Annotated in this window: 59 protein-coding genes, 1 pseudogene and 2 riboswitches (1 of these 62 running past the window's edge); of the genes and pseudogenes, 12 read left to right on the forward strand and 48 right to left on the reverse strand. The window is 52.1% G+C overall.

The genetic code is table 11. The annotated features are described in order from the left end of the window. The 4 genes from M891_RS0111325 to M891_RS25565 form a co-directional block, all read right to left on the reverse strand. A partial coding sequence (locus tag M891_RS0111325; RefSeq protein WP_028538915.1) for a transposase occupies positions 1–169 on the reverse strand: 169 nt, incomplete at its 3' end. Between the two features lie 196 nt (positions 170–365). Further along, positions 366–1,250, reverse strand: coding sequence for a radical SAM/SPASM domain-containing protein (locus tag M891_RS0111330; protein ID WP_028538916.1), 885 nt, complete (start codon positions 1,248–1,250; stop codon positions 366–368). 56 nt (positions 1,251–1,306) lie between these two features. Beyond that, positions 1,307–1,723, reverse strand: a complete 417-nt coding sequence (gene fosB, locus M891_RS0111335; RefSeq protein ID WP_028538917.1) for a metallothiol transferase FosB — start codon at positions 1,721–1,723, stop codon at positions 1,307–1,309. Positions 1,724–1,813: 90 nt separating this feature from the next. Further along, a complete protein-coding gene (locus M891_RS25565) occupies positions 1,814–2,494 on the reverse strand; it encodes a DUF4183 domain-containing protein (protein WP_176222394.1) in 681 nt (226 codons plus the stop codon). Between the two features lie 211 nt (positions 2,495–2,705). On the opposite strand from M891_RS25565, the gene M891_RS0111345 reads away from it, so the two are divergent. From M891_RS0111345 to M891_RS0111360, 4 genes are all read left to right on the forward strand, one after another. Continuing rightward, on the forward strand, positions 2,706–3,119 hold the full coding sequence (locus M891_RS0111345) for a DUF4183 domain-containing protein (protein WP_016312278.1): 414 nt from the start codon (positions 2,706–2,708) through the stop codon (positions 3,117–3,119). Positions 3,120–3,168: 49 nt separating this feature from the next. Beyond that, positions 3,169–3,231: riboswitch (Fluoride riboswitch) on the forward strand. Positions 3,232–3,272: 41 nt separating this feature from the next. Beyond that, a complete protein-coding gene (gene crcB / locus M891_RS0111350; protein WP_374700812.1) occupies positions 3,273–3,662 on the forward strand; it encodes a fluoride efflux transporter CrcB in 390 nt (129 codons plus the stop codon). Then, positions 3,659–4,030 carry a fluoride efflux transporter CrcB gene (gene crcB, locus M891_RS0111355; RefSeq protein WP_028538920.1) on the forward strand — a complete coding sequence of 124 codons (372 nt, stop codon included), beginning with the start codon at positions 3,659–3,661 and terminating at the stop codon, positions 4,028–4,030. The genes crcB (M891_RS0111350) and crcB (M891_RS0111355) overlap by 4 nt, the downstream gene beginning before the upstream one ends. A gap of 105 nt (positions 4,031–4,135) precedes the next feature. Then, a complete protein-coding gene (locus M891_RS0111360) occupies positions 4,136–5,251 on the forward strand; it encodes a hypothetical protein (RefSeq protein ID WP_028538921.1) in 1,116 nt (371 codons plus the stop codon). 25 nt (positions 5,252–5,276) lie between these two features. Here the strand turns inward: M891_RS0111360 and rpoD are convergent. Both rpoD and M891_RS0111370 read right to left on the reverse strand, forming a co-directional pair. Then, a pseudogene (gene rpoD / locus M891_RS0111365) lies at positions 5,277–6,164 on the reverse strand (RNA polymerase sigma factor RpoD); the annotation flags it as partial. Positions 6,165–6,431: 267 nt separating this feature from the next. Further along, positions 6,432–7,070: a DsbA family oxidoreductase gene (locus tag M891_RS0111370; RefSeq protein ID WP_028538922.1), complete on the reverse strand. Its 639-nt coding sequence runs from the start codon at positions 7,068–7,070 to the stop codon at positions 6,432–6,434. Positions 7,071–7,273: 203 nt separating this feature from the next. Between M891_RS0111370 and M891_RS0111375 the strand changes: the two genes are divergently transcribed. Next, positions 7,274–7,960: a metal-dependent hydrolase gene (locus M891_RS0111375; RefSeq protein WP_028538923.1), complete on the forward strand. Its 687-nt coding sequence runs from the start codon at positions 7,274–7,276 to the stop codon at positions 7,958–7,960. A gap of 54 nt (positions 7,961–8,014) precedes the next feature. On the opposite strand, the gene M891_RS0111380 is transcribed toward M891_RS0111375, so the two are convergent. The 5 genes from M891_RS0111380 to M891_RS0111405 form a co-directional block, all read right to left on the reverse strand. After that, the gene (locus M891_RS0111380) at positions 8,015–9,253 is read right to left on the reverse strand and encodes an MFS transporter (RefSeq protein WP_028538924.1); all 1,239 of its coding nucleotides are present in this window, start codon (positions 9,251–9,253) and stop codon (positions 8,015–8,017) included. 64 nt (positions 9,254–9,317) lie between these two features. Next, the gene (locus tag M891_RS0111385; RefSeq protein ID WP_028538925.1) at positions 9,318–9,926 is read right to left on the reverse strand and encodes a TVP38/TMEM64 family protein; all 609 of its coding nucleotides are present in this window, start codon (positions 9,924–9,926) and stop codon (positions 9,318–9,320) included. A 29-nt stretch (positions 9,927–9,955) separates the two neighbouring features. Further along, positions 9,956–10,471 carry a GNAT family N-acetyltransferase gene (locus tag M891_RS0111390; protein WP_016312287.1) on the reverse strand — a complete coding sequence of 172 codons (516 nt, stop codon included), beginning with the start codon at positions 10,469–10,471 and terminating at the stop codon, positions 9,956–9,958. 201 nt (positions 10,472–10,672) lie between these two features. After that, positions 10,673–10,975 (reverse strand): antibiotic biosynthesis monooxygenase family protein, encoded by a 303-nt coding sequence (locus M891_RS0111400; RefSeq protein ID WP_028538926.1) that lies wholly within the window; start codon positions 10,973–10,975, stop codon positions 10,673–10,675. Further along, positions 10,965–11,915 (reverse strand): NAD(P)/FAD-dependent oxidoreductase, encoded by a 951-nt coding sequence (locus tag M891_RS0111405; RefSeq protein WP_028538927.1) that lies wholly within the window; start codon positions 11,913–11,915, stop codon positions 10,965–10,967. The genes M891_RS0111400 and M891_RS0111405 overlap by 11 nt, the downstream gene beginning before the upstream one ends. Positions 11,916–12,007: 92 nt before the next feature. Between M891_RS0111405 and M891_RS0111410 the strand changes: the two genes are divergently transcribed. Beyond that, the gene (locus M891_RS0111410) at positions 12,008–12,376 is read left to right on the forward strand and encodes a DUF2512 family protein (protein ID WP_036700178.1); all 369 of its coding nucleotides are present in this window, start codon (positions 12,008–12,010) and stop codon (positions 12,374–12,376) included. A 74-nt stretch (positions 12,377–12,450) separates the two neighbouring features. Here M891_RS0111410 and M891_RS0111415 read toward each other — a convergent pair whose 3' ends face one another. The 28 genes from M891_RS0111415 to metE form a co-directional block, all read right to left on the reverse strand. Further along, on the reverse strand, positions 12,451–13,248 hold the full coding sequence (locus M891_RS0111415; protein ID WP_016312292.1) for an ABC transporter ATP-binding protein: 798 nt from the start codon (positions 13,246–13,248) through the stop codon (positions 12,451–12,453). After that, positions 13,248–14,162: an ABC transporter permease gene (locus M891_RS0111420; RefSeq protein WP_028538929.1), complete on the reverse strand. Its 915-nt coding sequence runs from the start codon at positions 14,160–14,162 to the stop codon at positions 13,248–13,250. Before M891_RS0111420 ends, M891_RS0111415 begins: the two co-directional genes overlap by 1 nt. A 38-nt stretch (positions 14,163–14,200) precedes the next feature. After that, entirely contained in the window at positions 14,201–15,280 is a 1,080-nt protein-coding gene (locus M891_RS0111425; protein WP_016312294.1) for an ABC transporter substrate-binding protein, read from the reverse strand. Positions 15,281–15,559: 279 nt separating this feature from the next. Further along, positions 15,560–16,066, reverse strand: coding sequence for a metallophosphoesterase family protein (locus M891_RS0111430; RefSeq protein ID WP_028538930.1), 507 nt, complete (start codon positions 16,064–16,066; stop codon positions 15,560–15,562). Positions 16,067–16,071: 5 nt separating this feature from the next. Continuing rightward, the gene (locus M891_RS0111435) at positions 16,072–17,013 is read right to left on the reverse strand and encodes a DUF7916 family protein (protein ID WP_028538931.1); all 942 of its coding nucleotides are present in this window, start codon (positions 17,011–17,013) and stop codon (positions 16,072–16,074) included. A gap of 94 nt (positions 17,014–17,107) precedes the next feature. After that, a complete protein-coding gene (locus tag M891_RS0111440; protein WP_028538932.1) occupies positions 17,108–18,805 on the reverse strand; it encodes a glycoside hydrolase family 13 protein in 1,698 nt (565 codons plus the stop codon). Between the two features lie 102 nt (positions 18,806–18,907). Further along, the gene (locus M891_RS0111445; protein WP_028538933.1) at positions 18,908–19,837 is read right to left on the reverse strand and encodes a hypothetical protein; all 930 of its coding nucleotides are present in this window, start codon (positions 19,835–19,837) and stop codon (positions 18,908–18,910) included. Between the two features lie 91 nt (positions 19,838–19,928). Continuing rightward, positions 19,929–20,861, reverse strand: coding sequence for a Gfo/Idh/MocA family protein (locus tag M891_RS0111450; RefSeq protein WP_028538934.1), 933 nt, complete (start codon positions 20,859–20,861; stop codon positions 19,929–19,931). Positions 20,862–21,014: 153 nt separating this feature from the next. Then, entirely contained in the window at positions 21,015–21,245 is a 231-nt protein-coding gene (locus M891_RS0111455; RefSeq protein ID WP_028538935.1) for a hypothetical protein, read from the reverse strand. Further along, entirely contained in the window at positions 21,242–22,270 is a 1,029-nt protein-coding gene (locus M891_RS0111460) for a TIR domain-containing protein (RefSeq protein ID WP_016312301.1), read from the reverse strand. Before M891_RS0111460 ends, M891_RS0111455 begins: the two co-directional genes overlap by 4 nt. 36 nt (positions 22,271–22,306) lie before the next feature. After that, entirely contained in the window at positions 22,307–23,572 is a 1,266-nt protein-coding gene (locus M891_RS23775) for an MFS transporter (protein ID WP_051416944.1), read from the reverse strand. A 141-nt stretch (positions 23,573–23,713) separates the two neighbouring features. Next, positions 23,714–24,463 (reverse strand): SDR family NAD(P)-dependent oxidoreductase, encoded by a 750-nt coding sequence (locus M891_RS0111470; protein ID WP_028538937.1) that lies wholly within the window; start codon positions 24,461–24,463, stop codon positions 23,714–23,716. Between the two features lie 9 nt (positions 24,464–24,472). Beyond that, positions 24,473–25,363: an NAD-dependent epimerase/dehydratase family protein gene (locus M891_RS0111475; RefSeq protein ID WP_028538938.1), complete on the reverse strand. Its 891-nt coding sequence runs from the start codon at positions 25,361–25,363 to the stop codon at positions 24,473–24,475. A 41-nt stretch (positions 25,364–25,404) separates the two neighbouring features. Then, entirely contained in the window at positions 25,405–25,803 is a 399-nt protein-coding gene (locus M891_RS0111480) for a hypothetical protein (protein ID WP_016312305.1), read from the reverse strand. A gap of 301 nt (positions 25,804–26,104) precedes the next feature. Then, positions 26,105–26,707, reverse strand: coding sequence for a nucleotidyltransferase family protein (locus tag M891_RS23780; protein WP_051416946.1), 603 nt, complete (start codon positions 26,705–26,707; stop codon positions 26,105–26,107). Beyond that, positions 26,707–27,954 carry an MFS transporter gene (locus M891_RS0111490; protein ID WP_371859497.1) on the reverse strand — a complete coding sequence of 416 codons (1,248 nt, stop codon included), beginning with the start codon at positions 27,952–27,954 and terminating at the stop codon, positions 26,707–26,709. Before M891_RS0111490 ends, M891_RS23780 begins: the two co-directional genes overlap by 1 nt. Positions 27,955–27,990: 36 nt before the next feature. Beyond that, positions 27,991–28,836 carry an aldo/keto reductase gene (locus M891_RS0111495; RefSeq protein ID WP_028538940.1) on the reverse strand — a complete coding sequence of 282 codons (846 nt, stop codon included), beginning with the start codon at positions 28,834–28,836 and terminating at the stop codon, positions 27,991–27,993. 170 nt (positions 28,837–29,006) lie between these two features. Continuing rightward, positions 29,007–29,498, reverse strand: a complete 492-nt coding sequence (locus M891_RS0111500; RefSeq protein ID WP_016312309.1) for a sigma-70 family RNA polymerase sigma factor — start codon at positions 29,496–29,498, stop codon at positions 29,007–29,009. A gap of 193 nt (positions 29,499–29,691) precedes the next feature. Next, positions 29,692–30,783, reverse strand: coding sequence for a sensor histidine kinase (locus M891_RS0111505; protein WP_028538941.1), 1,092 nt, complete (start codon positions 30,781–30,783; stop codon positions 29,692–29,694). Then, a complete protein-coding gene (locus M891_RS0111510; RefSeq protein WP_028538942.1) occupies positions 30,773–31,477 on the reverse strand; it encodes a response regulator transcription factor in 705 nt (234 codons plus the stop codon). Before M891_RS0111510 ends, M891_RS0111505 begins: the two co-directional genes overlap by 11 nt. 105 nt (positions 31,478–31,582) lie before the next feature. Further along, entirely contained in the window at positions 31,583–32,647 is a 1,065-nt protein-coding gene (locus M891_RS0111515) for a sensor histidine kinase (protein ID WP_051416948.1), read from the reverse strand. Further along, positions 32,644–33,324: a response regulator transcription factor gene (locus tag M891_RS0111520; RefSeq protein WP_028538944.1), complete on the reverse strand. Its 681-nt coding sequence runs from the start codon at positions 33,322–33,324 to the stop codon at positions 32,644–32,646. Before M891_RS0111520 ends, M891_RS0111515 begins: the two co-directional genes overlap by 4 nt. Before the next feature lies 1 nt (position 33,325). After that, positions 33,326–35,149 (reverse strand): ABC transporter ATP-binding protein, encoded by a 1,824-nt coding sequence (locus M891_RS0111525; protein ID WP_028538945.1) that lies wholly within the window; start codon positions 35,147–35,149, stop codon positions 33,326–33,328. Between the two features lie 114 nt (positions 35,150–35,263). After that, positions 35,264–35,977 (reverse strand): MgtC/SapB family protein, encoded by a 714-nt coding sequence (locus tag M891_RS0111530; protein WP_016312315.1) that lies wholly within the window; start codon positions 35,975–35,977, stop codon positions 35,264–35,266. Positions 35,978–36,217: 240 nt separating this feature from the next. Next, positions 36,218–36,421, reverse strand: a complete 204-nt coding sequence (locus tag M891_RS0111535; protein WP_028538946.1) for an ATP-binding cassette domain-containing protein — start codon at positions 36,419–36,421, stop codon at positions 36,218–36,220. Positions 36,422–36,436: 15 nt separating this feature from the next. Further along, complete coding sequence (locus M891_RS0111540) at positions 36,437–37,198, reverse strand: hypothetical protein (protein WP_028538947.1); 762 nt, start codon at positions 37,196–37,198, stop codon at positions 36,437–36,439. 160 nt (positions 37,199–37,358) lie between these two features. After that, positions 37,359–37,985 (reverse strand): FMN-dependent NADH-azoreductase, encoded by a 627-nt coding sequence (locus M891_RS0111545; protein WP_016312318.1) that lies wholly within the window; start codon positions 37,983–37,985, stop codon positions 37,359–37,361. A 128-nt stretch (positions 37,986–38,113) separates the two neighbouring features. Further along, positions 38,114–40,432 carry a 5-methyltetrahydropteroyltriglutamate--homocysteine S-methyltransferase gene (gene metE, locus M891_RS0111550; protein WP_028538948.1) on the reverse strand — a complete coding sequence of 773 codons (2,319 nt, stop codon included), beginning with the start codon at positions 40,430–40,432 and terminating at the stop codon, positions 38,114–38,116. Positions 40,433–40,577: 145 nt separating this feature from the next. Further along, positions 40,578–40,773, reverse strand: a riboswitch (cobalamin riboswitch). 219 nt (positions 40,774–40,992) lie between these two features. Between metE and M891_RS0111560 the strand changes: the two genes are divergently transcribed. The 4 genes from M891_RS0111560 to M891_RS0111575 are packed head-to-tail and all read left to right on the forward strand — an operon-like array spanning position 40,993 to position 44,170. Beyond that, on the forward strand, positions 40,993–41,991 hold the full coding sequence (locus M891_RS0111560) for a multicopper oxidase domain-containing protein (RefSeq protein ID WP_028538949.1): 999 nt from the start codon (positions 40,993–40,995) through the stop codon (positions 41,989–41,991). A gap of 43 nt (positions 41,992–42,034) precedes the next feature. Further along, positions 42,035–42,589: a DUF2249 domain-containing protein gene (locus M891_RS0111565; protein ID WP_028538950.1), complete on the forward strand. Its 555-nt coding sequence runs from the start codon at positions 42,035–42,037 to the stop codon at positions 42,587–42,589. Positions 42,590–42,602: 13 nt separating this feature from the next. Next, complete coding sequence (locus M891_RS0111570; RefSeq protein WP_051416951.1) at positions 42,603–43,844, forward strand: hypothetical protein; 1,242 nt, start codon at positions 42,603–42,605, stop codon at positions 43,842–43,844. Positions 43,845–43,870: 26 nt separating this feature from the next. Next, positions 43,871–44,170 carry a metal-sulfur cluster assembly factor gene (locus M891_RS0111575; protein WP_016312323.1) on the forward strand — a complete coding sequence of 100 codons (300 nt, stop codon included), beginning with the start codon at positions 43,871–43,873 and terminating at the stop codon, positions 44,168–44,170. A 56-nt stretch (positions 44,171–44,226) separates the two neighbouring features. Here M891_RS0111575 and M891_RS0111580 read toward each other — a convergent pair whose 3' ends face one another. From M891_RS0111580 to hrpB, 7 genes are all read right to left on the reverse strand, one after another. Continuing rightward, positions 44,227–44,613 carry a cupredoxin domain-containing protein gene (locus M891_RS0111580; protein ID WP_028538952.1) on the reverse strand — a complete coding sequence of 129 codons (387 nt, stop codon included), beginning with the start codon at positions 44,611–44,613 and terminating at the stop codon, positions 44,227–44,229. A 109-nt stretch (positions 44,614–44,722) separates the two neighbouring features. Then, entirely contained in the window at positions 44,723–45,370 is a 648-nt protein-coding gene (locus M891_RS0111585; RefSeq protein ID WP_016312325.1) for a response regulator, read from the reverse strand. Next, positions 45,342–46,205, reverse strand: coding sequence for a sensor histidine kinase (locus tag M891_RS0111590; protein ID WP_016312326.1), 864 nt, complete (start codon positions 46,203–46,205; stop codon positions 45,342–45,344). The genes M891_RS0111585 and M891_RS0111590 overlap by 29 nt, the downstream gene beginning before the upstream one ends. Before the next feature lie 166 nt (positions 46,206–46,371). Beyond that, positions 46,372–47,838 carry an N-acetylglucosamine-specific PTS transporter subunit IIBC gene (gene nagE, locus M891_RS0111595; protein ID WP_028538953.1) on the reverse strand — a complete coding sequence of 489 codons (1,467 nt, stop codon included), beginning with the start codon at positions 47,836–47,838 and terminating at the stop codon, positions 46,372–46,374. A 32-nt stretch (positions 47,839–47,870) separates the two neighbouring features. Continuing rightward, complete coding sequence (locus tag M891_RS0111600; protein ID WP_016312328.1) at positions 47,871–48,368, reverse strand: PTS sugar transporter subunit IIA; 498 nt, start codon at positions 48,366–48,368, stop codon at positions 47,871–47,873. Positions 48,369–48,656: 288 nt separating this feature from the next. Next, positions 48,657–50,747: a glycosyl hydrolase family 18 protein gene (locus M891_RS0111605; protein WP_028538954.1), complete on the reverse strand. Its 2,091-nt coding sequence runs from the start codon at positions 50,745–50,747 to the stop codon at positions 48,657–48,659. Between the two features lie 630 nt (positions 50,748–51,377). Next, positions 51,378–54,113: an ATP-dependent helicase HrpB gene (hrpB, locus tag M891_RS0111610; RefSeq protein WP_028538955.1), complete on the reverse strand. Its 2,736-nt coding sequence runs from the start codon at positions 54,111–54,113 to the stop codon at positions 51,378–51,380. A gap of 79 nt (positions 54,114–54,192) precedes the next feature. Between hrpB and M891_RS23785 the strand changes: the two genes are divergently transcribed. Both M891_RS23785 and gluQRS read left to right on the forward strand, forming a co-directional pair. Continuing rightward, positions 54,193–55,551 (forward strand): hemolysin family protein, encoded by a 1,359-nt coding sequence (locus tag M891_RS23785; RefSeq protein ID WP_036700194.1) that lies wholly within the window; start codon positions 54,193–54,195, stop codon positions 55,549–55,551. Positions 55,552–55,586: 35 nt separating this feature from the next. Next, the gene (gluQRS, locus tag M891_RS0111620; RefSeq protein WP_028538956.1) at positions 55,587–56,561 is read left to right on the forward strand and encodes a tRNA glutamyl-Q(34) synthetase GluQRS; all 975 of its coding nucleotides are present in this window, start codon (positions 55,587–55,589) and stop codon (positions 56,559–56,561) included. Positions 56,562–56,652: 91 nt separating this feature from the next. Here gluQRS and M891_RS0111625 read toward each other — a convergent pair whose 3' ends face one another. Continuing rightward, positions 56,653–57,024, reverse strand: a complete 372-nt coding sequence (locus M891_RS0111625) for a DnaJ family domain-containing protein (RefSeq protein ID WP_028538957.1) — start codon at positions 57,022–57,024, stop codon at positions 56,653–56,655. A 145-nt stretch (positions 57,025–57,169) separates the two neighbouring features. Continuing rightward, positions 57,170–57,671, reverse strand: partial view of an SDR family oxidoreductase gene (locus M891_RS0111630; protein WP_028538958.1) — the 3' portion only. The gene runs 308 nt beyond the window's last position; 502 of the gene's 810 nt are visible here — the last part of the coding sequence; the start codon falls outside the window, past its right edge; its stop codon occupies positions 57,170–57,172.

The following is a 57,671-nucleotide window of genomic DNA, read 5'->3' on the forward strand; positions in this document are numbered from 1 at the left end:
GGCCTTCTATGATCTCCACTCCCTTGTATTTGCACAGACGCTTAAATATTTCGATCAAATCTCTCCTCACTTGATTATAGATCTCTTTCCGTCTATACTTCGGGGTGAACACGATATGGTATTTGCACATCCACTTCGTGTGAGCTAAACTATAGCTCTTGTTTGCCATCTAAGACCATTCCTTTCTTTTATTGAGCCTGAACATCTCAATTTTATGGGAATGGTCTAGTTGGTCAAACCTTCGTTCCTCCACCCGCATAGCGGGTGGTTTTTTGTTTCGCACGCTTCGCGAGCTCAACTGGCTAAAGCCATAACAAAGAAAAAAGGAGCCGAATCTCGGCCCCTTCTTTCTTTGGATAAGGGACTTACGCCCCTCCGCCGAACCGCTTGCGATACCCGCATTTCCGGCATAGCTCCTCTACGGCCTCGCGCCGAGAGAAGCCTTCGTATAGACGGTTCGCCCGTTCTCCTTCCACTATCTCTGAAAACGGCGTCTTGTACACATTCCCAAGATTAATGATCCCTTCCCCATCCAGACAGCAAGGAATGACCGTGCCGTCCACGAGAATTCCGGCTTGGTTGCGCAGCGCATGGCAGAAGCCTTTGCCATCGTCCTCCGGAGCGCGCAAGTCCGGCCAATCAAATTCGTAATCTTGGTTCAAGTAGATCCGCTCGGCTAATTTAACCCCGCTTCCCGGTGTGACCTTCTCCTCAATCCGGTAATCTAGGTTGAATTCCTCCTCAATGATGGCGAGCGTCTCCCGGTTACGCATCCGTTGCAGGTTCGTCTCATTATCCTGCGTCAAATTCCACAGCCGGAACGAAACGATCAAATCGGACGCAGCTACCGCCTCTCGCACGAAGGACAAAACGTTTTGCAAATACCCCTCCCGGTCAGTTGAACCTTCATGTCCATCAAAGCTGTGCAGCGAAAAATTCATCTGCCGCAGCGCCGGCTTGCCAAGCAGCTTATGCCGCACTTTGGGGAGCAGCGTGCCGTTCGTGGTGATGTTGACCTTAAACCCTTTTTCGTGACTGATGTCGAGCAACTGATCGATCTTGGGGTGCAGCAGCGGCTCGCCTTTGACATGGAAATAAATATAGTCCGTATGCGGCTTGATGTCGTCCAGAATTTTGCGAAAATCCTCCACCTTGATAAACTGCGCCTGGCGATGGGTAGGCGGACAGAAGCTGCAAGCCAAATTGCAGATGCTGGTCGTTTCGATATAGAACTTTTTAAATTTTTTCATGGTGACCTACTTCGTTTAAATTTTAGTTACTGTCTTATTCTATCAATGAATGGCGGTTAGTAAAAGATCATATGATCTTTGTCCGCTTTATAGTAATCCAGTCGGTCTTGCAAAGTCCCAGTGTGGAATTCGAACATATGGCCGTCCGGGTCCAGAAAATAAATTGACTTTTGGTCGCGCGCATCTCTTTCACGCCCCGGCAATACTTCGACGTTGAATTCCCGAAGACGATTTTGATAAGCCTCGAAATCCCCCTCGTCGATCGAAAAAGCGATATGCGTATATGTACGGTGCTGCTTGTCCCTCGGAAGGTCTTCCTGATTTAAGGCAATCCACAGCCCGTTCAAATCGAAGTAGGCAAGTTTGCGCCCTTTCACCAGGGGACTCGCGCCAAAGACCTGCTCATAAAACGCCATGGATCGATCCAAATCAGATACGGAGAAACAGAAATGATTAATGCCGTTAATCTTCATACAAATCCTCCTAATTCTCTCAAACAGAACGTGACAAGGCCTGGTGCCCTGCCACGACGATCAATCTTCATCTTGCTTCGTTTTCCTAGTTTAGGATGTAGCTTTGGCGGTGATTCGCACGTTTTCCACAATAATCGGCGTACCTGCCCCTATCATATCCTGCCCCAGCACCAACGTCAAAGACTCCGGCTTCAGTACAAACAGACGTCCTTCCTGCGGCATGCCATTGATAAATAAATTGGTGTAGGCCCCGTCACCAATCCCGGCAAAAACCACAGGCGTATTCCCTGCGTCGTCCGTAAATTGATTGGCAGGGATGTGAACGGTCCCGGTCATATCAGCAGGGGCCGCATAAAAGTAACGGAATACGGCTGGGGTTACGAGAATTTCGACTGCAGGCGGTCCCGGCGGTCCTGGCGGTCCTGGCGGTCCCATTGGCCCGACTGCTCCTGACTCACCTTGGGGTCCCGGCGGTCCCATCGGCCCTCCGCTCCCTGGCATGCCCTGCGGCCCCGCCGGCCCGGGAACTCCCCTTATATCGGCCGGGTCTCCCGCTTCTCTCTCACGTATCCACCGCTCATACTGCCACAGTGCACGACGGTAGTCCCGCATCAGACTCACTGCTTGCTGATAACGATTCCGCAGCGAAGACACGGTCCGCTTCCGGCGTCGACGACGCGAGCTTGCCGGGCAGTGCTTCACCTTATGGGCTTGTTGTCGCCGTTTGTTTATGCGCATTGCCTTTTTACGCTCAGCTCTTACCGCTCCCATGCACCGCTTCCCCCTGGCCAGATGGTTCTTCAAGCCTTACTTTCCTATCCTATGAATAACCCGCCTTGGATGCTTGGGCAAATGGCTTCACGTCGTTCCAAAAATCCATATTCAACGGAGGCTGTCTGCCCTATCACTTAACGAAGTTGCATCATTATATATGATATATCGGACACCTTCGATACCATCAAAGATGAGGAGGTAATGTTAGATGCCTGTAATAAAACCCGTATTTACGGCAGTAGCATCCGCTCCAGTCGCCTCTGGGGGTGAAGTTACTACTGTAATTACACCAACGGTCTCCCGTTACTTCGCCACGTTAACAGCCGACATGATCGGTGCTACTGAAACGACCATTCCTGCCGACAGCTTCGTTGACGATGCCGACGCACCGATTACGGATCTGCCTGAGCTCACCACCACTGATTATCTCAACGTTTACATTAACGGCGTACTTCAACAAGCTTCGTTATCCACGCTGACCACGGCCAGCCTCGTGCTCGACACCGTGGACTTGACCCCGGGGATTCCCGTTATGATTGAAGTGGGCAGCTTCAGCAACGTCGTTTCCACGATCACGACCCCGCCAACGATATCGGCGCCTACGATTACGATTATCACGTAATCCATATTGACGAGCTGTCGCCTCATGGCATAAAATATTGCCAATGATAACGCAATAAGGCGATGGAGTTCGCCTGAACCGCTCATTTGGAGCTGATGACTCCTACCAGATTCTCTGGTAGGAGTCTGTCTATTTTTCAGGAGGTCGAGCATATTGAATATCCTTGCATTGATTGTTGGGGGCTTCCTCGGTACCCTGCTCCGCTACGGTCTGTCCCTCTGGATTCCAAACATCGGAGCTTTCCCCCTATCGATCCTGCTCATCAACTGGGCCGGTTGCCTATTTCTCGGGTGGTTGTTTACCGTCGCAGCTTTGCGAAAAACCCATCCCAGTCTACGCATCGGGGCTGGCACAGGATTTGCCGGTGCATTTACGACGTTCTCTACCTTCACGGTCCAGACCGTTGATGCGGTACATACCGGACAACTGGTTGCAGCACTAGCCTATCTGTTCATCAGCTTACTCGGCGGTCTTCTCATGGCTTGGATTGGAGTCCGCTTAGGTCAAAAACAACAAGCTCCTAAGGAAGGTGATCCCGCATGATCGGTATCGTAGGACTTGGCGGCATTCTCGGCACGTTGCTTCGTTATTACTTAGGCCAATGGATCTCTACCCAAACCGCCTCTCGCGGTTCGCAATTCCCTTGGGGAACTTGGGTGATCAATCTCAGCGGCAGCCTCCTGCTTGGCATCCTAGCCGGACTCCACACACGGCAGGCCATCTCTGACTGGAGTTGGTTGATGATAGGCACGGGATTTTGTGGGGCCTACACAACATTCTCCACTTTTGGATATGAAACAATCACCCTAATCAACAAAGGGCAAAAACAAAAGGCTATCGTGTATGTGCTCACCTCGGCTTTACTCGGCGTGACTTTCGCATGGTTCGGCAGCTGGCTTGCCTCATACTAGCGATACCGCTCATTCCAAAGGCATCCGCCCGTATAACGATCAAGCGTCTCGGCTCCAGCATATAATGCAGCAAATCCGCAAACATGCGAGAAAAGGTGATTCCAATTGGCCAGTTTTCGTAGAGCTTATTTGCTGAAACAACGCATTGCCGGGAAGATGCTCAGGTTGAACGGAGTTCATGGTGTAGGTGTCGGTTTGCGGGACCCCAAACACCCAAAACGAGGCGCAGCCATTATTGTTTATGCCGATACTCTGTCCAAAGCCGCTGCTGCCAAAAAAAACAAGTCACCCCGCACCACAGCATTACCTCGTTATCTCAAACCTCGGGCTGGCGTGCCGTTTCGAATCGTTCGTTCCCCCAGGTTCTGTAAAGGTTCCGGTAACGGTCCGAGCACCAGGTTCACTCGCCGAATTCGCCCGGTCGTGGCCGGCTACAGCGTGGGCACTTCGGACTCCTCCGGCACAGCTGGTTTGATCGTCAGCGATGCTTCCGGATGTGAACGTCTGATCCTTAGTAACAACCACGTTCTCGTTAATAATAATACCCGGCGTTTCTCTGCCACGGTGCAGCCGGGAGGCGCCGATGGAGGTACCGTTCCCAAGGACCGCATCGGTCAGCTGGACCGTTTCGTTAAGCTGAGCCGCAAACGGGCGAATTATTTGGACGCGGCCACCGCCAAACCTTTGCGACGCTCTTTGCTGAGACCAGCCTATGCCGTCTTTGGCATCGTCCCCGGGCATGTACGATCCTATAAAGTTGGCGATCGTCTCAAGAAGGTAGGACGGACGACCGGTGTGGTGACCGGTACGGTGGAATCGATCCATACCGATGTTCAGGTCGACTACGGGGATTACGGCAATTTGGGGACGATTACCTTCAAGAACCAAAGCGTGATCCGCGGCAAGCGCCCCGTCTCCCTGGAAGGCGATTCCGGCTCCGTGTGGCTGACGAGCAAAGGCAATCTTGCCGCTGCAGTTAACTTTGCGGGATCGGAAAACGGAATGTTGTCTATCTCCTATCCCATTGAATGGTTTATGCAGGTGTTTGGCACGAGGGCAGCGAAGCCTGCGTCGGGGCGACTGCTGCGAGCCCAACGGGGGAAGAGCAATAGGTTTATATGCATTCGGCCATTACCGGTGAAACTGGTCAAATCCCTTCGACCGATTACGGCATCTCCTCGACCACTCCGTCGGCATGCTACAGCAAAAAAAGCTCCCTAAGGGTATCCTTGGGGAGCTTACGATGTTATTCCATAAAATCTTTCAGCCGCTTGCTGCGGCTTGGATGCCGGAGTTTGCGCAGCGCTTTGGCTTCAATCTGACGAATCCGTTCGCGCGTTACCCCAAACTCCTTGCCAACCTCTTCCAACGTCCGCGTCCGGCCGTCATCCATCCCGAAACGCAGGCGAAGGACATTTTCCTCACGCTCTGTCAGTGTATCCAATACTTCTTCCAACTGCTCCTTTAACAACTCATAAGCTGCAGCTTCTGCCGGAGCCGGAGCATCGTGATCTTCGATGAAGTCGCCGAGATTCGAATCGTTCTCTTCACCAATTGGCGTTTCCAACGAGACCGGCTCCTGAGCAATCTTCATGATCTCCCGCACCTTATCCGGCGTTAGATCCATCTCCTTCGCGATCTCCTCCGGAGTCGGCTCGCGTCCGATCTCCTGGAGCAACTGCCGGGAGACACGGATCAATTTATTAATGGTTTCCACCATATGAACCGGAATTCGGATCGTCCGGGCTTGGTCTGCAATCGCACGGGTAATCGCTTGACGAATCCACCAGGTGGCGTAAGTACTGAACTTGAATCCTTTCGAATAATCGAACTTCTCCACCGCTTTGATCAAGCCCATGTTGCCCTCTTGAATCAGGTCCAGGAATACCATCCCGCGCCCAACATAACGACGGGCAATGCTGACCACCAATCTGAGATTCGCTTCAGCCAATCTGCGCTTCGCTTCCTCATCCCCGTTCTCGATGCGCTGCGCAAGCTCAATTTCCTCCTCTGCGGACAACAGAGGCACGCGCCCGATTTCCTTCAGATACATTCTGACCGGGTCATCGATTTTAATTCCTGGCGGTAACGTCAGATCGTCGGTGTAATCCAATTCATTATTCTTCAAGTCCTCTGTCATCTTCCAGACCCCCACCCTAAAAATTAAATGCGAAAACCACTTCTATATCTCTAAAGCCACAAATCCATTTGACAAATGATTGATTTTATGCTATTATTGAGAAGATTATTGCGTGAGTGTTTTGTGATTGGCTATCCGTCATTTTACCACAGTTCATTATTTTATACAACATTTATTTATTTTTAATTTTGTTCGCAGAGTGAGACGCTGATCCTTCCGGATCAGCGTTTTTTGGTTTGCCTATGACTCTAAATCGATCAATCAAGACAGATCTTCCCAAGCCCGTAACAATGCCCCTTGGAAAATTTCCAACGGTTGTGCCCCTGAGACTGCATACTTCCCGCGCAGCACAAAGAACGGTACGCCGCGAATCCCAAGTCTTCTTGCTTCATTCTCATCCTCGCGAACAGCATCGGCATACGTATTTTGCTCCAACACTTCCCTAACGGCGGCACCATCCAAGCCCACCTCTTCCGCCAAACGAACCAATGTGTCCCGGTCCCCGATATGCAGCGAATCCGTAAAATAAGCCCGGAACAACCGCTCCGTCATCTCCTTCGCCTTGCCCTGTTCCCCAGCATAATGCGCTAAGCGATGAGCATCAAACGTATTCGTAGGAATGATCGTATCAAAGTTATACGTCAAGCCTTCCGTTTGAGCCTGCTGTGCAACATTGCGGTTAGATTCCTTCGCCTGCTCCAGGCTGAGGCCGTACTTGACCGCTAACAGTTCATGAATGCTCGACTCTGTATCCTTAGGTGCCCCTGGATCCAGTTCAAAGCTGCGGTATACGAGTTCGATCTCATCTCGATGACTAAAAGATTCTAATGCCCTTTCGAGGCGACGCTTGCCAATATAACAAAACGGACAGCCAAAGTCCGACCACACTTCAATTTTCACATCAATCTCCTCCTTTTTTAGCGCAAGCTCCTTGCCGGATTAGCCCTCATTCGCTGCCAGCTCTCCGACAAGGATGAATTGTTCAATCACCATCATATGGGATTTCCTTGCGTTTATGCTGCACCTTCCCGCAAGATGTGACTTGCTTGTCTAAGGCAGCTATAATAAACAAGTAAGGATATTTTTCCATAAGAGGTGATTCTATGAAAGTGACTTATTTGGGACATTCCTGCATCCTGGTAGACACAGGAAAGCATCAGTTGATCATTGATCCATTCCTCACCGGAAATCCTTCGGCAGCTGTCGCAGCCGATGACATTCAAGTCGATTATGTGCTTCTGACTCATGGTCATTCCGATCATATCGCAGATGCGGAAAGCATCGCCCGGCGAAACAATGCGCCGATTCTCGCCATTGTCGAGCTGGCAGATTATTTTGCTGGCACTGGACTGCAAACGGTTGGCATGAACCTTGGCGGCTCCCGTACGTTCCCGTTTGGTAAATTAAAATGGGTGCCTGCGCTGCACAGCTCGTCCGTTAATCATAACGGCGTAAATGTATATCTTGGCGTGGCCGCTGGAATCCTGCTCGATCTTGACGGAACAATCCTTTATCATGCCGGAGATACCGCCTTATTCAGCGATATGAAATTGGTTAGCTCTCGCGGCCCGGTCGATCTCGCATTCCTGCCGATTGGCGATCATTTTACTATGGGACCGGAGGATGCTCTAACCGCAGCTGAATGGATTGGCGCCAAGCACGTTGTCCCTGTGCACTACAATACGTTTGATGCCATTGCCCAGGACGGGGAACAATTTGTCGCAGATCTCGCACGGATCGGCATTACAGGTCATGCCTTGAAGCCGGGCGATTCTTTGGACAACTTCTAAATTTAAACGGATGAACAGCAAAATGGTTGCACTTTGCAGCAATTTTGCTGTTTTTTAATCCGCCAACTCCTTCCCCCGCGTCTCGGTCCCCAACCAAAACACGGCCAGTGCCCCAATTAGAATCGTCACGAAGAACATCCAGAAGATTCCTCCGATGGCGACGTGCCGGGCAACCAGCATGCCAACCAAATACGGAGCGATGACCCCGCCGACCCGTCCAAAGGAAGCGGCCAAGCCAACTCCGGTAGAACGCACCCGCGTCGGGTATAGTTCCGGGGTATACGCATACATGCCGCCCCATGCCCCCAGATTAAAGAAGGACAAGCAGATCCCGGCAGCAATCAGCATACCTTCGCTGGATGCAATGCCAAACCAGGCGGCGCTGGCTGCAGTGAGCAGCAAATACAACACCAGCACAAACTTACGCCCAAACTTCTCGATGAAATAGGCGGCCGTAAAATAGCCTGGTAATTGCGCCAACGTCATGATCAGCACGTATTCAAAGCTTTTGACCAAGCTGAAGCCTTTCAGGACCATCACCGAAGGCAGCCACAGAAACATGCCATAATACGAAAAGACAACGGTAAACCACAAAATCCATAGCATCACCGTCGAACGGCGGTGCGGAGAAGCCCAAACGGACTTAAACCGCTCCCCGAAAGAAAGACCCCGCTCTTGTAGATGACCCGTCTGCTGTTTAAATAGGGCCGGCTCCTGGATGGATTGGCGCAAGTACAGCGCGTATAACGCAGGGATCGCACCGATGAGAAAAGCGGCCTGCCATCCATAATCCGGTATGATGAAATACGAGATCAACGCCGAAGCAATCCAACCGGCAGCCCAGAAGCTCTCCAGCAGCACGACAGATTTTCCACGTTCCTGAACCGACACCGATTCAGATACCAATGTGGAAGCGACCGGAAGCTCACCGCCAAGCCCAAAGCCGGCAATAAAGCGAAGCAAGCAAAGGATCGCAAAACTTGTAGCGGCAGCCGACAAACCGCTGGCGATCGAGAAAATCAACAGTGTCCATAGAAGTACGGATTTGCGGCCAAACTTGTCCGCCATATAACCGGCAATCGCTGCGCCAAACGCCATCCCTACGGAGTTGATCGCGGTAAAGAAGCCGGTCTGCTGCGGCGTTAAGCTCCATTCTACCGCAAGTGCCGCAGCGATAAACGAAATCATCCCGACGTCCATCGCATCAAACATCCAGCTGAGCCCGGCGCTGAATAGCAGCTTCCGCCGTGCTGACGCGGGTCTTCCTTGGAAAGCCTGTTCCTGAGCATTCAAACGACTCGCCCCCTAACCAATCTTGTTCTAACTGTAGCTTATCCCGGAAAGCGGTCGATCCATGCTAAGATCTCATGCCTTCTTTCTTCTTGGACAGGATCCGGTTGCGAATCACGAATATGACGCCCAGCACAAGCAAGAATAAGACGTAGGAGAAGATCAAGTCCTGAAGATTTACCCCCGGAAACACGATCGATGCGCTTAAGATCCCAAACAGCCAGATACTTGACAGGTTCCCAACCAGGTTAGACCAGACATAAGAATGGAGCTTTAGATTCGAAATCGCCGACATAAACGAAATGAGATTGTTGGGCATAATCGGAATGGTGCGGAGAAAGATTACTGCCCATACCCCATAGCGGTCTAACCCTTTTTGCCATTTTTCGTATTTTTGCAGCTTAACTAACCACCGACGGTGAAACCAATCCGCAAAAAAGTATCTGCACATCAGATAAACGACCATCCCCGCCGCCGTACCAGCAATCCAGCTGGCGAATAAACCGTTCGTGATCCCCAGCAGGGAGAGATGCAGCATCACGATCGTGGCAAATGGAAAAAATCCAAAAAGCCCCTGTACAACTGCGAGCGGGATCGTTAGAAGCAGGATCGAGTATCCGCCCAACTGCGTCGTCTCCAAGAACCAGTCCGTGATTTCTTTAACCCATTCGTTCAAATGATTTGATCCCCATTCCCCAAAGCATTTTAAGCCTCAACAACCCGTTTTCCCAAAATAACGAGATCCCGTTCTACGCCATCCAAATTGGCTACCCGGGGCAAATGCGCCCAACGTTCGAAGCCGAACTTACTAAGCAGCTTTAGGCTCGGCTCGTTATGACCAAACACGAATCCAAGCAGCGTATGTACCCCAATCTCAGGACAAACCGCAAAAGCTCGGTTTAACAAGATTCCTCCGATTCCGCGAGAACGGTAGGCTTCTGTAATATAAATACTGATTTCGGCTGTTCCGTTATAGGCCGGTCGCCCGTAAAAGGACTGAAAGCTGAGCCAGGCGATGACTTTTCCCTCGGATTTCATGACCAATAGCGGCCGGAAATCAGGCGAATGCTCATCAAACCATTTCCGTCTGGCTTCAACGGTCACCGGCTCCAAATCGGCGGTAACCATGCGTCCAGCGATCGTCTCATTGTAAATCGCCACGATCGCCGGCAAGTCCTCCGGCGTGGCGTCTTCAATTGTATATTCGAAATGTTCCGTCATATGTACATGCTCACAGTCCTTACACAATTTTGTTGTACAGCTTAAGCACACTAAAATGCATGCCTTCATGATACGTTGTAAAATTGATTAACTGGCCGACGGTTTCAATCCGATAGCCGGTATCGTTCTTACCAGCTTCAAAGTTTGGGACCGTACAAAATCAAGCTGCCGCCAAATCATCTCTTCCATTCCCTTTCCCTCCTAGTCCATTTCATGTTTAATTTGAACGTAGTGCTCCACTGTAGGCATGGGATCGTAGAATGGATGAAGCAGCGTTTTCCATTCCTCATAATCAGGAGATTGACGGAAACCTACCTCATGGGCAGAAATCGATTGCCAACGCACTAGTAGAATATATTTACTTTCGGTCTCTACACACTTATGAAGCTCATGTCCTAGATAACCGGACGCCCGGCTGATAATTTTCGAAGCCTTGCGGAATTGGCTTTCGAAATCATTGATCATTCCGGGCTTCACATGCAGCTCAGCTACTTCAAGAATCATCCTCTGCATCCCCTCCGTTCAACTGATTATAGCACGGACTTAGTGCTTTATGAATCCAAATTGCGGCAATTGAGCCTTCCCCCATAGCCACGCTAACCTGTTCCGCATGAAGTCCTAGATCTCCAGCCACCCACACACCAGGGACATTCGTCTGCTTCGTCCGGGGATTCGTCTCGATATGACGGTTCTCGGCAATGCGCACTCCCAACTGAGCGGCTAAACCGGAATGAACTTCATTGCCGCCAAACGCAATAAATCCCCGTTCTGCTGCTAAGCTCCGTCCATCCTGTAAGTTCACGCTGCGGATGAAGCCTTCGGATTGCTTCACTTCGGCGATGGCCGCTTCCTCGTAGCGAATCCCGTGTTCCTCCATCCGTTTCAGGAGCGATGGAGCAACAGGTGTCTGTTCATGATTCACATAAGTTAAATCACGGGTCCGCTGGATGAGCAGCAGGGCCATCTTGGCACCGGTGTCCCCCGCCCCCATTAATACCGTATTACGCCCTTCAATTTCGTATCCGTCACAATCCGGGCAGACGTAGACGCTTAGCCCAAGCGTAGGAACCAAACCAGGGATATCGGGAAAACGGTCCAATACACCGGTCGCGAGCAGCAAGGTTCGACCTGAATACGTTTGGCCGGTTAAAGTTTTTACCTGAAATCCCTCCTCCCGTTTCTTTGCCTCGATTACGGTATCCTGCACAAATTTCACACCATAAGACTTCGCCTGTGTTCTCCCCCGGCTGCGTAATTCTTCGCCGGAAATCCCTTCCGGGAACCCCAGCAGATTATGATATTGCCGGCATAACGTAGATCTCCCGTAACCTGCGTCAATAACGAGTACATTGTGGACCGAGTACCGACCTAGCTGAATCGCGGCTTGTAATCCTGCAATACCGCCACCAATGATCATGCAGTCGTAGTTTGTGATTTGAGTCATGTTGTTATCTCGCTTTCCTTAGTGTCGTTCACTCAGTGTATAGCCACTTTCCCCTTAGGAGAAAATTAAAGCGTAAAACAAGGAGGTGAAAGATGTTGGACAAGTTTTTCGTCAAGCTACTTGGTAATGGAATTATCGTCATCGTCATGGTGATGCTCTTAAGCAACGCTTCATTCATCTCAGCGCTTTTAACAGCTTTAGCGTTGTCTATTCTAGCCTATTTATTCGGGGATTACTTCATCCTTCCGCGGACGAACAATGCAATTGCAACCGTGGTGGATGCGTTTCTCGTCTTTATCCTCCTGTGGGCGATTGCCGCCAACGCGGAATGGACGTTGTCCCTTAGCGAAATCCTTGCCATTACCATCGTGATGGGGGTGTTTGAATGGTTCTTGCACGCTTGGATGCTGCGAGACGGCATTCGCAGGGATAGCAGCGTACGAGTGCGTGATGCTCGATAAACACAACGAAAAAAGCGCGAGTACAAGGGATTCCCCTATGCACTCGCGCTTTGTGTAGATGGTTTAGTTGCAATTTAGCTGCCCAGCATGACGCGATCATCGGACAACTTGTGGCCGCTGATGCGCTCAAATTCACCTAGCAGCCGTTCGATCGTTAACTCGCGTTTGTTCGTTTCATCCACATCGAGAATAATCCGCCCGCCATCCATCATGATAAGGCGGTTCCCCAATCGGATCGCTTGCTCCATGTTGTGGGTGACCATCAACGTAGTTAGCTTCAGCTCACTAACGATCTCCTGCGTAAGCTTCGTCACCAGCTCAGCCCGGGCTGGGTCCAGTGCAGCAGTATGCTCGTCTAGAAGCAGTACCTCCGGTTCGGTAAACGTCGCCATCAACAGGCTCAGCGCCTGGCGTTCCCCGCCCGACAATGTACCGACCTTGGCGCGCAGCCGGTTCTCCAGGCCAATGCCCAGCCTGCGTAACTGCTCTTGAAACATGGAACGGCGCTTCGCGTTCACACCGAGCACAAGGCCGCGTGTCTTCCCGCGAGAGTAGGCCATCGCTAAGTTCTCCTCGATGGTCATATGCGGAGCAGTGCCGGCCATCGGGTCCTGGAACACACGGCCAATCCACTTGCTGCGGCGATGCTCCGGCAGGTGGCTGATGTCGACGCCGCCTAGGCGAACCTCGCCGGCATCCGGCTTAATGACACCGGAGATCATATTCATCAACGTCGACTTTCCTGCCCCGTTACTGCCGATCACCGTTACGAAATCCCCGGGATTCAGGTGCAGATTGACATCAATGAGCGCGATCTTCTCATCCGGCGACCCGGGATGAAAGAGCTTCGAGACCTGGGTTAACTTCAGCATTAGAACCCACCCCCTGCGCTCTTCTGTCCGGCGGTTTGCGTAATTTCAGCGGCGCGCCGACGAGCAACCGCTTTTTGCTTCATGTTTCTTTGGACGGTCGGAAGCACTAGTGCAATAATAACGATAACTGCCGTAATCAACTTCAAGTCAGTTTGCTCCAACCATTCAATCCGCAGCGCCAAGGCAACAACCACCCGATAGACGATGGATCCGAGTACCGCTGCCAGAGTGGCCCAAAATACCGTGCGCGCCCCGAAGATCGCCTCCCCGATAATCACCGATGCCAGCCCAATGACGATCATCCCGATCCCTGACGAAATGTCGGCGAAGCCGGACTGTTGAGCGATGAGCGCCCCGGACAAAGCCACAAGCCCGTTAGACAAACTGAGCCCGAGTATAATCGTATTGTCCGTATTGGCACCAAAACTGCGGATCATCCGTTTATTGTCACCGGTGGCCCGCAGAGCCAAGCCCAGTTCCGTCCGGAAGAACAAATCCAGCAGCAGCTTGATGGCGATCACAACGATCGGCATGAACACCAACGGCGAAACCGAGGTGAACAGCGTCGTCTCCCCAAGCAAGCCTACATTCGGTTTGCCCATGATCCGCATATTGATGGAGTACAACGCAATCATCATCAATATCCCGGAGAGCAGTCCATTAATCCGTCCTTTGGTATGAATGATGCCGGTGATCGCACCGGCGGCCAAGCCGCCCAAAAAAGCGACGATCGTAGCAATCCAGGGGGAGCTTCCCCCTGTGATCATAACCGCAGCGATCGCACCGCCGGTCGTAAAGCTACCGTCCACCGTCAGATCCGGAAAGTCGAGAATGCGGAACGTAATATATACGCCGAGCGCCATAAGCGCATACAGCAGGCCGGATTCCAGCGCCCCCAGCAGCGAGTTCAACATGGTGAGTACCTCCTCAAGAAATTAGGAGCGAGTGCTGCCTATTCGATCAAATTGTTTTCCTTATCCGTAATTTCATCCTTCATCGCATCGGTCACTTCGATCCCTTGCTCAGCCGCCGCTTTCAGGTTCATGATCAAGTCGAGCTTATCCGGCACCGTCACTTTCAGATCACCGACGTTTTTGCCGTTCTTCAGCACTTCAACTGCCATTTGTCCCACTTGATACCCGTGGTCATAGTACTTGAACCCGACCGTTGCAAAAGCGCCCTTCTCCACCGTATCGCGGTCACTCGAGAAGAACGGAATGTCGTTATCGTTCGCGACCTGGATCACCGTGCTGACAGCTTCAACGACCATGTTATCGAGCGTAATGTACAGCGCATCTACACGCCCTACCAACGATTCGGCTGCTTGCTTCACTTCCGACGTATTGGTTACCGAGGCTTTCACCAATTTGATGCCGTGAGCTTCCAGCGCCTTCTCAGCATGGTTTGCCATAACAACGGCGTTGGGTTCCCCTTGGTTGATAACCAAACCTACGGATTTCACATCCTTAAAGTGCTCAGCAATGAAGTCCATCAGTCTCGTAATCGCTTCCGGGTTCGTATCCGAAGCCCCGGAGATGTTCCCGCCCGGATGATCCAAATTGTCCACCAATTTGGCATCCACCGGATCCGTGACCGCCGCGAACAGGATCGGCGAGTTCTTCACCTGTTGCGCTACAGCTTGTGCAGGCGGCGTAGCGATCGCGAGCACCAGATCGTATTTCTCACCGGCAATTTTTTGCGCAATGGTCATATTGTTCGTTTGATCCCCCTGCGCATTGTTGTAATCCAGGTCCAAGTTCTCTCCTTCCACAATGCCTGCGTCCTTCAAAGCATCCAGGAAGCCTTCCCGCGTTGCATCCAAGGAAGGATGCTCCACGATTTGTGAAATCGCGATTTTGTACGTTTTCTGATCGGAATCTGACGTATTCCCCGCACCCGTGGTATTTTCTGTTCCGGTTCCCCCGGCGTTCCCCCCATTTGCAGCATTCCCATTGCCGGCATTGTTACCGCAAGCAACGACGCCGACCAGCAGCAGCGACATGGCGAGAATCATCCCAAGCTTCTTCTTCATGTTTTGTTTCCCCTTTCTCTCTCATGAAATTAATGACCCTGCAGTGTTGGAGCAGTAAAGCACAATCTGTTTAACGCTTTTAATGATGAAAGGATTAAAGCGCCCGTGGACAAGGATTCGCCCAAGATGGACACAAAGTATGATTTCTATATTAAATGGTGGTCAATTATACGTCAATACAGGTTATAGGACTTCTGCCTTAAGATTGATATAAAAAAGAGCCCTCCAAAGCAAAACCGAAAATCGGTCTCGCGTTGGCAGCTCCACATAAACCTGGATCTACTTTTTAGCCTCTAAAAAGATATGTCTTGCCTTGATCGCTTGGGGAGTAATCTCCAGCACGCCAAAGCTGTATTTGGGTTCCCGCCGTTTGTCAGTAGGAGACCCGGGATTAAACCACAGGATGCCCCCGCTTTCCGCGAGGTAAGGCTTGTGCGAGTGACCAAACAGCACAGCGTCTACGGGTTGGCCAGCGAAGACCCGCTCTGCATTGTTCTTAGCCCCATGCCCGCCGCCTGGGAGATGACCATGCGTCAGTCCGATCCGCCTGCCGCCCAGCTCGAGAACTTTATGCCAGCCGAACTTTCGGATAATGTCATTGGGATCATTGTTTCCAGCCACACCCTCAACCGGCGCAATCGCTCTTAATTGCTCGTAAACCTCCATCGTCACCCAATCCCCTAGGTGGAGAATCATATCGCAGGTGCGGAAGGTTTGGCGAAGTTTGACAGGCAGCTCCGATCCACGGCGCGGAATATGGGTATCCGATACGACTCCGATGCGCATACGCGTTACCTCAACGGTGAAGCGGCCATGCGCACATAGGTGTGCCGACGCCCGCGGATGGCGATGGATGCCGCTTGGATATTTTCTGGGATGGCCATACCCGCGTAACCAGCATCCCCGATGTGTACGATGTCGGCGCCAGAACGTTTGGCGCTGAGGGCAATCTGCCGCACCGTAGATTCGTCCGCACCTTCCTGACTTGTGCCGATCGCCGCCAAAACCAAAGCCCCCCGCGCCTTAACTTCCGCGATAACTCGGGCTAACTCCTCCTCGCGCACGCCCGGGACGGTTCCCGGAGCTGGCAGCAGCACAACATCCGCGCCGGCTTCAGCGAACCGAATTGCAGCCTCGCTGTCCAACACGCTGCCGCGAGTACCCGCGCCATGCATTTTGCCAGCAATGATCAAGCCATCGAATTCTCGCTTGGCCACATGGATCGTATGCAGGATGCGTTCATGGGTCACGCCGGTTTTCGGGTTGCCCGTCAAGCACACGAAATCCACGCCCAGCCGCTTGGCTTCGACCAAGCTCTGCGCCGTTGCCTTGCGTCCTTGAGGCAGCTCATTAAGCCCTTCAACTGCATCAGCCGACTCATCGACCGGCTCCAAATTGATGCCAACCGGCAGTCCCGTGAGTCGCTGCAGTTCTGCGATCGGGTTTCGCGTGCTCGTCGAGCTCTCCTCACTGCCACGATCCGGGGCAAACAAATCCCGCGACGCAATACCGCGAATCTGCGGGTGAAATACATCAAAGACGTTCAACAAGATCATGTCCGCGCCGAAAGCTTTGGCCAGCTCCGCATTGGTGATCTCGGGCAGCAGCGGCTGTGATGTTACCACCGTTTCCGCCATCACCGTTCGTCCTTCTGCTGCCAAAATGGCTCCCTTTAGAGCTTCGCGATCCATCTGACGAAAATCCGAAGCCCGGCAGTCCAAGATCCGTTTCATAGGCTACCCCTCCATTCGTTCCAAGTTCTGCACATCACCTGTATCACCAGTGTAGCACGCCCAAATGCTTCAGACTATGCGAACTTCCTGTGAATCAGTATCGTTTCAAATAAACCCTTGCTTCATAGGGGCGCAACGGTAAATTCAATAGATCCTCGTGCTCCTGCGGAGCGTAGTTGGAGATTAATAATTCAATGTCCTCCGGCTCCATTGCCTCTACCGGCCATTCGAATACCGGCTCCTCGGAACTAAAGTTCAGGATCACCAGCAAGCGGCTCTTCTCCAACTTCCGGGTAAACGCATAGATCTGTGGATGATCGCGAAGCAGCAGCTCGTATGCGCCGTAGACAATCACCGCATGTTCTTTTCTTAAACGAATCAGTTTTTTGTAGTAATGGTATATCGAATCGGGATTACGGATCGCTTCCTCCACATTGATCCGTTCGTGATTCGGGTTCACTCGGATCCAAGCGGATTCGGCTGTGGTAAACCCGGCCTGTGGTCCAGCATCCCATTGCATGGGGGTGCGGGCGTTATCCCGACTCTTGAGACGAATCGCTCGCATTATGTCCGCCTCCGGAACACCGTTTCTCCGCTGCTCCTCGTAGTAGTTAAGCGTCTCTACATCACGATAATCGTCAATCGAATCAAAGACCACGTTCGTCATGCCGATTTCCTCACCCTGATAAATGTACGGCGTTCCCTCCAGCATATGGAGGAAAGTCGCCAGCATTTTCGCGGACGGTATGCGGTAAGGCTCCTGATCGTTTCCGAAACGGGAAACTGCGCGCGGCTGGTCATGATTGCACAAATAATTGGCGTTCCACCCCCTGCCATGCAGCACGGTCTGCCAGCGGGAGATGACTTCCTTTAAGTCCGTCAGCTTCCACGGTACAACATCCCATTTGCCGCTGCCCGCAGAGGCCGCATCCAGAAACATATGCTCAAACTGAAACGTCATATTCAATTCCCGCCGGTCATCGCCAACGTAACTCAGTGCCTCTTCCGGGCCTAACCCTGACGTTTCGCCTACGGTCATAATGTCATAGTAATACAACACGTTATCATGCAGGTCTTGCAGAAGGGTATGTACATCATCCAGATTTGAAAACAACTCGTACGCCCGAACCGTTGGTGTCTGCTGCGGATTGTCCGCATCCGGCAGTCCTTTTGCCTTGGCGATATGCGCGATGGCATCAAAGCGGAAGCCGTCCACACCTTTTTGAAGCCACCACTTCACCATATCATGAAGCTCACGGATGACGGCCGGATTTTCCCAGTTCAAGTCGGGCTGATGTTTGGAATACAAATGTAAATAATATTCGTCGGTACGTTCATCATACTCCCAGACCGAGCCGCTGAAATACGACTCCCAGTTGTTTGGCGGACCTCCGTTTTTGCCCTTCCGCCAAATGTAGTAATCCCGCTTTGGATTGTCCTTGGACTTCCGGGATTCCAGGAACCAGGGATGCTCGTCCGAAGTGTGGTTTAGCACCAGGTCCATCATCAACTTCATTCCCCGCGCGTGCAGACCTTCCAGCAGCTCATCAAAGTCCTCCATCGTGCCAAAAGCGGGATCGATCTTATAATAATCGCTAATATCATAGCCGTTATCATGCCCCGGCGATTGATAGATCGGACAGATCCAAACGACGTCGACCCCAAGGTCCTGCAAATAATCCAGCTTGGACAGGATCCCGCGCAGGTCACCCACTCCGTCCCCATTCGAATCCTTGAAGCTGATCGGATAGATTTGGTACACGACGCTTTCTTTCCACCAAGTCCGCTTCATGTCCGACTCCCTTTCTCGTTTTTCCTTTAGCTATTTGCATCGAACCCGTTTTGTATTACAAAAAAAGCCCAGGAACCCAAAAGTTCCCGAGCTTGAATACATTTAAGCGTAATGCTCCACCACTTGGACGTATTTCCGATGCACTTCCGCCCGTTCCGTTTCCAGCTTGCGCTTCGCGGTTTCCAGCTGGCGTTGCACCTCGCTTACCGCCGAAATCTGGTTCCGGACTTGATTTAAACCGTTGTTGATTCGTCCCTGGACCATCCAATCCGAGAAAATATCGTCAAAGAAATAGTCCGCAAACTTCAGCAGTCCGCCGATTTCCAAATCCATGGATATGCTCGCTCCGACGTCGCTGAGCTCCCGTTGATACACACGCAGACTTTGCCGTGCAGCTGTCACATGGTCCATTGCCTCATCAATCCGCGAGTGCTTGATATGCGTCGACAACATCCCGCCGCCCAGCATGTCGTACGTCCCCCAATTTTTCGCAGAACGCAGATCTTCTTCCGCTGCATTTAGATCATGCAGGGCGGATCGCCCAGCTTGCAGCGCTTCATCCACCTCTTTCAACTGCACAGTGAGGACCGCTTCGCGTTCAGCCAGCTCCCGCAGCTCTCCATCCTCCTCCAGGATCTTCCGCTCTTTGGCTTGAAATACACGTTCATACTCGTTCTTCCATGAACCCAGCTCGAGCAGTTTGCGCTCAATCTCCACAATTTGCCGCTCCATATCGCGCACCGCAGCTTCTGCGGCATCATATCTCATCTTGGCTTCCAGCACTTCCTGCTGCTCCCGATCCAGCTTCTCGGCTTTGTTGCCAAGTAAGGTAGCCAATAAGTTGGACACTGACATTGACGACAGCTTCCGAACATCTTCTTCCTCTGCAGCCAGCTTCTTCTGCCACCGGTTCCGTTCTTCTTGCAGACCAGTTAACTCTTGCTTCAGGTTTTTAAGGCGTTGCTGCCACTTCTCCTGATTCCGGCCCTTCTCTTTCAGTTCTGCCATGCGAGCGTTAAGATCCTCGAACAACCTAAGCTCCTCCCTTTCCCGCCGGAACGGTTGTCCTGTCCGGCCTGCGTAGTTTCGATATCCTGTTCTACGTTGGTCAAGAGCGAAAGTTTCAAAGCGGTCGTTCCCAAGCTGCAGCGCCATTCGCCTCAGCACTCTTCACGATCTCCTCACACAGCCGATGGGTTTCCAACGAATCTTGCAGTGAGATAGCCGGTTTCATTCCTTCGCGAACACAGCGGATAAAATGGTCGATAATCTGTACGAATCCCCGCCGATACAACACCGGATCCCAGTCCTTAAAAGTCAACCGTTTCGCCTCACCGCCAACATAATGTTCCGTTGTGTTCAACCCGTCTACCCGCCATTTTTGACCGGGGCTCATCACTTCCAGGATTTCATCGTTAGCCCCTGAGTCACGGTTCATGATACCGATGCAGGTAAAGCCGTCACCCTCCAACTGAAGTGTGACATGGTACAGCTTGCCCTCCTGTACTCGGGTCGAGATATGAAAGCTTTGGACGTCACCCGGTGCCAGAAACCGCAGCGTATCCACCACATGGATATAATCGTCGAACACGAAGCGGCGAGCATAATCGGGCGAAGGCGTCCGGTTTTTCTGCAGCAGCACTAGCCGACGATCCGGCTGATCCTTGAGGGCTGCGTTCATCGGAGCAAACCGTCGGTTGAAGCCCGTCATAAGCAGCACGCCTTTTTGCTCCGCTCGTTCGCTGAGCCGTTTGGATTCCTCGTAATGATAAGCGATTGGCTTATCCACGTAGACGTGGATTCCGTTCTCAATCAGTTGCTCCACCACCGCCGGATGGGACTCCGTTGCCGAATGGACGAACGCAGCATCCACGCCGGACTTCACAAGCTCGTCCACGCTTCCAGCCGTCTCTGGGATGCGGTATTTAGCCGCCAGCTTGGTAAGTGTCTCCTGATTTCGTGTACTCAAGACGAGTTCGACGTCCTCCCTCGCCGTAATCACAGGCAAATACGCTTTTTGCGCAATATCGCCGAGTCCGATGATTCCAATACGCATCTTTTGGGCCTCCTCAGCATAGCTTCATAATTTCGTTGGAGTATATGGGTCAACGTTTCCTTTCATTTTGGCATAGGAGAAGGAAGATGTAAATTTACCGCAGCAAAAAAAGAAACCCCCATGTTGATCATGGGGGTCTGTTCGACTGTTCGATTAAACGAAGGAAGGTTTCGTATGGTCTACATCACCCGTGAGAACCTTCACATATTCCTTATCTCCGCCTTCGACGGAAGGACCAATATAGAGAATACCTTTAGGGCGGCTGGATTGAAGCTTACGTCCCTTTGTACGCTTGGCATCCATCATCATCGATGGGGACAAATGCTTGGAAGCCTTGGAAACCGGGGCAGTGCCTTGCTTCAGTTTCAAGTTACCTCGCTTCATACCGAATCCCCTCCAAGGATATAATGAATGGTCCGCAGCAGTTCATTGTTATCAGATACGATGAGGCCTAACTGCTCTTCGGTCAAGTGATGCCTTCCGGAAAAATGAACCGAAAGCACATGTTCTCTACCTAAAGGATAGCATAGGATGTATACCTGTTCAACTTCAAGACGTCTAAAGAAAGCCCATTTTGAGGTTAAATATGCATCTAACACGTAGATCGGCTGTTGTCCGGATTCCACCCGCACTTTGTTCTCATGAAAGGTAAAAAATCTGCCTTTCCCTACGTTGCCTCCTACTTGCCCCATCCCCTCATCTCCCTGTGCCTTCCATAGCGCAGCACCGGTTACCAGATACCCCGGAGGAGGAAGAATCGACGTCCGAATGGCTTCGCTCAAAGCGTTGTAACGTTCCTGATCATCGGGTACGGTTATATTTTTGTTATAAGTCCAAAAGAGATGCAGGATCCGGCGTTTACGCTCCAGCTCCATTTCCATTCTTGCAAGTTCATCGCGCGGGTCTTGGTAACATCCTTCTTCTTGAATTGCTTTGATAAGCGAGCGGCAGGCGACGGCGACAGCCGCCTCGTCATTCCCATCCGTTCGCACCTCATATCTTAGCAACGTTAAGCCTTGAAGATCAGATAAGAGATGATATTCTGAAATTTCCTCCCCTGGAATGAGATCGCCGCTCTCTCTGATCTCCTGCGGGATGATGGCAAACACCCGCCTTCGTCCCAATCTCCCCCAAAACAATCCCATTTCAAAAAGGGTATTGTCCCGGGTGATCAAAACAAACTTCCCCCGATAGAAAGCGACATCATCCGGTGCAAATATGAACACCCCAAAGTCGTTCTTGCCGAGTTGCTTCTCCAGTGATTCCATCGTGTAGTCATTGCCTTCGAACGCGCCGGCATACCATGGAGTTACCTGGGCATATCGGTTGATCTGGGCCTGGATCCCGCTCGCGATCCCGATCGCTTCCCTTGAAGATCCAATAAAGACGTTCGGCTTGGTCACATCCACAACTCCACAGCTCCTTGAAAAACGAATCATCTTTTCCTAATTATACCATCCCGATTCGTTCTGTGCAGGTGGATGGAATACTTGACGATATCGTACTCCGATGAAGACTGAAAGTACGCTCCACCCTCCTGCCAACAAGTAAACGTAGATAATTCCGAACCCCTCCGCGATGAAGCTCATGAGCAGCAGAGATATTCCAAACAGGAAATTCTGCAACGCGGATTGAGCTGATAGCACTTTGGGCAACTGATCCGGACCGGCGCTGCGTTGCGTAAACGTTTGGCGGGCAACTCCGACTAGTTCGGAAAACGGACCGGTCAACAGCACTATGCCCAGCGTCAAAACAGCGGAAGTGTTTAACGCAAAGGCAAAGGTCAAAACGGCATATCCGAGCATACCGATCAGCAGTGCTGGGTACAACCGATTCTCCAACTTGTTTACCAGAGCTACAATCCACAGTCCGCCTAATACAGCCCCGGCAAAATAACCAGCGTTGATATACCCCCACCATGATTCATCCCGGTGTAAAATATCGCGCACAAATACAAGCAAAAAAGCCCCCGACCATATCGAACCGCCTAACAGTTCCATCATCTCCATCCAGGTTAGTGCACGCAATCTTGGCAATCGCCATAGGGTGATCCACCCCTCTTTTAACGTTTCCCAATGAGAGATGGCCCGTCTGGATCCCCTATCTCCATTTGCTGCCATAGATGTTGTATTTCGAAGTTGCCCTCCGATCGGATCTACGATTCGGGTCGTAGCCAACATAGCGATTCCGTAAGCTCCAGCAACCGCAGCAAGCACCGGAAACGAACCAAATTTCGCCACAACTACACCGCTGAGCGCCCATCCTGCAAACTGGATGACTTGATCCGTCACCGCGATCATACTGTTCGCTTTCAGCAACGTATCGTCCCGAACCAGCCTGGGAATCAGGGCATTCCTTGCAGGTGTCGTCCAACCGTCGAGGAAGGAAATCACTAAGATCACTCCATACAGAATGCCCGGGGCAGTTCCACCAATCCATGGGGAGACATATAACGCAAGCAACGAAAATAACAGAAACTGACCGCCTTGCGAAATCGATAATATTGGGGTCAGTCGAAATCTGGCGATCACCAAGGGAGCCAGCAAGCTGCTGATTAACTGGGAACTCACCCGAATAAAAGGAACCAACGTCGCAAAGATGATGGATCCGGTCTGATCCAGGACCAGCGTAATAAAAGCGACAATATACAGGACGTCCGCCATGTTAGACAAGGTTTGCGAACTCCATAACCAAAAAAAGGACCGTTTCATCCCCGTATCACTCCTTTGTTCCAAACCAAATAACCCGGAAAATCCGGGGTCAAAAAAAAGGTTAGGTTCAAGAGTGAAGGATCAAATCGGTCCCATGCTTAATCTCCCTATATCTATCGTGTTGATTCGGATTTGCTCGCCTTAAGGCTCGTAAATCATCTTCCGCGTCATCCCGCCGTCAACTACTAGATGCGCGCCGGTCACAAATGTATTGTCCGGGTGAGTCAAGTACAGGCAGGCCCGGGCGATATCCTCCGGAGTTCCAACGCGTCCTGCCGGATGCTGCTTGTGATCGATCTCGCGCAAAGCATTGTAATCGCCGGTTTCAATCCACCCCGGACTGATGCAATTCACGCGGATGCCGTCCGGGCCAAGCGATACAGCCAGCGCATGCGTAAGCGATACGATGGCTCCCTTGGAAGCGGCGTACGCCTCCGAACCAGGCTCAGACATGAGCGAACGTGTAGAGGAGATATTCACAATGGCTCCACCCCGGCCGCTCCCCTTCACACGTTTGGCCATCTCACGGGAGGCTATAAACGTACTTCGCACATTGGTGTTCAGCACATCGTCCCATTCCTCTACCGTGAGCTCATAGGTGGATTTAAATCGCGATACTCCCGCATTGTTAATCAAAATATCGATCCGCCCCAGTTCACGCTCAGCTGTCTCCATTAAACGAACAATGTCTGCCTCCTGGCGAACATCGCAAGGCACGAATAAGGCTCGTCCCCCGGCCTTGCAAATTGCCTCCACCGCCGTTCTGCCGGTTTCCTCATTGAACTCCGCCAGTACGACAGACGCACCTTCCCGAGCATAAGCTTCAACCACACCGCGGCCAATGCCCTGCCCTGCTCCCGTGACAATGACGGTCTTGTTTGCAAAAGACATCCCCAAACCTCACTCCTTCTGTCCGCTCTCCGCAATGTGACGGATTAATCCCGGCAGCCAATCGCCCAGCGCTTCAAACTGATATCCTGCTTCACGAGCTTTGGTATTGTCCATCACCCACGAGCTTGGGATGCCAAACGGTGATTGATGCTCCTGAGTCGTTTCACGTTCGATCAATGCTTGTTTGCCGGTGATCGATTCAATTAAGCGGATAATTTCACCAATGGTAATTTCCCCATCAGAACAAGCGTTCATCGGGCCAGTCAGTTCGTTATCCCCCAGCCAGGCCAAGAACTTCGCCGTTTCCGCTGAAGTGATAAAGGAGATCGATGCGTCCGGATTTGGAATCCCAATCGGCAACCCCTGCTGGATATGCTCGACATGAAAATGCAACCGGCGCGTATAATCATCCGGCCCTAACACAATCGGAATCCGCAGGGCGCTCACCGGGAAATCTGCCTGTTGGAAAAAAGCCGCTTCAGCCAGTCGTTTCCCTTCCCCATAATCAAACGCCTGCCTGTCCCCAAGCTTCAGCTCATAATGATAAGGATCAAAGTCTTCTTCGGCCAAAGGCGATTTGCCGAGCTTATAGACCGATAAAGTGGAGGTCAAGACATACTTCCCGACGCACCCCTTGAATGCCCGCACCGCAGCAAGCGCTTCGTTTGGAGAATAACAGATGTTATCGTACACCAGATCCCAAGGTCCCGCCGCAGCCGCCTCTTGCAACGATTTCTCATCTGTACGGTCCAGCCGCAGCTGCGTGACCGGCGCATCAAACTGGGCCTCCGTTTGGCCTCGGGTCGCAACCGTAACCTCATGCTTCCCCGAGCCTGCCAGCAGGTTAACCAGTCTTTTGCCAAAATAACGAGAACCGCCGAGTACTAGAATCTTTGCCATTTCTTCTTCCTCCGATCACCGGCTAATTCCCTTTCACGGGATTAACGCGTTGTAAACGTGCTTTTGATTAAAGATAAAGCGGTCAGCATCCCAAAGAAAAACAATTGCGGATCTCGCACGATCTCAAAATAACCCACGATATAGATCTGTTTCACATACATCGTGATGATTGGATAGATCAGCAACAGGAAGCTGGGCACAAAAACGAAAGCAAACAACGGGCGATGGAACTTCCGCCGATTTGGAAAGCCGTTCAAAAAGCTTAAATACAATCCAAATGCTAAGCCATAGGCAATTTTGCCAATCAAGCCGTAATCGATTTTACCCAGCGTTTGTGTCTTATGATTCATCATGTCAGTAAACTGATGTCCATAATACATCAATACCAGGGCTCCAAGCATCCAGATGAAATAATAAAAATACCCTTTTGAGCTCTTCATGTATCTACTCTCCCTATGGATGGATCAAAAAGCCAATAACCAAATTTTATCATGAAAATGCAGGGAGAAGCAGGTTTTGTTGGCGGGAGGGATTGGATGAAGTTCTAACGGACCACAGAGCCCTTATTTCATTGATTTTGTGCTTGATAAAAATTTAACGGACTTCTCAATGACCTTATTCACGCTCAGTTTGCCTTGAAAGGAGCAATTTCCGGGAAATAAGGCCTCTGGGGTCCGTGAATGATCGATTTAAAGCGTTTGGACTCAAAATAACGTCATCTGAGTCCGTTATCCGTTAGGTCTAGGTGAGGCCCCCCTCGTTCAATGAGGAACCCGCAGCTCCCTCCTCAACCAGCTTTAGCAGCGGCCAGCGTCTGAGCCATTTTTTGTCGTGGACCCGATTCTGGAACACGTGATGATCGTGAAAATACGGCCCTTGCCGAACCCGAAGCGACAGGAGATCGTCCAGCCCGAAGGGCGCGATCAGCTCGACCTCCCCCGCTGCGTTCAAGCGTGCGGCCACCGCCGTTGCCGTTTCCGGCCAATACCGCATAGCATCCTCAACCGAACGGTAAGGCGGAGTACCGTTGCGCAAATGCATGCGCGCCTGATTTTTCACCGACCAATTCAACCGAGGATTTCGTTCGCGCAGTCTTGCATCATTGGCTTTCTCCGCCTCCTCATCTAGACACGATGGATCATAATACAACACATCCACATCGTGCAGCGGCGTCCGTTCAGCATAGCCATGCAGCACGTCCCAGACAAAGTTGCGGATATATCCGGCGGCGATGCAGCCCTGAGGCAACTTCAGCTCAGCAACAAGCTGCAGATCCGTCATCATGTCCGGCTGCCGGCGAATCGCCTCAATCAAATCGGCAGCACCAGTAATCGTTGATATCATCAGCTCCCTGCCTCCTGCTGTTTTAATGCTTCATCCTTGGGCAGCAGGACGGTGAGCAGACCGATCAACGGCAGCAAAGAGCAGACCTGCATAATGAACAAAATGCCCGCCTGATCGGCAAAGTTCCCCAACACGGCAGACCCTAAGCCGCCAAGCCCAAAGGACAAGCCAAAGAACAAGCCCGAGATCAGCCCGACCTTTCCCGGCAATAACTCCTGCGCATACACGACGATGATCGAAAACGCCGAGGACATGATCAGGCCGGCAATGACAACGAGTACGCCTGACCAGAACAGGTTGGCATAAGGCAACAACAGCGAAAACGGCGCCGTCCCGAGGATAGATACCCATATGATATTGCGCCGCCCATAGCGGTCCGCGATCGGCCCGCCAAAAAACGTGCCCACCGCCGAAGCCGCCAAAAAGGCAAAAATATACCATTGAGCCGTATCTTTCGCAACGCCATAGTGGTCCATAAGGAAAAATGAATAAAACGTCGAGATACTGATCGAGTATACGTTTTTAGAGAACAACAGCAGCACAAGCACGGTAATAGCCAGCATGATTTTGCCCCGGCTGAGCCGGCTCTTCGGTCGAGCTGCTCCACCTGCGGCTTTCGAACCCGCTGCACGCAGCTTACGTGGTTTCAAATCCTGGCCGCTGTACCATTTTGCTACGAAAAACTGGATGACGATCGCCGCAACCGCTGCCAAAGCAAACCAAGCTACGCTGGTCTGACCTAACGGGATAAAGATCAAAGCTGACATGATCGGACCTAACGACGCCCCGATGTTCCCGCCGACTTGAAAGATCGACTGCGCCAGGCCGCGTCTTGGACCCGCCGCTAAATAAGCTACACGCGACGACTCCGGATGGAACACCGACGACCCCAGCCCAATAGAGGTCACTGCCAGCAGAATCAAAGGATAACTGGGAGCAAAGGCCAGCATAACGATGCCCGCCAGCGTGAAGCAAACTCCAAGCGGTAGAATATAAGGCCGGGGCCGAACATCAGAGTACAAACCAACCAAGGGCTGGAACAAGGAGGCTGTCATGTTCATGGCGAACGAAATCCAGCCGATTTGGCCATAGGATAACAAGAGGGATTCGCGCAGCACCGGGAATAAGGCCGGAATCGCGGATTGCATCGTATCGTTTAATAAATGCACCGTGCTGATCGCAAAAAGAATCGGATAGACCGTAAGTACAGGATTCGCCGACTTCACGGCGGTTGACTGGTTCATCATGACCTCACATTTTTTCGGTATAGAATGGTGATTCATTTATTTGGGTATGTTTTTATCTGGATCTGATCCGAACCGTTGGTTGCGGTTTAATCCATCGATCGCCTGCATCTCCTCGGCACTTAATTCGAAATCAAAGATATCCGCATTCTCTATAATCCGAGCTTCCCGGATCGATTTCGGAATGGTGACGACGCCCAGTTGTACATCCCAACGCAAAATAATCTGTGCCACCGTTTTTCCATATTTGCTGGCAATGCCTTTCAGCAGCTCATGCTCCAGCAAATGACCTTGGCCCAGCGGCGACCAGGCCTCCAACTGAATGCCTTTCTCCGTGCAATAGCGAAGCAATTCTTTTTGAGTCAAATAAGGATGAAACTCCACTTGGTTGACGGCCGGCACAACCTTGGCTTCGGACAACAAATCCTCCAAATGGTGGATTTGAAAATTACTTACGCCGATCGCGCGTACCTTACCTTCGGCATACACTTTTTCAAGCGCCCGATACGTCTCCTTGTACTTCCCCTTCACGGGCCAATGCACGAGAAATAAGTCCAAATAGTCGAGCCCTAATCGCTTCAGGCTGTCGTCAAACGACTTCAGTGTCGTCTCAAACCCTTGATCCGAGTTCCACACCTTGGACGTTATAAATACATCTTTCCTTTGAAGACCGTTCTCTTGCAGCGCCTCCCGGACACCTTGACCCACGCCTTCCTCATTGCGGTAAGCGGAAGCGGTATCAATACTGCGGTAGCCCGCGCGGATTGCCGCCTTCACAGCTTGCACGACTTCCTCGCCTTCCTTGGCCTTAAAGACGCCAAGTCCCAGCCAAGGCATTTGAACTCCATTGTTTAATGTCACGCAGTCTTGCAGATGATTTGGCAACTTCGACATGGGTTTCGTCCTCCTTTATGTTCAGGCGATTTCTGGTAATATCCTACATCAAGTCAACCGAAATGAACAGAGAACAAACCAAAAAGACCGCCCAAAGGCAGTCTCAGAGGCAGGAAAATCGTATTCCTATCGTTAAGTATTTAAGAAGGATAAGTATAAGATCAGGCAGTTTCTCTGGATCGACGCAGCTTTTGTCTGGCGCGGTACAATACGATTTTGAAATGGGATAACGAGATACCCATCAAATCCGCCGACTCCTGATAAGAGAAGCCCTGTACGTCATACAGCAGCACCGCATGTTGTTGGTTCGGCTGCAGAAAAGCCAGCTGTGCGTAGAGTTCCCGGCGGCTCTCTTCGCCAAGCACGGATTTCTCCGGAGTATCGTCGCTCGGATACCGGTGAAAAAATTCATTTTCGTACGAGGACGACCGGCTTTCCTTCCGCAGCAAGTCGATATAAGCGTTATGGGCGACGCGAAGCAGCCAGGCCTTGGCTCTCTTCCCCTCTGCTTCGTGCAGGTGCATCAGCGCCCGGCAAAACGTCTCTTGCATCAAATCCTCAGCGATATGCGAGTTGTGGCACATGCTATACAAATATCGAAAAACGTCATTTTTATATTCGCGGTAAAGCAAATCCATAGAACGAGTCTTCATGATTGATTCCTCACTTTCTCCCGGCTTTCAAAAAACAAGGCTGTCTTTGTATCTCCGCCTTACTTGGTCCATTATGCCGAATAGAGTTTGCGTCCCGACTAAGAAATTGTTAAGTTTTCCTTAAGAATTTACTGCGTTTTCCTTAAACAAAAAGACGCCATCTGGCGTCATCCTGCGAATTCTAGTTGATATTTCAGGCGTCATCCCGGCGCAACCGTACCGTAAACGCGGTACGATACTCGTTGCTGTCCGCCGAGATGGAGCCATGGTGCAAATCGACAATATGCTTGGCGATCGCGAGGCCGATGCCGGAGCCCCCTGTCTGGGAAGCGCGTGACTTCTCCACACGGTAAAACCGATCAAATAGATGCGGCAAGTCCACAGTCGGAATCGGATCACCGTAATTGACAACTTCGGTGACGATTTCTTCGCCTTCCTGCCAGCCGCGAATATCCAGATACTTCCCCTCGTGACCATACCGGATCGCATTGGTCATCAGGTTCTCGTAGACCCTGCGAAGCTTGTCCCCATCCGCCTGAATGTACAGCGGTCCGTGCAGATACAGCCGGCATTCCATGCCATTCTCTTGCAGCTGCCAGCCGAAATGCGCAGCCATTTGATGAAGCATCTCCGCGAGATTAATCCGCCTGAATTCCAGCTTCATCTCCTTATTTTGCATACGCGTGTATTCGAACAAGTCCTGTAGCAGCTGCTTTAGCCGAAGTGACTCCTCGTAGGCCATGTTGACATAATAACGCAGCTCCACCTCATCGCGGTAACGGTCCTCTTCAATCAGTCCCAAATAACCGATTATCGAGGTAAGCGGGGTGCGTAGATCATGGGATACGTTGGTAATCAGCTCATTTTTCGTCTGCTCCGCCCGCCGTTCATCCTCGATGGAGGTGACCAGCCGGTCGATCATCCGGTTGATATCGGTCGCAAGCTGCCCGAGCTGCCCAACGTTCTGTACGGGGATTTTCCGTACGGAGCCGGCTTCAATTTTATGGACCTCTTCGATGAGCTGCTCCAAGTAGCGCTTCTCTTGACGACGAAGGCTGCGGCGGTAAAAGTACAACGAAAACAGCATTAGAATCGGTACGCCGGTCAAATAGTACGCTTCCGGGAAACCGATATTTCGGTTAATCCACAGCACCACATTGTACACCGTCATACTAGGGAAGCTGATAAAAAATAACCGCGCCAGCAAAATAAGCAAAAATAGCGCAATTAGTGAAGTGACGACGGTCCAGAACAACCAGGCAACAAAACGCAGGCTAGCTTTCAAGTTTGTAGCCAACCCCCCAGACGGTACGAATCAGCTTCTCCCCATCCATTTCCTTCTCCAGCTTATCCCGGAGGCGGCTGATATGCACGGTAACCGAATTGCTGCTGTCCAAATATTTATCCTTCCAAATCAATTCGAAGATTTCCTCAGAACCAAATACCCGTCCGGGATGGCTCGCCAACAGATGCAGAATGCCAAATTCGATTGGGGTCAGCTTCAGCGGGTTGCCGTCTACGGTCGCCGTGTGTGTTTCTTTATCGATCGCCAATGAGGCGATCTTGATAATATGATCCTGCGATGGCTGTGTTGAGCTTGGCGGCTGCACAGTATAAGAGGATCGACGAAGCAACGATTTGACCCGGGCGACCAACTCCAGCGGATTAAATGGCTTCACCATATAATCGTCCGCTCCGGTCATCAGCCCGGTTATCTTGTCCATATCGCCGTCCTTGGCGCTTAACATAAGGATCGGCGTGGTCTTGGATTCACGAATCTTCATACAAACGGAGATTCCGTCAAGCCCAGGGAGCATCACATCAAGAATCACCAAGTCCACTTCCTCCTGCTCGGTGATCTCCAGCGCCCGCAAGCCGTCCTCCGCCTTCAGTACATGATAACCTTCATTTATAAGATAGATTTCGATTAGTTTTGCGATTTTTTCGTCATCATCGACAATCAAAATACGTTTACTCATTCATCCAATCATCCTTTATTTGAGCTGGTTAGACAAGAGCACACAATACCATCATATCATGTCTCTTGCCTCCAAATCCAAATAAAAGGTTACAAATTCCAACCATTATTGTTTCCAATGGAAAGGGATGAACACGTGAAATCTAGAGCCTTTACCGAGCTCAGAAGCGACGGTAATCTCACCTTGATGGATGTCCACGATTTTTTTAACGATCGACAATCCAAGCCCGCTGCCCCCATCTTTGCGTGTACGAGCTTTGTCAGCTTTATAGAAACGCTCAAAAATATGAACCAAATCCTCCTCGGACATGCCAATCCCGTTGTCCGCCACCATAACTACTGCCCGCTCCTCTTCAGACGTAAGCGACACTCGGATTTCCCCGCCTTCCGGCGTAAATTTGATACTGTTATGAATCAGATTCATCCAGACCTGGCTGAGCAGATCCTCGACGCCCTCAATCTCCAGCTCGGAAACCTCCATCTGGATTTGAATGTTTTTGGCTAGCCACTGAGGCTCACAGGCTAATACCACATTTTGCAGCTGGCGGTCCAGCCGAAACCGGTTCGTCTGCAGCGAGGTACGGTCTGTTTCCAATGCGGAGAGCTTCAGTAAATTATCGCTCATCTGCGACAAACGGCGGCTTTCCGATTCGATAATCTCCAGGTAATGGTTCCGTTTCTCTGGCGATAAGTCCGGTCTGCGCAAAGCTCGGGCGAAGCCGCGGATTGAGGTTAACGGGGATTGGATTTCGTGGGATACGTTGGAGATGAAGTCCTGCCGCATCGTTTCCATTTGTCCCAATGCCCGTGCCATCTCATTAAAGCTGTTCACGATCGTTTCAAACTCCCTCATCCGTTCAAATCCATCGATCCGAACCGAGAAATCCCCTTGGGAGATCCGGCGAATCGCATCGATCACGCGGTTCAGGCTTCTCAGTTGACGAGGCCGGAACATCGCGGATATCAGAAGCATGATCAATAATAATAAGATGACACCGAAAATGACATTAAGCAGATCGATAACATAAGCCGAAAAAGGAGGCTCCCATCTTCGGTAAATCGCTGCAGTTCCCCAGCGCGCCAAAGACCAAGTGATTCCGAAACATGCGAGGATAATCAGAAACTGGCCGATTCGGAGCAGGATCTCTCCGGCTCTCTTCCAGAAGATCAACGTTCCCCCACCTCCAAACGGTAACCGAGACCACGGATCGTACGAATTTTAAATCCAAACGTTTCTTCGGGAAACCGTTCGCGCAATCGATTAATATGCACATCCAGCGTGCGTTCATTTCCTTCAAAATCGTATCCCCAGATGTCCTCAATCAGCTGTTCCCGGGGGAGGGTACGCCCTGCATAGCTGCCCAGCTTGAACAGCAGTTCGAATTCCTTCAGCGGCAGCGTCAGGCTGGAATCGCCATTTTCAACTTCAAAGGTTTTGCGATTCATTCGCAGCGTACCGATGGTCACGATCTGCGAGATCGACACTTGATACCGCTTGAGCAGCGCCTTCACCCGGGCAACGAGTTCGGCGGGTTCAAACGGTTTGACGAGGTAATCGTCCGTGCCCAGTTCAAAGCCCTTGACCACCTGCCGGGTCTCCCCCTTCGCCGTTAACATGAGCAGCGGCATCTCATAGTATCGGCGCAGCTCACGGCAAAGATCCCAGCCGTCCATCTCCGGCATCATGATGTCGAGGATCACCATGTCGACCTTTTCTGATTCCACTAGGGCCAGAGCCTCCCGGCCATTTTCAGCTTCCAACACTTGATCGATACCCGCTTCCTCCAGGAACAGGCGAACCAGCTCACGGATATGTTGATCGTCGTCCACAACGAGAATTTTAGCCATGCTACATCTCTTCCTCCTCGTTATCAATCGGTTCTGACTCTTCTTGGCTTGCGGCGATTTGCAGCTGCTGTGAGGCGAACTCGCGATACATGGCGTGCTGGCGCAAGAGCTGCTCATGTGTGCCTCGGCCCGTAACCTTCCCTTTTTCAATAAAAATCAACTGATCTGCCCCAATGACGGTCGAGAGCCGGTGGGCAATGACAATCGTTGTCCGACCCTTCATCAGGTTATTCAGTGCCTTCTGAACTACAATTTCCGAGCTGCTGTCCAGGCTCGAGGTAGCTTCGTCCAGCATGAGGATGTTCGGATCACGCAGTAATGCACGCGCAATGGCGATCCGCTGTCGCTGTCCCCCGGACAGCTTAACCCCGCGTTCGCCGACATCGGTATCGAACCCGTTTGGCAGTTCGGCGATAAAGCCATCCGCATACGCCATCTCCGCCGCCCGCTTCAGCTCCGCTTCGCTGACTTCGCGCTCGATGCCGTAGCACAGATTCTCACGGATTGTTCCGGCGATGATCGGACTTTCTTGTGAGACGTAGCCAATCATTCCGCGCCAGGAGCGCAGCGAGAATGAATCGATGGGGGCGTCCCCCAAGCGGATGCTGCCCTGCTGCGGTGTATAAAACCGCTCCAACAAGGCAAACAACGTCGTTTTGCCGCCGCCGCTGGGGCCTACAACTGCGGTTACGGTTCCCGGTTCCATCGTAAACGAAACGTCCTGCAGTACCGGCTCTTCCGGATTGTACGCGAAGGTAACTCCGTCCACGATTAACGGCTGATCCGCCTTGGTAATCTCCTGTCCTTGGTCAAAAGGCTCTTCCTCGGCATCCAGCGTTTGAAGAATCCGCTCGGTTGCCCCTTTCGCTTTCTGAAGTTGGGTGAAAAACGTCGTCAACTGCGTCATCGGCATGACAATCTGAACGAGGTACAAAATAAACGCCACCAATTCTCCGGCGGACAGCCCGCCGTTCGCTACCTGCATCCCGCCGTAGCCAATCACCACGACAAGCAGCATCATCATCACAAAGGCCATAAAGGGGCTAATCCATGCCATGACTTTACCCTCCCGTACACCGAAGGAGAGCAGTCTGCCGATCGCTTGGTTGCCGCTTTCGTATTCCTGCCGCTCCGCATTCGATGCTTTGACCAGGCGGATTTCGGACAACACCTGGCTTAAGGCCGCTGTAAACGAGGCGGTCTCGTCCTGCATAGCCAGTGAGATTTTATACATCGTCCGGCCCAGCGGCACAAGGATCAGTGCGGCGAGAGGGATCACCGCGGACATGACCAGGGTCATTTTCCAGTTCAAATAAAACAGGACGGCTACCGCACCTAGTATGGAGATAATCCCGCTGATAAAGCCGGAGACTTGTTCGGAGATCAACGTTTTGAGAATTCCGGTGTCATTCGTCATTCGACTGACCGACTCCCCGGTTCGAGTATTGTCGAAGTAGGATACCGGCAAGCGGAGCATCTTCTTCCACAATCGATCCCGAAGGCTGGCAACCATGCGCTGACCAGTATAATTCAGCAGGAAGATCGATACGCCGGAAGCGACGGACATCCCGATAAATGCAGCACCGATCCACAAGATCTGCGACCCGCTGATGGAAGACAGCGAAAAACCGTCAACGAGATTTTTCGTGAACATCGGAATGACGAGGCTGACCAACGTTGACAGGAGGCTGAGGACGATCGCGACAACAAAGAGCGGCAGCGGCGGTTTCGTTTCTCGCAGCAGGCGAAAAAACGCCTTTGAACTTCCTCCGCTTTGGCTCACTTGATCATCTATATTTTTTAAGTTAGGGTTATTCCTTGGCATGTGGTTCTCTTCCCTTCCCTCTCTATCTGAAACAAGACGAGCCGGACATACCGGCTCTAGGAAAAAGACTACATATCGAATTTAAACTGAAGTTAAACAATGTTAATGTTGAAACTAGAGATTTTCTACTTCCACACTGATGACATGGTTAATCTTCCGGAGAAAATGGTACAGCTCCGTCGTATACTCCTTCTCGGATGCGGTAATCACCATATCGACGCGCTGGCGGCCCTCCTCCAGGTCTTTGATCTTCAGCCGCCGAATCCGGTGCTTGTTCATCTTCGATGTTTGTTCCAGATCCCCGCTGCATTCAATGATCCGAATCAGTTCGGTGACGTTGCCATGATCCTCCATGACGATTTTGATGGAGACGTCACGTTGATTCAGCTTATAGGGTCCAATCCATTTAATGATATAAGGTACGACATTTACGGAGATGATCAGCAGAACCACCGTTAATGCAGCCGCCAGGTAAAAGCCAGTTCCGATCGCGATCCCAATCCCGGACGCCGCCCAAATCATCGCCGCAGAGGTCAGGCCGGAGATTCCTTCATTGCTTCGGCGAAGGATCGCCCCTGCCCCCAGGAAACCGATCCCGCTGACGATTTGCGCTGCCAGCCGCATCGGATCCATGTTCGGATGATCTGGTCCAGCGAATTTAGCAAACGCCTCGATCGACACAATCGTAACCAAGCAGCTGGCAATACAAATGACCATACTTGTCTTGATGCCCAGTGGTTTCTGCTTTAATTGCCGATCGATCCCGATAAATAGCCCGAACAATAGCGCGAGACACAGTTTTACAACAATTTCCATTTCGTTCATCATGATCGCAACTCCTCCAAGTATATAAGGTGAGTATAATTGTATTCGGCACTTTGGTGCAAATCGAACATCCCCTCCCAAAATATGAAAAAGAAACTCATGCGACTGGACACGCTACCTAGCCAGCAGGAGTTTCTTGGGCTTACTGTGTTAAACGTTCAGCAAAAATATCGTCGGGATTCGCATCAGAATAAGATTTCACAAACTGATCATAGGTACCTTCAAATGTGAACCTTCCTTGGTTCAGGAGATGAATTTTACAATCCACTTTCTGAAAATCATGCAGGGTATGGCGCCGGCGATTAAGTCAAAAAGAGTTGTTTTTCCTGAACCATTTTTTCCAATCAAGACCTGAATCTTCCCCGCTTCAAAGTCTGCACACAAATCGTTTAAGACCTTACGATCGGACTTCTTATAGGTATAGCTTAAATGACGAATGGTGATCATCGGTTCCTCCTTCGTTCAAGTGCGGTAAGTGGGGGATACAATTTTAATCCATTTGAAGCCTGTCGTTCCCAACCCCATGTAAAGGCCTGTGATAAGAAATAGATAAACGGAAGACAAGTGGCTGATCGGTTGGCCTGTAAACCACTCTGCAAAGACGAAAGTCAAATTCCGAACGTACTCCAGCGGGTTAATGAAAGCCATCACATGCCCAAGCGGAAACGGCAAGGAATCCGAGTTGGCGGAGATTAAAAACATCACCAGTACCGAGATATTGAGAAGGGTCATTAATGATTCCTGTCGGACAGGCAAGAATAGGATGTTCAGAACAAGCAGGGAAACCGCAAGCCCGCCAATCAGGCTGGACGTTAAAGCGGTCATTACAAAGGGGAGAAAATGCGCATAACTGTTCAAATATAAAGTCCCTGTAATTGCGGTGAACAACAGAATCATGAGGATGAGGAACACAAGCTGGCTGATCAATTTGCCTAGTATTACGCCATTTTTGCTGCCAGAAACGAATTTAAACATTTTTAAAAAGCCCGTTTCTCGTAACGAAATTAGACTTGTAGTCACTTCTACAGACATCACTAAAGTGATATAGGAGATAAACAAGCTAGACTGATGAATAAAAGTGTCTTCTTCCGGTTGCTGCATTAGCCATGGTGCATGATATACAAAAAAGAGAAAGAGCGGAAACACCAGATACCATAGGAAACCGATTTTGTGGTTCATCGTCATGATCGCAAACAACCGAACATACTCGTACACGATTCTCATTATTATAACTCCTTGATCAGTGACTATAGGGATATTTTTCTAATATTGTTAGAATTTCAATTATTCTCATTTTATTTATTCCCTGCTTCATTGGTCAAGAAGAAAAAAGCCTGAACCATCATGAAACGGCTCAGGCTTCTGAATTAATGAATCAGTTCAATTAGAATTTAGCAGCCAGTTCGGCAGCGCGTTTTACGCCATCATGAATGATTTCTTCGGCGCGGTCTTGGAATTGGTTGTGTCCTTCAACCACAACGACTTCCGGATCGTTAATGCCCCAGAAGGCCAGGGTGTTCTTCACATAGTTCAGGGACATTTCCAGCGCAGTCGCAGGACCTTCGGAATAAACACCGCCACGCGCTTGCAGCAACGCTACTTTCTTATCGCCAACCAAGCCCACCGGACCTTGTTCGGTGTACTTGAACGTTTTACCCGCTTGGTTCAAGTAGAACAGGTACGTCAACAGCTGTGCTGGAATCGTGAAGTTCCATAGCGGGAATGCAAATACGACCTTATCCGCATTCAGAAATTGCTCCAAATAGCCGTTAGCCAAGTCAGCAGCTTTTTGCTCTTCTGGCGTTGTTGGAATCCCGTTATTGACTTTGAACAGCCCGTTCAGCATATCCAAATCATAGTAAGGCAGGTCCAACTCAAACAGGTTCAATTCGATGATTTCATCATGAGGATGAGTTTCTTTGTACGTTTGCAAGAAGCTTTCGTACAACTTTACGGTAGCAGATTGCTCTGCTGGGCGATTATTAGCCTTAACAAATAAAACTTGAGACATTTGTGTTTCCCTCCGACTCTTCTTTTCTACTTTATTTTCCTTAGTTACTATATATTATCTTGCAACTAGTTTAACAATAGTTATAATAATCACTAACTACCACTTTGTCAATTACAGATTCAAAAAATTCAAACTTTATCCACTTCCGTTTCCGCCTGTATTCCTCTTCTAAATTTGCTGCGAACCTGCTCTGCTGCCGCCGTCATTTGTTTCAAAGCTGCGACTGTCTCCTGTTGTCCCCTCGTTTTCAAACCGCAATCAGGGTTGACCCAGAACAATTCCGGATCTAACACTTGAATCGCTCGCTCGATCAATCGTATCATCTCCTCCGCGGACGGGACGCGCGGACTGTGAATGTCGTAAACCCCTAACCCGATTCCAAGTGGATACGTATGCTTCTCAAAACTGTGGATCAGCTCGCCGTGGCTCCGTGAAGTTTCGATCGAGATAACATCCGCATCCAGCGCACGGATCTCTTCCAAGATATCGTCAAATTCGCAGTAGCACATATGCGTATGAATTTGCGTCGTATCCCGTACCGATGAAGTCGTCATCCGGAACGCCTTCACTGCCCAGTTCAAATAGTTCGACCAGTCCTTCTGCTTCAGCGGCAGTCCTTCGCGCAGCGCAGGCTCGTCCACCTGGATCATTTCAATTCCCGCTTCCTCCAACACTTCGACTTCCTTTCGCAAGGCCAATGCAATTTGATAAGCCACCTGCTCCCGGGACAGGTCACTGCGAACAAAGGACCAGTTCAAGATCGTGATCGGACCTGTTAACATGCCTTTCACCGGTTTGTTCGTCAGGCTTTGGGCGTAGGCCGTTTCCTTCACGGTCATTGGCCCAGCAAATTCGACGTCTCCATAAATGATCGGAGGCTTCACGCAGCGCGTTCCATAGGACTGGACCCAGCCTCCTTGCGTAAACGCAAATCCTGGGAGCTTCTCGCCAAAAAACTCCACCATATCGGTCCGCTCAAACTCACCGTGCACCAATACGTCGAGCCCGATCTCCTCTTGAAACTCCACCCATCTGCGGATCTCCGCTTGGATGAACGCTTCGTACTTCTCCGCGCTCCACTCACCTTTACGCCACTTCTGCCTTGCAGCCCGCACCTCGGCGGTTTGCGGGAAACTGCCAATCGTTGTAGTCGGCAGGAACGGCAGCTGCCACTTCGCCTGCTGCTTCCGCCGCCGTTCGGCGAAATCGCTGGCGCGCTCAGCCGGAGCAGCTGCGGCCTGCGCTGCTTCTTCCCGTACGAATGGAAGGTTGCGGGCTGGATCTGCAGCAAGCGCAGCCAAAGCCCGTCGATTCTCGGTGAACTGCACCGGCTCCGCTCCTTCTCCGTGGGCCGCCTTGCATAAGCTCACCAACTCCTCCAGCTTCTGCTCGGCAAAGGCCAGCGCATCGTGCAATACCGGATGCAGCCGCTCCTCCCTTGTTACAGATACCGGGACATGTAGCAAGCTGCAAGAAGGCTGCACGATGACCTCCGACGCTCCGGCCTGAAGCGAAATCACCTTCAGCAGGTTTAGTGCCTCATCTAAATCCGTACGCCAAATATTCCGCCCGTCAATCAGTCCCGCACCTAGCGTCTTGTCAGCAGGGAAGCCGGAACGCCGGAGTGATTCGAGGTTACCTTCCCGGCCATGAACGAAATCCAATCCCAAACCGTGCACCGGCAGTTCAATCAGTTCATCATACCGTTCGACCGCATCAAAATAGGTTTGGAGCATCAGTCGCAATCCCGGAACCTCCTGCGTAATCGTCTTGTAGATCAAGCGAAGCTGTAGTACGTCCTCCTCACTTAAAGAGACAACAACAGCCGGTTCATCGATTTGCACCCAATCTGCACCCGCTGCCTCCAGTTCGCGCAACACCTGTACGTACAGAGGCAGCAGCTTTTGGGTCCAAGTTTCAGCCTCCCCCGCGGTTTCCCCTTTGGATAACTTCAGCAACGTAAACAGTCCGAGCAGAACAGGCCTTCCGTTGATCCCGAGCTCCTGTTTCGCCTCCAGATAGGCTTGCAGCGGCCGATTGACAGTCAACTTGGGATCACGGTTCCCCAGCTCAGGTACGATATAATGGTAATTCGTATTAAACCATTTGGTCATCTCGCTGGCGGTTGCTTCGTCATTGCCTCTTGCGATCGCGTAATACAGATCAAGCGAGATTTGTTCCCCGTTCCAAGTGAAGCGCTCCGGTACAAGCCCAAACATCGTCGCCGTATCCAGAACGTGATCATAATACGTAAAATCACCAACCGGTATGATATCAAGCCCCCGATCCCGCTGCACACGCAGGTTGTTCAAGCGAATCTCTTTTAATCGAGCATGAAGCTCCGGCTCCGTGATTTTCCCTGACCAATATGCCTCGATTTGCTTCTTCCAATCCCGTTGTCCACCGATTCTGGGATACCCCAGATTACCACTCAAAAAGTTCCCCATGTTCATTTCCTCCCATTGGTTTGATCAATCATACTAAGTCCGTAAAAAACACAAAAAAGGTCCTCGATAGCATGGCTAAAGAGGACCTTCGATCCGTTGTTCGATGGCTTGCAACTTTAACACCTCCCTATCTCCCGTAGGTACTGCAGTGCTGTTGAAATAGGCAGGTCTCCTGGCTCCGGGATCTTCGCCGGATGCAGCCTTCCCAGTGATTGTCACCAGTGGCATCTCATACATCCGACTCCTCCGTTACAGTGGCGGGACCGCGCCGGTATTGCACCGGACTTCCCTTTTAAGCTTCAGCCATGCTCGGCCGAAACACCTATTTCCGCTATATTCGGTTGGAATATACCTTACATCTTACTTCATCTGTCTTGTGAATACAATACCAAACAGATCGGAATTTACTTATTTGTGTAGCAGGATGGAGCACAAACGACAACATTTTCGACAACATTCATGTGATACATATCACAATCCACCCTCTAGACCCGTCGTACGATGAAAGTATATCAAGGAGCCATTTCCTTCACCATTATAGAGAGAAAGAGGAATGACCGATGAAATCGCGGAACATCCCAAAGCTTCTGTTGATTAGCTTATGCTGTCTGATCATGATTGCCGCAGCATGGTTTGCGTTCCCGTCGGAGCCCCCTCAGGTCAGTGCCCCTCCCCTGCAAGCGGAAGAGCTGCATCTCCATCCACCGCCCGTGGAGCCGATCATTAGACGGGAAGGCCATACCGTCCGCATTGAAATGACTGCGCAGCAGGCGGATATCGAGATCTCCGAAGGTGTCACTTATCCGGCTTGGACGTTTAACGGAACCGCCCCTGGTCCGGTGTTGCGGGTAAAGCAAGGCGATCAGCTGGAGTTTACCTTAAAAAACTTAGATCCCGACATGCCGCACTCCATGGATTTCCATGCGGTCCATGCCGCTCCAAGCAAGAAGTTCATTGACGTGATGCCTAACGAGCACGGCACGTTTACTTATCCCGCCACCACGCCAGGCGTGTTCATGTATCATTGCGGAGTTAGTCCGGTGCTGCTGCATGTGGCTAATGGGATGTACGGGATGATCATCGTCGAACCGACAGACGGTTACCCAACGGACTCGGAAATCGATCGAGAATATACGATGGTCCAAAGTGAATGGTATGCGGCCAATGATCTGGATGCGTTTCAACAAGGCGATCCGGAGGTTGTGGTATTCAATGGCGATGACTTTACGTTAAAAGACCATCCGTTCCTCGCCAAAGTTGGCGACCAGGTCCGCTTGTACGTCATCAATGCAGGGCCAAATCACGTTTCTTCGTTCCATGTGGTCGGGACGACCTTTGATCGCGTTTATCTGGACGGGAATCCAAACAACCAGCTGTACGGAATGCAGACCGTATTGCTTCCAGCCGGCGGCGGCGCAGTCGTTGAATTTACCGTTACAGAGGAAGGGGATTATCCAATCCTTACCCATCAACTGAGGGACGCCAACCTCGGCGCTACGGCGATCTTGCGCGTAACTCAGGACGGAACGGATCATGGAGCACCGGTGATGAGCCATTAAGGACTACCCTATTCATGTAAATTCATAAACGAGGTGACGTTGGATGAATCGACAAGATACCAAAATCATAGAGCTCGACGTCCGAGAGCAACTACGCAACAAGCTGGAGCCGTTCCAGCTCATCATGGACACCGTTAAGAAGCTAGAGAAAGATGATCTCTTCGTGCTACACGCTCCGTTCAAACCGACTCCTCTGCTCAAGCTGTTGAAAATGAAAGGGCTCGTGGGCAAATCCGTGATGCAGGACAAAGAGCATTGGGTTACCACATTTGTTCATAAGAAAAACAAAGCATGGCTCGAAGAAGAAAACGAATCGATTGAAGCAACAGCAGATGCTGCTCCGATATCAACGGCGGTTTCCAGCGAAAATACCGCGAGTCCCAACATCATCACGCTGGACAACCGCGGTCTGGAACCACCGCAACCGATGGTCCGGACGCTGGCGGCACTGGATCGCTGTAAGTCAGGGGATGAGGTGCATATTCACAACGACCGAGTACCCGTATTTCTAATCGAAGAGTTAAACAGCTTGGGCTGCACCTATACGGTGGAAGAACAACCGGATGGAACCGCCAAAGTCCAGATCCGCAAACCTTAAGGAGGTGAACCTGATGCAAGCCATGTCCCGCCTGCCTTTTCTCTTTATCGTCACCGGAATCTTCGGATTCGTCCTGTTTCACGCCACCTCCCTGATGTCGCTCACGGGCTGGATCGGCGATGATATCCGCGGCCCGGCTGGCTGGTTCCAGGTCCACCTGTTTGTACTGGGCTGGGCAACCATGCTGGCAATGGGTGCCGTCTACCAGCTGATCAACGTTATTTTGCAGTCAAATATTTACAGTGAACGTCTCGGGTATGTGCATTTTGCGCTGTTTACCATTGGGCTGTTTGGTCTGCTGTTTGGTTTCATTCAAGGCGATACGTATTGGATTGGCGGCTTTGCGACAATTGCATTCTCAGGAGTTGTCTTGTTCGTCTGGAACCTGACCGCTACGTTGCTGCGGGCCAGAACGTGGAACGCAATCACCATGAGCACCGCCTGCGCGATATTTTACCTGCTGCTCACGGGGTTATCCGGGATGGCGATGGGGATCAATTTTGCGACCGGTCTATACAACGATTTGCACGAAAACCTATTTGGCACGCATATTTGGCTAGGAACATTAGGCTGGTTTGGACTGTTGATCACCGGGTTCAGTTATAAGCTGCTGCCGATGTTTTACTTGTCCCATGACTATCCAACTCGTCTGGAATTCGTCGTTTGGGGCGTATGGAACGCAGGAGTTCTGCTGGGCGCGGCTTCCTTTCTGTTTGGTTTACCGACAGGCTTCAAAATCGCTGCACTGCTCCTGATCGTCGTTGCCGTCCTTTGTTATAACGTTCATCTGCTGCAAATCCGTAATAAACGGCATAAGCGCAGCCCGGGGGCAGGCATTGAGTGGACGGTGACCGGGAGCCAAATCTTTGCCGCCTTTGCGGTCATGTTTGCGGTACGGGCGCTGCTGTCACCGGGGCAACTGCTGGAAACCCAAACCGTTCTTACCGCTGGCTTTGTTTACTTAAGCTGCTGGGTCTCGTTTACGGTGCTTGGCTACCTGTCCAAAATTGTACCGTTCCTATGGTGGACCTACAAATACGGCAAACAAGCCGGACGCCCGGGAACCCCGGTGCTGGCCGACCTGTTGAACGAACGGAAAGTGAATCTTGGGTTGACCTTGATGCTTTGCGCGAATTTGACCGTCCTTATTGGCATCGTGACCGGCTCCTCGATCGGGATTGCCGTTGGAGGCGCCGTATTATCTATCGTTTCGGTGGCTTACATCGCTATAATCGCGATGGTGTTTGCTCATTAACGACATTACAAATGGAGGGAGTCGCCATGAATAAAATTGAACAAATCCGTGAATGCCTGCGTGAGGTTTATGATCCCGAGCTTGGGGTAAATATCGTGGATCTTGGGCTGGTATACGATATTCGGGAAGAAGAGGATCAAGTTTACATTCAAATGACCTTAACGACACCTGGCTGTCCGATGCATGATACCATCGTGGGCGGCGTTCGATGGGTACTTCATGATCAACTTGGCATCCAAAACCCCGTCATCGACATCGTCTGGGAGCCGCGCTGGTCGCCGGAGCATATGTCGGAGACAGCCAAGGAACAGTTAGGGTATTTTTGAGGTAATTATCAAAACAAGCTGACGGCTTCATCTATGGGGGATGAGCCGTCAGCTTGTTATTTTACGATCAGGACGCCTTTCATTTGCTTATGGTTCTTCCCACAGGAGATGTTGCAGGAGTACTCAAAGGTTCCGGCTTGGTCAGCCGTAAACGTAATCGTTTTGCCGCCGCGAACTTCTTTGTTGTATCCCTTGATTTTCAGCGAATGCATCCCTTGGGTATTTTCGAGCGTAATTTGCACCGTATCGCCCTTTTTGACCTTAATTTCTGTCAAGTCATATCCTGAAGAACTGGCATAAACAGTAAACGACTTCACCGGTCCTGCCGTTTCCGCTGCCGGTTCAGAACCGCCGATATAGCGCCCGGGGGCGTCAGCACATCCCGTTAGCAATAGCATCCCGGCCGCAATCAACCGGGCAACAGCACCCAAACGTTGGTTCATCAGCCTTTCCCCCTCTTGAACTAAGAGCTATTCTCAGTTTAGAACGGGAAGGATTCATGCCTTGTGATTTCCATCACAACTTCAAGCTTTGTCCCTGATGCTGTTGAAATCAGCCCCGCGAGTCAATCCACCCTTGCTCCAGCGCATAACGCGTGAGTTGTACCCGATTTTCCAAATGCAGCTTTTGCAAGATGTTTTTGAGATGGTTTTTGACCGTCTGGTCGGAAATATGCAGTACCCCGGCAATCTCCCGATTGGTCATACCCTGCGCAACCCAGCCGAGGATCTCCCGTTCGCGGGCGGTTAACGGAGGTTGCTCGCTGTTTGATCGTTTGTTCACCGGAAACTCCTGCAAAATCCGCAATGCCAACTCACTGGATAATGGCGCTTCATCGCTGGCGATGGCCCTTAAATATTCCAACCAGGTTCCGGGCTCCAGATTTTTGAGCAGGTACCCCTGGGCGCCTTGCTTCAGCGCTTCAAACAGATGAGCAGCATCATCCGATACCGTAATGAGGACGATCTTCACATAAGGGTAGCGCAGCTTGATCTCGCGGGTGGTTTCCAAGCCATCCTTGCCCGGCATGCGAATATCCATCAAGATCAAATCCGGCATCCACCGCTCCGTCTGGGCGATGGCTTCGTCGCCATTTTCCGCGTAAGCCACGATTTCAAATGAATCATCCTCGGCCAATATCTCCCCGATCGCTTCCCGCGCATGCGGATGATCATCCACGACCAACACGCGAACCTTCATCTGTACCATCTCCTCCCCGAATTTGAATCATCGTTTCTCCCGACCGGGACGCAACTGTCAGTTCCCAGCCCATCTCGTTCGTCCGCTCCCGCATAATCTGCAGGCCGTAGCGGCCTGGTTTGACTGCAGCCTCTTCCGTGAAGCCGCGTCCGCGATCTGTAATCGTGACGGTGAAACTGTGCGCATCTCCAGATGCCGAGATCTCGATGGCTTGTACGCCCGCATGCTTGGCTGCGTTAATGACCGCTTCCCGCAGGCAGGATACCAGCACCATCTTCGCCTTCGCCGGCCAACCCGCTTCCTCCAATTGCCAGTCCAAATGCAACGTGAGTTGCTGTTCCACCGCAATCCGACGCACGATCGCCGACATGGAGGCTTCATCCCCTTCACCTTCCCGAGCGCCCGGAGGAATCCGCAGGTCGGAAATCGCCTCTCGTACATACCGGTTCACTTCATGAATTGATTTGCGCAGCCCGTTCCAATCATACGAACTGCCTGCCGCCTGTTGTTGCCGTTCGGCCCGGTCCACCTTGACGGAGAGCAGGAACAGAGATTGCGCGATTCCGTCGTGCAGCTCGCGAGCCAGCTGCTCCCGCTGCTCCAATCGGGCCTTCAGCGCCCGCTCCCGCTGTAATTCTTCCTGCATGCGTTCTAGGTTTGCGAACCAGCGATATTGCAAGGTAATACTCACCGCAAACAAAATAATCGGTGTCAGCACATTCCCAAGCTCCATCGACACAAAGGGCATGAGAAATTGGTGGCGTACCACCTCCCAGACCCCGACCACCAACGTTGGAATGATCAAGATCAACCATTTCGTAAATTTATAGGACATCGTCTAACTCCTTAAGTCGTTTTCGTTCGACTTAACTTTACCTAACCCGAGATCAGGCTGGCAAGCGTTAGACAAAAAAATTGAATCCTTTCGTGTGATAAAGCCGTAAAATAAAAAAGCAAGGCGGAACTGCCATTCCGCCCTGCTTTGTGGTACGTGCGTTACCTTACAGCATTTTTTTGATGTCATCCTTGATCGCTTCGGATTGCGGTCCGAACACGACTTGGACAGCGCCTTTGCCGAGTCTCATGACGCCCGATGCACCCAATTGCTTCAATGCGGCATCGTTAACTTGCTTATCGTCCTTGACGACGAGGCGAAGGCGGGTAATGCACGCATCCACGGACTCAATATTTTCCGGTCCGCCGATGTTCGCCAGAATTTTGGCTGAACGATTGTCGGTAGCTCCCGGAACAGCACCTTCGCTAGCTGCTTCTTTCGAATCCATTTCAAATTCATTTGGATCGTCAGAGCGTCCCGGCGTTTTGAGATTGAAGGCTTGAATAATTACCCGGAAGAGCACGTAGTAAATGACGAAGAATACGAGACCAACTGGAATAAGTACCCAAGCATTTGTGGACAGCTTCATGTTCACCAGATAATCGATTAACCCTGCCGAGAAGCCAAAGCCCAATTTGACATCAAGAGCATACATGACGTAGCCGGCAATACCAGTCAAAATTGCGTGAACGACATAAAGCAATGGTGCTACGAACATAAAGGAAAACTCAAGCGGTTCTGTGATCCCGGTTAAGAAAGCAGCAAGTGCCGAACCGATAAAGATCGAGGCGACCACTTTCCGTTTTTCTTTCTTCGCCGTATGAATAAATGCTAAAGCTGCACCCGGCAAAGCGAACATCATGATCGGGAAGAAGCCAGTCATAAACATACCCGCCGTTTTGTCTCCAGCGAAGAAACGGGACAAGTCACCGTGAACCACTTCACCAGCGGCATTCGTAAAGTCACCGATTTGGAACCAAGCAATCGTATTGATGACATGGTGCAAACCAATCGGAATCAAGAGACGGTTGGCGATACCAAATACCAGAGATCCGATTCCACCCAAACTTACAACCCATTCACCAAAATTACTAATAACATCTTGAATTGGACTCCAGATCATCCCGATCAGAACGGCAAGTACCATTGTGCTTGCTGCGGTAATGATCGGAACAAAACGTTTGCCGGCAAAGAAGCCAAGCCATTCCGGCAATTTAATATTATGATACTTTTTATACAAATAAGCAGACCATGCGCCAGCAAAGATCCCGCCAAGTACCCCCATATTCAACACTGTGTCATCAGCAATCCATGGGAACGCTGCAGGAACGACTTCCAGCACTTTAATTAAAACTTGATAGGCGATAAGAGCGGACAATGCGGCAACCGCATCGCCGGCAAATCCGATGGCGACCCCCACTGCGAAAATAAGTGCCAGATTCCCAAAGATTGCACCCGCGCCCGCATTCAGGAACGGGGCAAAATAGGTGTTCAGGAAGCCGCCGACCGCCGATCCAAGATGGAGATCTTTCTCATAGTCGAGCAGGCCAAAACTTTGCAAAATACTTGCTGCAGGCAGTGTCGCTACAGGAAGCATCAGCGACTTTCCTAGCTTTTGTAATTTCGCTAGCATGCACAAACCATCCTTTCTTTACTTCTTGGATTTTATTGTAAAACCGCCTTCAAAATGACGCTGCTGCCTGCCGTCACAGGACCGGTGATAGGTTCAACGCTGCTTGTCACTTCTCCGGCGTTTGTTACTATAATTGGCGAAATCACCGGATAACCCGCTTCGCGAATGGCTGCAATATCAAATTCGATAAGCAGCTGACCTGCTTTAACTTTGTCCCCCACGGAGACATGGGCGGTAAAGCCCTCGCCTTTGAGCGACACGGTATTGATTCCAAGGTGGAACAGAAACTGCAATCCCGACGAATGCTCCATCATCACGGCATGGTTACTTTTGATCACATGAACGACTTTACCGTCAAACGGTGCAACCAGACGTCCTTCGCTCGGTTCAACGGCGATCCCCGGGCCCATATGGCCCCCGGCGAACGCTTCATCTGGAACTTGAGCTAACGGTACAGCCTCCCCGGTTAGCGGCGAAAGGATCTCCAGTACTTTACTCTCCGTATTTTTCTTTCTCCATTTTGAAAACATATGGCTCTCCTCCTATTTCTAATTACCTATATTCTGGCATCTTTAAGAAATCAATATGCCTATTCCCGGATATTGGGAGATATAGGCGAAAAAAAAGAGCCAAGAAAAGAAGCCTACGGTTAATCTAGGTCTGCTTTCCTTGGCTCATGCCCATTCTAAAACAATGGTAACACGCCAAAAGTCATTTAATTGTCGGTCGGTTATGTGACTATAATAATTCAAGCTCTTCCTAGCGTCAATAGAAAAATGAAAGCGTACACATGATGTTAGTTATTTTAAATTTTATTCTTAAAGCACCTGAAATAATGCGGGCACCTTATCCGGTTCCCATCCCGGCAGCGACGTATGGGCTTGAATTACTTTATAGGTCACACCGTTATACGTTACGAGCTGATTTACGGTATACGACGTATAGGGTGCCCAAGCTGCCGGCCCTGTCCCTTCCGAATCCGTAGTTACCGTCACCGCGTTGCTCGAAGGCGAGAGATTGCCGGCGGCGTCTTTGGCCTTCACGGTAAACGTATAGGAAGTCGATGGCGCTAGGCCGCTGATCGTCGCCGTTGTTCCCGTTACCGTCGCAGCAAGCTGACTGCCGTTGTATACCTCATATCCGGTCACACCTACGTTATCGGTCGAAGCACTCCAGCTCAGGCTGACGCTGGTTGAGGTTTTGGCCGTCACCGTCACGTTACCCGGTGCAGTTGGAGCAGTTGAGTCGCCTGGGTTGGTTCCCGGCTCGGTCGTAACCGTAACCGGAGCGCTGGTGGGTGAGACATTACCTGCAGCATCCCTTGCAACCACGGTAAATGTATACGTCGTTTCAGGGGCAAGATCGCTGATCGTCGCCGTCGTTCCCGTTACGCTGGCCGCTTGCATTCCGTTCCGGAAGACGTTGTATCCCACAACGCCAACGTTATCGGTAGAAGGCTGCCAAATTAACGTGACGGAGCTCGCCGTTTTAGAGGTGACCGTTACACCGGTTGGCGTAGAAGGAGCCACTGCATCTCCCGGCGGTGTTACACTTCCGCCCAGATCGTTTCTCAGCTTGGTGAGCAGCGTTGTGTTGCGGTCACCGCTCAGCTCCCAGAACATGGCCCCGGCAAGACCGCGGCTCTTGATATAATCGGTTTTGAAGCCGATGGATTGCGGATCGTCATACGAGATAAACCGCCGGACCGAAGGATTATACAGATACGGCACCTTGGCTGTATCGTTCCAGTAGCGAGTATACCCGTTCTTATTGATATAATTTGCTTCCAGGTCATAGTAATCAAAGGAACCGGCCTCCCACGTTCCGACGGAAGACCCTCCGCTGGCGCTTTGGTATTGACCGTTGCCAGCGTTGTTTACACCATCCCACCCGCGACCGTAGAACGGAATGCCAAGCACCAATTTATTGGCGGGAACTCCGGCGTTCAAGTGGCCTTGCACTGCAGCGTCGGCATTAAAGACCGTGGCGCTGGGTACGCCAGCGTTGCCAGCAGCCGGATCATAATACAGCGGCGCATTATGGGCCGTAATTTGCTGCCACCCGCCGTTAAAATCATAAGTCATAATATTAATCCAGTCGACGATGGAGGCGATGTTGCCGAGCTCCGTATTGCTGACAAAGGAAGGTGAAGCCCCTGAAGCGATCGTCAGCAAATATCTTTTGCCATCGACCGCACCGGCGGCATCCAGCTTATTCCGGATCTCTTGAAGCAGCTTCGTATAATTCTGCTTATCTTCAGGGCGATAGCTGTTCCCCGGCAATCCGCCGGCAACCGGGTATTCCCAGTCCAAATCAATGCCGTCAAAGTTAAACTTCCGCAGGAAGTCGACAGCGGAGTTGGCAAAGGTCTCTCGTGTAACTTGGCTGGCAGCCACATCGCTGAAGCGATTGGACCAGGTCCACCCGCCTACCGAAATGATCGTCTTCAGGTGCGGATTCGCCTGTTTGAGTTTATTAAGCTGATGAATATTGCCTGCATACGGTTGATCCCAGGTGTCGCCGGGAAATAACTTGCCGGTATCGATCCAAGGGTCTCCCAAGACGATTGTGCCGTTAGGCACGTTAATGGTTTGGCCCTTCTCGTCCTGCGTCGGCCAGGTTACAGGGTTCGGACCAGCTGGGTCCGGATTGCCGTGACGGCCGTCCCAGGCGATATCGGCAAAAGCATAGTTGATATGGGTGATCTTGGAGGCGTCGATATCATTGACATTAAAATTGCGGTCATAAGCTCCCCAAGATGGATAGTAGGCAACGATTTTGTAAGGATCAGCAGCCTCAGCGGCTTTCGGTTGGAGCAGGCCGCCAGGCAGCAGCAGAGATAAAGCCAGACAGGTCAGAGTAAACAGCTTCCACTTCTTGGTGAAGCTATGGGTTCTCTTCGAATGCATCACTTAAATCCCTCTCTTTCAATCGAAATTGAATTGGAATAAAGCTAGCAGCAAGAACTCTGGCTGTGTGATCCATGAAATGGGCCAACGTCACGAGTCTTTCGCGTTCGTCAACCATTCTCCTTTCCCTTTGGAACTATCCGACGGGCTCCTCGCTTATCCTCTGTCCGCCGCAGCCAATCACCTCCACAAATAACTAGATCTCATTTCACTTCTTGTAAGCGCTCAAAGCCAATCCCGGCGCCTAGAGGATCTCTAAGTAGCACCTACAAATCTATTAAATCATAATAGAAATGGGTATAAAAGGATAAATTTCTATTATTTAATCGATTAATCGGCTAAAAAATGCAAAAAACGCGGCGATCTCAGAAGATCACCGCGTCTGAAAAATGGGATATGGCGCTGGTTTGGTCGATATACTCGATTTTTCATCCATATTTCGTGACAAAGTGTTGTAATCAGGAAATCTATATGATTTTTCATATAAAAATGTGGCAATAAGCTCCCATCAGCCCAAATTTATATGAAATTTCATTTAGATTAGGCCAAAATGGCCCCTTATCCGCTGAATCTATTCGATATTTCGTGTTCAATCCCGGTTCAAGTCAGTGATGGCACGCCAAACTCATGTTAACGCAGTCCATCCGGCCGCAATTTTCGGGTTGCGGTGGCTTGAAGCGGATCGTCCGGCCAATAATGCTTCGGGTAACGCCCCTTTAAGTCCTTTTTGACCTCAAAATAGGTATGTTCCCAAAAGCTACGCAGGTCTGAGGTAACCTGAACGGGACGGCTGGCCGGTGACAACAAATGCAGCGTAATGGGAACCCGTCCAAACCCGATCCGCGGTGTCTCCATCATGCCAAACACTTCCTGCAAGCGTACCGCCGCATAAGGGGCTTGAGGGCCGTCGTAGTGGATTTGGATTTTGGAGCCGCTGGGGACAAGCAGGTGTGTTGGCGCTTCGGCATTTAACTCCTGTTGTTGCGGCCAAGTCAGCAGACTCTCCAGGATATTGTACAGAGACAGTGCCTGCAAATCCGACCGCTTACGAACTCCGGATAAATACGGCGCCAGCCATTCCTCCGCGGTTGCGGCCAGCGTATCATCGGACACATCCGGCCAATCCGGATTGAGGCGGTGCAAAAACATCATCCGCTCCTGCAGCTTCCTCGCCTTCTCCGTCCACGGCAAGATGGCAACGCCTTTGGTGGCAACGGCCTCGAGCAAGGCTTGCACAATCTGCTCCGCGCTTGGCGACGGATCCGGCTGCTCCCGCAGCACGATTGCGCCAAAGGTCCGGCGGATTCTCGCCCGCACTGTTCCCGATGCATCATCCCATTCCGCCCGCCTCTCCTCGGTAATTCCCTCCGCATGATGGCGGTAGACGTCCTCTTCCTCCAACGGGGCTGCCAGCAAAATCCGCCCTTCGGTCCCCTCGTCGTCAACCTCGGCAATCGCCAGGAACGCAGATTGGCCTAAGGAATCCTTGTGGAGCAGCTGCGCCCCCCGCCCGTTACGCATCACATACCGTCCATCTGGGCGGCGGAACGCAATCCGATCCGGATAAGCGAAGGAGACGAGCAATCCGCAGCAGCGGTCCAGATCCGTAGGAACGGACGCAGATGGAGCTTGCGAAGTCAGGTCAGATCCGGCTGGTGCGGGAGCTGTGGGCTCAGCGCCGGACGCGGCCTCGCTGTCCGGCGGCTCGAAATCAGGGTCGTCTTCGGCATCCACGACGACCCATCCGCCAAGCTCGGCGGGCGCCTCAGGCGCGCCGAGCGGCGACGCCTCAGCCAGCGGCTCCGGCTCCGCGAGCCGCTGCTCCCACTGGCGGGCGAGCGCAGCGATGCGCCGCAACCCGTCCAGCCCGGGCTCCTGCACAGCGGCGGCAAACTGGCCGCCGCCCCTGCCCCGGGAGCCCGGGGCCCCGGCCGCGCCTCCGGACGCGGCCATCACCAGCGCCAGCCGGCCGCGCAAATCCGCGTCGCGTCCGGCTGGCCCGCGCAGCAGGTCGCGCTCTTCGAGCAGCGCGGCCAGCGCGCATGCCGGCGCGCCGAGCCCCAGCTCGCGCGCCTGCAGGAGCATGTGCGCGAGGCGCGGGTGCAGCCCGAGCGCGGCCATGCGGCGGCCGTGGGCGGTGATGCGCCCGGCCGCATCCAAGGCGTCCAGCTGGCGCAGCAGCTGGACGGCCTGCGCGTACGGCGCCGGCGGCGGCGCGTCGAGCCACGCCAGCTCGTCCGGCGCGGCGGCGCCCCACGCCGCCAGCTCCAGGGCGAGCGGCGCGAGGTCCGCCTCAAGCATCTCCGGCGCCGTCCGCGCAGGGAGCAGGCGGTCCTCCGCCTCGCTCCAGAGGCGGTAGCACACCCCGGGCGCTGTCCGCCCGGCGCGGCCTCGCCGCTGATCGGCGGAGTCGCGGGCCGCCCGCACCGTCACCAGCCGGCTCATGCCGGTGCGCGGCGAGAATAACGACGTGCGGCGGAGGCCGCTGTCGATCACGACCGTCACGCCATCCACGGTCAGGCTGGACTCGGCGATCGACGTCGCCAGCACGACCTTGCGCTGCCCTGCTGGCGCGGGCTCAATCGCCCGCCGCTGCTCCGCTTGCGGCATCGCCCCGTACAGCGGCGCCAATATCACGCCCGTCGGCAGCCCATCCGCGGCCAGCAACGACTCGGTGCGCCGGATTTCCCGTGCGCCCGGCAGGAACACGAGCACGCTGCCGTCATGCTCGGCAAGGGCCCGGCGAACCGCCCGGTGCACCTTCCGTTCCAGCGGCTCGTTTGCAGCTCCCGGCGCATATACCGTCTCCACCGGGAACATGCGTCCCCGGCTTTGCACTACTGGCGCACCATCCAGCATCTCGGCGATCGGCCGAGCGTCCAATGTCGCCGACATCACAAGCAGCCGCAGGTCGTCACGAAGCAGCTGGCGGCTTTGCCAAGCCAGAGCGAGACCCAGATCAGCATGCAGACTGCGCTCATGAAATTCGTCGAAAATGACCAGGCCTGTCCCGATTAAGGCCGGGTCCTGCTGCAGCATTCGCGTCAAAATCCCTTCGGTGACGACCGTGATCCGCGTGTTCGCCGACACTCGGCTGTCACCCCGCATACGGTAGCCCACCGTCTCGCCCACCGCTTCACCAAGCTGGGACGCCATATAGACAGCCGCAGCCCGTGCTGCCAAACGCCGCGGCTCCAGCAGCAAAATCCGCTGTCCCCCAAGCCAAGGTTCGCTTAGGAGCGACAGCGGAACACGCGTCGTTTTGCCTGCCCCGGGCTCCGCCAGCAGCACGGCAGTTCCCGCTTGGTCAAGCGCTTGTTGCAGCTCAGGGATGACTTCATCAATAGGCAAAGGAAGCTTTGTCATGATTCTCTCCTTACGGGTTACACTATGAGAACATTTTACCATACGGTGCTAAGAAACGAAGGGATCGGAGGAAAAACGATTGCTAAAGCTGCTCGTCCTTTTACTGCTGATCGTACTTACCGCATTGTTTGTCATCATTGAAGCATCACTGCGTGCGTTACACCCGCGGACCATCGAAGCTTGGGCGCGGGAAGGCCGACGTGGAGCGTCCGCACTTCGCGCCCTGTCGCAACGGATCGATCAGGCGTTGTCAGCCTGCCAACTGGCCATTACGGTGAACTCCCTGACTCTGGGATGGCTGGGCCAGCCAATTGTTCGCAGCCTGCTTGCGCCGATCTTTGTTCGGCTGCCCTTATCGGAGTCCGTAGAAACCTTTTTCTCTTTTCTTATCGCGTTCGTGTCGATTACCTACCTGCATGTTGTGCTTGGCGGATTAGTTCCGCAGGTGCTGGCAGCCCAACGGGGCGAAGCCATCATCCTGGCATTTGCCCGGCCGCTCTTGGTATTGAGCACCCTGCTATCCCCGTTCCTCTGGCTGCTCAACCGTTCCTCCGGCCGCATCGTAGCATGGCTTGGCCTGAAACCTGCGGCGGACTGGGACGACGCGCACAGCGAGGAGGAGCTTCGGATGTTGCTGAGCGAAAGCCTGGCCAGCGGCCGGATTAACAAGAGCGAGTACCGCTTCATGAACCGAATTTTCGCCTTTGATGATCTGCTCGCCAAAGATATCATGGTTCCGAGAACCGATATGGTCTGCTTGGATGCAGCTAAATCCCGCGAGGAGAACCTGAGAATGATTCGACAGGAGCAATACACCCGATTTCCTGTCATTCGTGGAAATAAAGATAATATTATCGGGGTGATAAATACAAAAGCGTTGTTCCTGGCTCCCGAGGATCAGGCCGATGTCCCTTTGGCTTCCCTCGTGCGTCCTGTGATGACCGTCTCGGAAAATATCCCCCTTCCGGCCCTGCTGACCAAGATGCAGAAGGAACGTTCGCATATGGCCGTGCTGATTGACGAATACGGCGGTACAAGCGGGATGGTGACCATCGAGGACATTCTGGAAGAAATCGTCGGCGACATCCGCGATGAATTCGATGCGGAGGAAGAGCAGGAAATTACCGAGGTCGCGGCGAATCACCTCATTGTTGACGGCAAAGTTTCCGTATCGCTGATTAACGAGTTGCTGGACGCCGATTTGGAGGAAGACGAGGCGGATACGATCGGCGGTTGGATCTATGGGCATAACCTGGACATCGAAGAAGGAACCCAGTTGGTCTATGGAGACTTGCAATTTACGGTCCTCGAGCGCGAAGACAGCCGGATCCGGAAAATCGAAATCCAAAGGCTGGACACGCCTCATATGGACAGTGCTTATACATCAGAGGGCGGTGACGAAGCCCGGAACGCTCAAGAGCCCGAAGCAGGCTTATAATACGTAAAAGTGAACAATCGAGGAAGTGAAGCATCATGAAACGCGGACGATTTGCACCTACGCCATCCGGCGACATGCACCTGGGTAACGCGAAAATCGCACTGCTCTCCTGGTTGCAAATGCGCGCAGCGGGAGGAACCTTCGTGCTGCGCATTGAAGATATCGACACCCAACGCTCCAAGCCGGCGATCACGGAACGGATTCTCGCCGATCTTCGCTGGTTGGGGTTAGACTGGGATGAAGGACCGGGCGCCTCGGAGGCGTCCGGTCCTTACCTTCAAAGCGAACGGACCGAGCTTTATGAGGAGGCGCTGGCCAAGCTGGACGCCGCTGGCCGGCTATACCCTTGCTTCTGCAGCCGGGCGGAGCTGCTCGCGGTGGCTGGGGCACCGCACGGCTTGTCCTCAGAAGGGGCTCCCTATCCCGGCACTTGCCGCGCCTTAAGCCCGGAGGAGCAGCAACGCCGAGCGCAGCACAAAGATCCGTCACTCCGCTTTGCAATTGGTCCGGAGGAAATTCGCTTCGTCGACGGGATCGCCGGGCCGCAGGTCTTCCCGCCGGGCAGCGGCGGGGATTTTGTCGTGCGTCGGGCCGATCATATGTATTCTTATCAACTGGCGGTGACTGTAGATGATGCCCTGATGGGGATCACCGATGTGCTGCGCGGTGACGACTTGCTCGACTCCACGCCCCGCCAGCTCCATCTCTATGGTGCGTTAGATTTGACACCGCCGAAGTTCGCTCACGCCCCGCTTATCCTTGGCGAGGACGGACGACGGTTGGCCAAACGCCATGGCGACTTGGGGCTTCCCGCACTGCGCGCCGCTGGGACGAAGCCGGAGACGGTCATCGGCTGGCTTGCCTACATCAGCGGCTTAATCGAGCGCCCGGAAGCTGTAAAGGCCAACGAGTTGATTCCCAGCTTCCGAATGGACCGGATCTCGCGGGAGCCGTTTGTGTTAACTGAAGCCATGATACAGAAGCTGATGAGTGACACAGCTACTGCCTAGCTTACGCCCTAACTGGTGCGAGCCCTCTGTTCTGTCCCCCTTCTCAGCTTCTCTCACACTGGTATTCTAGTGTTCAGCAGACTCCAGCTTCCTATTCCAGCTTCCGGCGGATGGCTTCTTCATACTGCCGGAACGCCGGATTCGCTGATAAACCGCGCTCGCTCATGAGTAGATTAAGCCGCAGCTGCTGCTCCGTCAGCCGCTTCTTTAATGTCTGCTTCTCCGGCCCGTCCTCGCAGGCGGCAAGCAAGTCGGCCAGCCGGACCATCTCCTGCTGCAGTTGAACTTCTTCGGGAACATACCCCGCATTTTTCATCAGCTTATAGGCCATTCGCAAATCCTCGGGAACCCCGGATAAGTCCTCCACCTTCAGCGGCTTACCTTTCCCGGGCAAATGATCAAACTCCCCGCGGGCCATCGCTTCTGCAATCTTCTGTTCCGCTAACCAGGACAGCATCTCCATCCCTCCTTAAGCTTTATCCTTCCAGTATCATACCACAGCTTCATCGGGATTCATTTACAGATCACAATCTGATATCTTCAAAAAAAACGCCTCCGCGATTGCGAAAGCGTTCATCTCATTGGCTCGTTTCACTCTAGGTGAAACATTATAGCAGCGACTCCGCCCCATCGATCACAATTCGGGCTCCGGTAATATGGATGGACTCGTCCGAAGCCAAAAAGGCAACGAGATCCGCCACATTCTCTGGTTGGCCCGGGCCGTCCGCCAAGGGCTGTGAGCCCTTTGGATATTTAACCGGAATAACGATCTCCTGCAGCTCCTTGGTCTTCTCGGTTGAAGCATCGATGTTGGTAGCGATGGCGCCGGGGCTGATCGCATTTACGCGAATTTTGAATTGGGCCAGCTCCAAGGCCAGCATTTTCGCAAAAGCTACTTGTCCCGCTTTCGTCGTACTATAAGCCGACATCCCGAAGCCGGAGAATTTATCATTGCCGTTAATGGAACTGGTAATGATAATACTGCCGCCGCCCCGTTGTTTTAAGTAAGGAACGGTATATTTCACGGTCAGGAACGTGCCCGTCAAATTGATGCTCAGCGTCTTCTCCCAATCCTCGAAGCTCAGATCCTCGACGGGCGCCAGCTTGCCG

This window comes from Paenibacillus sp. J14 (assembly GCF_000518465.1).
GTDB classification, from domain to species: Bacteria; Bacillota; Bacilli; order Paenibacillales; family Paenibacillaceae; genus Fontibacillus; species Fontibacillus barengoltzii.

Bases quoted from the DNA above. Each gene is read 5' to 3' on its own strand.
- M891_RS0111415 (WP_016312292.1), bottom strand. From the start codon at position 13,248: ATGCTGAAGTTAACCCAGGTCTCGAAGCTCTTTCATCCCGGGTCGCCG.
- crcB (WP_028538920.1), top strand. From the start codon at position 3,659: ATGATCGGTATCGTAGGACTTGGCGGCATTCTCGGCACGTTGCTTCGT.
- M891_RS0111600 (WP_016312328.1), bottom strand. From the start codon at position 48,368: ATGTTTTCAAAATGGAGAAAGAAAAATACGGAGAGTAAAGTACTGGAG.
- hrpB (WP_028538955.1), bottom strand. From the start codon at position 54,113: ATGACAAAGCTTCCTTTGCCTATTGATGAAGTCATCCCTGAGCTGCAA.
- M891_RS0111490 (WP_371859497.1), bottom strand. From the start codon at position 27,954: ATGATGAACCAGTCAACCGCCGTGAAGTCGGCGAATCCTGTACTTACG.
- M891_RS0111435 (WP_028538931.1), bottom strand. From the start codon at position 17,013: ATGAAACGGATCTTGGACTGCCGGGCTTCGGATTTTCGTCAGATGGAT.
- M891_RS0111540 (WP_028538947.1), bottom strand. From the start codon at position 37,198: ATGAGAATCGTGTACGAGTATGTTCGGTTGTTTGCGATCATGACGATG.
- M891_RS0111500 (WP_016312309.1), bottom strand. From the start codon at position 29,498: ATGAAGACTCGTTCTATGGATTTGCTTTACCGCGAATATAAAAATGAC.
- M891_RS0111375 (WP_028538923.1), top strand. From the start codon at position 7,274: ATGAAAGTGACTTATTTGGGACATTCCTGCATCCTGGTAGACACAGGA.
- M891_RS0111545 (WP_016312318.1), bottom strand. From the start codon at position 37,985: ATGTCTCAAGTTTTATTTGTTAAGGCTAATAATCGCCCAGCAGAGCAA.
- M891_RS0111450 (WP_028538934.1), bottom strand. From the start codon at position 20,861: ATGCGTATTGGAATCATCGGACTCGGCGATATTGCGCAAAAAGCGTAT.
- M891_RS0111430 (WP_028538930.1), bottom strand. From the start codon at position 16,066: ATGCGCATCGGAGTCGTATCGGATACCCATATTCCGCGCCGTGGATCG.
- M891_RS0111475 (WP_028538938.1), bottom strand. From the start codon at position 25,363: ATGGCAAAGATTCTAGTACTCGGCGGTTCTCGTTATTTTGGCAAAAGA.
- M891_RS0111535 (WP_028538946.1), bottom strand. From the start codon at position 36,421: ATGATCACCATTCGTCATTTAAGCTATACCTATAAGAAGTCCGATCGT.
- M891_RS25565 (WP_176222394.1), bottom strand. From the start codon at position 2,494: ATGGGAGCGGTAAGAGCTGAGCGTAAAAAGGCAATGCGCATAAACAAA.
- M891_RS0111390 (WP_016312287.1), bottom strand. From the start codon at position 10,471: ATGACGGAACATTTCGAATATACAATTGAAGACGCCACGCCGGAGGAC.
- M891_RS0111400 (WP_028538926.1), bottom strand. From the start codon at position 10,975: ATGATTCTTGAAGTAGCTGAGCTGCATGTGAAGCCCGGAATGATCAAT.
- M891_RS0111530 (WP_016312315.1), bottom strand. From the start codon at position 35,977: ATGATGAACGAAATGGAAATTGTTGTAAAACTGTGTCTCGCGCTATTG.
- nagE (WP_028538953.1), bottom strand. From the start codon at position 47,838: ATGCTAGCGAAATTACAAAAGCTAGGAAAGTCGCTGATGCTTCCTGTA.
- metE (WP_028538948.1), bottom strand. From the start codon at position 40,432: ATGGGGAACTTTTTGAGTGGTAATCTGGGGTATCCCAGAATCGGTGGA.
- M891_RS0111510 (WP_028538942.1), bottom strand. From the start codon at position 31,477: ATGAGTAAACGTATTTTGATTGTCGATGATGACGAAAAAATCGCAAAA.
- M891_RS0111345 (WP_016312278.1), top strand. From the start codon at position 2,706: ATGCCTGTAATAAAACCCGTATTTACGGCAGTAGCATCCGCTCCAGTC.
- M891_RS0111470 (WP_028538937.1), bottom strand. From the start codon at position 24,463: ATGTCTTTTGCAAACAAGACCGTCATTGTCACGGGAGCAGGGCAGGGC.
- M891_RS0111575 (WP_016312323.1), top strand. From the start codon at position 43,871: ATGAATAAAATTGAACAAATCCGTGAATGCCTGCGTGAGGTTTATGAT.
- M891_RS0111590 (WP_016312326.1), bottom strand. From the start codon at position 46,205: ATGTCCTATAAATTTACGAAATGGTTGATCTTGATCATTCCAACGTTG.
- M891_RS0111405 (WP_028538927.1), bottom strand. From the start codon at position 11,915: ATGACTCAAATCACAAACTACGACTGCATGATCATTGGTGGCGGTATT.
- M891_RS0111570 (WP_051416951.1), top strand. From the start codon at position 42,603: ATGCAAGCCATGTCCCGCCTGCCTTTTCTCTTTATCGTCACCGGAATC.
- M891_RS0111425 (WP_016312294.1), bottom strand. From the start codon at position 15,280: ATGAAGAAGAAGCTTGGGATGATTCTCGCCATGTCGCTGCTGCTGGTC.
- M891_RS0111480 (WP_016312305.1), bottom strand. From the start codon at position 25,803: ATGAAGAGCTCAAAAGGGTATTTTTATTATTTCATCTGGATGCTTGGA.
- M891_RS0111520 (WP_028538944.1), bottom strand. From the start codon at position 33,324: ATGGCTAAAATTCTCGTTGTGGACGACGATCAACATATCCGTGAGCTG.
- M891_RS0111560 (WP_028538949.1), top strand. From the start codon at position 40,993: ATGAAATCGCGGAACATCCCAAAGCTTCTGTTGATTAGCTTATGCTGT.
- M891_RS0111565 (WP_028538950.1), top strand. From the start codon at position 42,035: ATGAATCGACAAGATACCAAAATCATAGAGCTCGACGTCCGAGAGCAA.
- M891_RS0111585 (WP_016312325.1), bottom strand. From the start codon at position 45,370: ATGAAGGTTCGCGTGTTGGTCGTGGATGATCATCCGCATGCGCGGGAA.
- gluQRS (WP_028538956.1), top strand. From the start codon at position 55,587: ATGAAACGCGGACGATTTGCACCTACGCCATCCGGCGACATGCACCTG.
- M891_RS0111440 (WP_028538932.1), bottom strand. From the start codon at position 18,805: ATGAAGCGGACTTGGTGGAAAGAAAGCGTCGTGTACCAAATCTATCCG.
- M891_RS0111605 (WP_028538954.1), bottom strand. From the start codon at position 50,747: ATGCATTCGAAGAGAACCCATAGCTTCACCAAGAAGTGGAAGCTGTTT.
- M891_RS0111455 (WP_028538935.1), bottom strand. From the start codon at position 21,245: ATGAAGCGAGGTAACTTGAAACTGAAGCAAGGCACTGCCCCGGTTTCC.
- M891_RS23780 (WP_051416946.1), bottom strand. From the start codon at position 26,707: ATGATATCAACGATTACTGGTGCTGCCGATTTGATTGAGGCGATTCGC.
- M891_RS0111330 (WP_028538916.1), bottom strand. From the start codon at position 1,250: ATGAAAAAATTTAAAAAGTTCTATATCGAAACGACCAGCATCTGCAAT.
- M891_RS0111525 (WP_028538945.1), bottom strand. From the start codon at position 35,149: ATGCCAAGGAATAACCCTAACTTAAAAAATATAGATGATCAAGTGAGC.
- M891_RS23775 (WP_051416944.1), bottom strand. From the start codon at position 23,572: ATGAAACGGTCCTTTTTTTGGTTATGGAGTTCGCAAACCTTGTCTAAC.
- M891_RS0111410 (WP_036700178.1), top strand. From the start codon at position 12,008: ATGTTGGACAAGTTTTTCGTCAAGCTACTTGGTAATGGAATTATCGTC.
- M891_RS0111625 (WP_028538957.1), bottom strand. From the start codon at position 57,024: ATGGAGATGCTGTCCTGGTTAGCGGAACAGAAGATTGCAGAAGCGATG.
- M891_RS0111420 (WP_028538929.1), bottom strand. From the start codon at position 14,162: ATGTTGAACTCGCTGCTGGGGGCGCTGGAATCCGGCCTGCTGTATGCG.
- M891_RS0111580 (WP_028538952.1), bottom strand. From the start codon at position 44,613: ATGAACCAACGTTTGGGTGCTGTTGCCCGGTTGATTGCGGCCGGGATG.
- fosB (WP_028538917.1), bottom strand. From the start codon at position 1,723: ATGAAGATTAACGGCATTAATCATTTCTGTTTCTCCGTATCTGATTTG.